A 57,671-nucleotide genomic window follows, 5' to 3' on the forward strand; every position below is an offset into this window, starting at 1 on the left:
CTTGCCAGCTGCGGGCAGTAGCAGTTCCGAATCGTTGAGGACCAATATGACGGTTGCCGGCAAAAGCTGCGCAAGCCGCTGCTGGAAAGCCCCGCATTCCTCGTCGGTATCGCAGCCATGCGAACCCGCAACCAGAACTTCGGGTGGTTTGCCCGCTGTCATTTTCATCAATACTGTAACGAGCGTGGCGGCCCCAGCTTTGACGTTCTGCCGCTCTCGCCATTCGGACGTCGGCATCGATATATCGGAGACAGCCAGAGTATTGGCTGTCATCAATTGCGTCTTCGTTCCTCCGATATCGATTCCTACCAGCATGAATGCGCATTCCCTTAATTTCTATTATTAGGAAACTTACCTAATTAATAGAAATTAACAATGCACAAAATGTGATTCTCTCAGAAACAGGTCGCAAAATCCGATTTCCGACGCTTTTGGCCACGCCCGATGTCACTTACGAGGAACGGCGGCATGTCCACTGCCGCTTCATCCATGCGTCGGCACTGAGGGAGGCCTGCGCACGGGTCGTGGGAGCGCAAAGCATCTCTCTATCATCAGGTGCCATTCTCCTATTGCGACGGGTCTACATCTGGGCCGTTACAGCCGATACACATAAATGGGATTCCGTGCCCTTCGCGTACCGCGCTGCTTCGTGAGCAGGCCCTGAAGCCAAAGGCAAATCGGCAATCGCGGCACGCGGCGGACGTTCGCGGCCTGGTGTAGGCAGCTGCTTTCCATTTTTTATTGGATCTTCCTCACTTTGTGTGGTTCATCCTCAATTTCTGTGATTCCGGGGCAGCATTCTTGCCCTCATCAGTTCTGGGCCGGCGCGACCGTACATTGTTCGCTTCAGCATCTTGAGGCGGTTGATCTGCCCTTCGGCTTGACCGTTGCTCCAAGGGAGTTCGATCGCATTTTTGACGGCATCAATATCCCGGCGCAAAACGCTGGCGAAACGCATGATCGCCGTGAGTTCGGTGTCAATGGCATCGTCGATCCATTTATACAGTGTCTCCGAATTCCTGCTGCGCAAGATGCCGTTGAAGCGCATGGCCAAGTCACGCATTATGGCGAACGCTGTCGAGCCCTGCTTCAAAGCATTGACCTTTCTGGTCTGAATATCTGTCAGCAGGCCACGCAGTTTTCAAAGGAAGAGTTGCCGGTGGGTTCTAAGGTTTGTACGAACGCTAGAATTCGAGACACGGCTAGAAAATGGATCGAGCGTTCGATACTTTTCTGCCCAATCAGATTACCCTTCCTCTTTCTCACCGGTTATCGGTCTTTCTTTCCAAGCGCACCACACTGACGAGCGATACCCCTTGTTCATGGTGGTCAAACTGAGAGATAATATACCCAATCTCGGGGGTGCATTTTTCTATGGATTCATAGACTTGACCGAGCGGTTCATCCTATAAGATGTCACCGAACGTTGTTTTCACGCCGGGTTTGATACGGAACATTCGCCGCTCGCACTCTTATGGCACTCCCAATACTTACTATGGGACAATAGGTTTAACGCTTCAATAGCAAGTCCGTGTCACGGCATGAGCTCTCGACAACCCGGTTTCGGGGACAGAACCGTGACTGGAACCACCCTCTGAAACCGGAGGTGCTGGTGTTGTCGTCCACAATTTAGATTAACGTGATGTCGCCATCGGAATACCCGTTTAAATTGGGCTTGCAATAATCATTTCATTTGATATGAATTGATATGCGAGGAGATATCGATGACCACCCTTTATTATGAAGATTTGGAGATCCCGTCGAAGTTCGTGAGCACGGGCCGGACGGTAACCGACGCTGACGCGACGATGTTCTGCATGGTTTCCGGCGACTGGAATCCGCTGCATTGCGATAATGAATACGCCAAGACCACACGGTTTGGACGCCGCGTCGTTGGTGGCATTTTCGGCATCACCCTGCTGACGGGCATGTTCACGCGCTGGGGCGTTTTCGAGCTTTCGGCCGTTGCAATGCTTTCAATCGATCACTGGGAATTCAAGGCGCCGATCTTCATAGGCGATACCTTACATGTCGAGATGCAGCTCATAGGCAAACGCCTGACCAGCAAGGGTGATTTCGGAATCGTCGAGCGCGAGTTTTCGCTCATCAACCAGGACGAGGTGGTCGTCCAACGTGGGACGTCGCCGATGATGATCGCGCTTCGCCCGGCTCAGGCGGCCTGACGGTTTCTCCGGACGCCCATCTATCATGAAATTCAGGGAGGAATTCGATGACGGATTCATTTGCAGTGCGAGACCTTTCCCTCGGGGATGCGCTCGACCAAGCGGCCGCTCTATGGCCGAAGCGCACGGGCTGGGTATTCGACGATACGCATGTAAGTTTCAGCGAGATGAAGGAGCGTTCCGATGCCGTCGCGGCTGCGTTGATCGCCCAGGGAATCCGGAAAGGGGAGACCGTCGCTCTCTGGGCGCCTAACCTCGCGGAATTCGCCTATTGCCAATTTGCGTGCGCAAAGGTCGGGGCGATCATCGTCGCGATCAATACCCGCTTCAAGACATTCGAGCTCGGCCATGTGCTGAGGCATTCCGCCGCCCGCGTTCTGATCATGGTCGAGCGTTTCCTCAAGCATGACTTCGTCAGCACGCTTGCGGAGCTTGCACCCGACTGGGTGCCGGGGACATCAGGGCAATTCAGCAGTGCCGCGCTTCCGAAACTTGAATGTCTCGTTTCGCTGGATCCGGTGCCTGCCAATGGATTCCTGCCGTTTTCGGATTTCGTCAAATCGGGCGAAGCGACGACCAGGGAGCAGGTGAAACAACGTCAGAACGAGCAGCACTTTGGCGATCCCGTCATCCTGCAATATACTTCGGGCACGACGGCTCTTCCGAAAGGCGCGCTCTGCAATCACCGCTATGCGCTCAATTTCGGCGTGGAATTCACTCTACGCACCGGTTTGCAACCGGGCGAGCCCTTCCTCAATACCCAGCCCTTCTACCATGTTGGCGGCTCCTGCGGCGCAATCCCGCTGCCGCTCACGCTCGGCGGTGCCGTGGTCAGTGCCGAGTATTACGAAGTCGAACGAATCCTCGCTCTTATCGAGCGGGAGCGCTGCGTGGCGCGGTCCGGATACGGCGCCATGTACATCATGGAAATGAGCCACGAGCACTTCAAGGACTACGATCTCTCGTCATTGCGCGGCGGCTGGTGCGTGGGCACGCCGGCGCTCATGGAACGTGTCCGCGATACATTCGACATGCCGGATCTCGTGCAGATCTACGGCGCCACCGAAGGTGGCGGAGCTGGCGGCGATTATCGCCAGCCTTGGGCCGTGCGCGCTTCCACCTGCGGTACGGCGGTTGAGGGCAGCGAACTCGCGATTTTCGATCCGGAAACGAACGAACGGTTGGCTTGCGGAGAGATCGGCGAAATCCGCATCAATGGCTGGTGGCGGATGAACGGCTATCTCAAGCAGCCGGAGGAGACGGCAAAGACGATCGACCAGGATGGTTGGGTCCATACCGGCGATCTGGGATCACTGGATGCGGACGGCAATCTCCGCTTCGCCGGACGCCTGAAGGACATGCTGAAGATCGGCGGCGAGAATGTCTCGGCCGAGGAGGTCGAGGCCCTTCTGCTGCACAACCCCCATATCAAGCAGGTGGCCGTTATCGGCGCACCGGATGATCGGCTCTCGGAAGTGGTGATGGCGATTGTCGAGTTGAAGGAGGGCGCCGGGCTGAATGAAGCCGACGTCATCCGGTTCTGCACCGGCAAGGTCGCAAATTTTCGCATCCCCCGTTACGTCCGCTTCACCAGCGAGTGGCCGCTGACCGGCAGTGGAAAGATCCAGAAGCACCTGCTGCGCGACATCTTCCTCGAAGAGTTCAAGCTGAAGAAGGCGGTCTGAGATGGAGTTCCAGAGCCGTCCGAGGTCAAGTCCGGATACGGAGGCCTATTGGCAGGGGGCGCGCGAAGGCCGTTTGCTCTTCCAGCGCTGCCGTTCCTGCGGAGAACCCGTCTTCCATCCCCGCCCGGCATGCCCCTATTGCCTTTCCGACAAACTTGCCTGGGAGCAGTCGGAGGGCATGGGCGAAATTTACTCGTTCACAACTCAGCACCTTCCTCTGCGTCAGACGGAGCAGGCGTTCGAACCGCGCCATCTGGGCATCATCGGCCTCGATGAGGGTTTCCACATGTTCGCGGAGATCACCGGCAAAGCCGAAGGCGGCCTCAGTGTCGGCCGGAGGGTCAGGGTCTGGTTCGATGATCGCGGCGATGGCGTCACCCTGCCGAAATTCGAGGTGGCATCATGAGGACTATGAAAGATTTGAGAGGACAGGTTGCCATCGTCGGTTTCGGCGATAGCTACTGCCGGAGAGACGAGCGCAAGACGGCGATGCGGCTGGCTGCGGAAGCCACGCGAAAGGCGATCGCCGACGCAGGACTTGCAAAGGACGATATCGACGGCCTGTTGTTCGGCCGGGCACCGATGTCGGACATGCGCCAACAATACAACAACATCTTTGCGGCCAACCTGAAGATCACGCCGACCTACGCTTCGGAAATCACCATCCATGCCGCCGGCATGAATTCGATGCTGAAACATGCAGCTCTTGCGGTGAACAGCGGCGCAGCGCGTTTCGTGCTATGCGTCGGCGCCGATGCCGCAGCCGGGATGACGGACGCAAGAACCGGCATTAGCAGCATCGATGCCGACCCGGAATTCGAACAGCCCTACGAACCGATCATTCCGGCGATCTATGCCCAGATCGCATGCCGCCTGATGCATGAATACGGGGTGACCGAGGAGGACCTGTCTGCGGTTGCCGTTCAATGCCAGGACTGGGCTGTCCCTCATCCGTTCTCGGCCAAGGGCTATAAGGGACGCATCACAATCGAGGACGTGATGACGTCGCCGATGATCGCATCGCCGCTCCGCCTTTGGCATTGCGCAAGCTGGGGGCCGCCCGGCACCGCAGGCGCCTACATCGTCGCAACCGCCGAGATCGCCCGGACGCTGACGGACAAGCCGATCTATCTGCTCGGGGCAGGAGAATGCTCGACGCATGACTATCTGACCGACCGGATGTCGCTGCGGTCGAGTCGGCTGCCGCTCGGAAACCTGCCGAACGTCACCGAGACGGGATGCGGTATCGCGGCCAAGGCCGCTTACGACATGGCTGGGCTCGGCCCGAAGGACATGGACGTCCTGCAGACGGCATCGCAGTTTGCGCATGTCGAGTTGATGTGCCTCAGCCAGCTCGGTTACGTGGGCATGAGCGAGGCTGGAGATTTCGTCCGGTCAGGAGCGACCGGCCCGGGCGGAGAACGGCCCACCAACACGAATGGTGGCTGGCTTTCTTTCGGTCAACCAGGTGTCTCCTGCGTCATGGACAGCATGATGGAGGCGATCCGGCAGCTGCGCGGCGAAGCGCTCGGAATTCAGGTGAAGACGCCGACGACGGCCCTGGTCCATGCGCTGGGCGGCATGATGGCCTGCCACAGCGTCTCGATCCTGTCGCGGGAGGCATAGGCGGTGAGACCTCTCGCTCTCGCAGGAATGGGAAGCTTCACGGCTGGCGGCCGAAAGGTTCGGGTCGAGGGCGAGGCCGTCGAAACGATTTCGTTTTCCGCGGGGTTCAGGGACTATGCCTACAATCCCAATGGCGAGTTCTGGATCGAGCAAAGCTACGTTCAGTTCTTCATTCCGCAGGAGAAGCAATTCCCGCTCCCCGTACTTCTGGTTCACGGCGGCGGGTTGACGGGAAGCTGCTGGGAAACGACGCCGGACGGACGCTTGGGGTGGCAGGAAAGCCTGCTGCGCCGTGGTGTCGCGACCTATACGATCGATATGGTCGAACGCGGCCGTGCCGGCTTTTCGTCATTGCCTGGTATCTGGCAGGGACGGCCGCTCCAGCGCAGCGCCGAGGAGGCTTGGGCTCTGTTCCGCGTCGGAACACGCAGCGATTTCGCGTCTCGGAAGACTTTCGAAGGCACGCAATTTCCCGTGGAAGCGTTCGATGAACTGATGCGGTGGGCTGTGCCGAGGTGGCTGACGAATACCGAGGCCCAGGTTGCGGCTTTGGTCGAGGCAGTCAGGAAAATTGGCCCATGTTACCTGATTGGCCACAGCCAGGGCGGCGGGCATGCACTGGTAGCCGCCGAACGCGAACCGGAACTGGTTCGCGCCTGTGTTGTCCTGGAGCCGCACGGCGCTCCGACCCAGTTCGAGCAGGCCGCAAGCCGACCGGTGCTGCTGGTGCAGGGTGATTTCCTGGATTTCGACGACGTATGGAAGGGCCTCGTCCGGAATGCTGATGAGAGCCTGAACGCGTGGCGGCGCGGTGGAGGAGTGACCGACGTGCTCGATCTTCCATCACTTGGCCTTCGGGGGAATTCCCACATGCTGATGATGGATCGCAACAGCGAAACCGTCCTCGATCTTGTCATGGACTGGCTGGTCCGTATTGATGTGTACCAATGGAAACAAGAGGACCGCACATGATCGACGCCTTGGCAGCAGCAGACCTGCATCTCAAGAGATACCTACCCTATCAATTGCTCGTGGTCACGAGCGCCATAACGCAGAAGACCTCAGGCATCTATGCCGACAAACTCGGCATCACCATCGCCGAAGCCCGTGTGATCACCGTTGTTCATAGCTTCGGTCCGGTCGTCTCCACTTACGAGGTGGCCGATCTCACGAAGATGGACAAAGCAAAGATCAGCCGGGCCATCAAGCAGCTTACCGCCGTCGGTATTCTGCAGCGGGACGCAAACGCCGACGACAAGCGGCTGATCACCCTGACGCTGACGCCCAAGGGCGAAGAGCTTCGCAGGCGTCTCGTGGACATCATGCAGGAAATCGAGAAGGACGTGTTCGCCAGGTTGGAGGCTGGCGAGAAGTCGGAACTGTCGCGGCTGCTGCGCAAGATCATCGACCCCAAGTCCCGAATGAGCAATGCGGCGGGGAGGAGATCCTGACGCCGTTTAAGAGGAGGAACCTATGCTCGAACATACCAGTCCACAGAAACCGGGAGAGGTCTTTGCCGATTCCTCCCAAATTCAGAAGAACCCCGGTGTGGCGTCCCTAATTCGACGCAGCCGAACGTTCGGCTTTACGCTGTTTGCTGTCACGATGATCATTTATGTTGGCTTTTTTGCGCTGGTCGCATTCGCTCCGCAGGTGCTTGCCGCCGACAATGCGCTGTTCGGATCGTTCGGTTTTCTACTGGTCTTCGCAATGTTCGTCATCGCTTGGGCGCTGACATGGTTTTACCTCAGGCAGACCACCCGTGTTCTCGAACCGATGGCAGCGGCTGCATTGCGCGAGGTGCAGGCCTCCTTGTCCAAGCCGGTGGGAGCAAGCTGATGTCGGAAACCCGTATCATCACTCTCGTCGTCTTTGGCGTCCTCGTCATCGGCATGTTCGGGATCATCGGCTGGGCGGCACGGCGCACGCATTCCGCATCCGACTTCTTCACAGCAGGCCGCAGCATCTCCGGCTTTCAGAACGGTCTGGCGATTGCCGGTGACTTCATGTCAGCCGGAACTTTTCTCGGCACCACCGGCCTGATCTATCTCTATGGCTTTGACGGCACGCTGATCCTCGTCGCCGCGATTTTCTCCTTCCTGCCACTCCTGTTTCTGCTGGCCGAGCGCCTGCGCAACGGTGGTGCCTTTACGCTCGCCGAAGTCTTGTCCCTGCGCTTTCCGGATCCGACGGTGAGGGCAGTGACGGCAGCATCGTCCCTGGTCGTTAGCTTGCTTTATCTTTTCGCCCAACTGGTTGGTGCCGGTATTCTTCTTCAGGCCCTTTCGGGGCTGAGCTTTTCCACAGCGGTCATTATCACCGGCGGTCTCATGACAGTCTATGTGGCGTTCGGCGGCATGCTTGGGGCGACATGGGTGATGATCATCAAAGCGATCATTCTGCTCTTCGTCGGCGTCATCATGTCGGCAGCGATCCTCAGTCATACCGGCTGGAGCTTCGCCGCTCTGGTGAGGGATGCCTCGGCAGTGCATCCGAAAGGGCTCGAATATGCAGCGCCGGGCCTGCTGCTGCCCTCGGTCCATCCGGTTGATATCCTGTCCTACGGCCTCGTATACATGCTGGGTACGGCGGGCCTGCCGCATGTGCTCATTCGCTTCTTCACGGTGAAGGACGGGACTGCGGCGCGTCGTTCGCTCGGCTGGGCGATGGGTGCAATGGGGTTGTTTTTCCTGATGGTGGTCATTCTTGGGCTGGGCGCGCGCCTGCTTCTCACCGGCGATGCCGCTACTCTCGCATCCGGCGTGGGGGGCAACCTCGTCGCACCCGTCCTCGCCGGCGTTCTTGGCGGTGGATTGGAAACACCTTTCGGTGCCATCTGTATTGCACTGATTGCCGGCGTCTCGTTCCTGACTATTCTTGCGGTTGTCTCAGGCCTCCTGATATCCGCTTCAGGAGCTGTTGCACATGACATCTTTGCCGGCGTATTTTGGCGCGGCCAAGCGAATATCGAAAAGCGCGAACCTACCGTGGCTCGTCTATCGGCCGTGGTGGTTGGTATTTTGGCCACAGCAGCCAGCATCGCAATCGGAAGCGGCTTCAACGTCACCTTCCTCCTGGGGCTTGCCTTCCTTGTTGCTGCAAGCGCAAACCTCCCCGTTCTGTTATGCGCGCTGTTCTGGAGGAAGTTTAATCGGTCGGGAGCGATCCTCGGTCTGAGCGGCGGCGTCCTGGTTTCGCTTGCTCTTATCATAGCGTCTCCTATTGTTCTCGGCGCACAGGCTTATCTCAGCCTCAAGTATCCGGCGATCATCAGTATTCCGCTCGGATTCGCATTCTGCTGGCTCGGCTCGATCCTCGGCGAAAGCAAATCAGGCAATTTCGACGAATTGCTAGTGCGGACGGAACTAGGGACATTCGCGTCGGCGAAGCCATGAAAGAAAAGCCGGGTGGCGCACAGCCACCCGATTTCTCTGATTGACTCACATACCAACGTACCCTCTCAGGCAGGAATATCTACCCACTGTCTATCATCATCTAAGCAAGATCGCACGACGGACACCCGTTCGATTCTTTTCGGGCTTGGCCGGTTGTGTTGCAAAGTTTTCATCTCTGCCTGTTTACTTCAAAGTCTGGTAGGTAATTAATGGAGATGGGTAATGGTCGATTTCAAAGGAGCTCAGTTTCCCAAAAATGTCATCCTGCACGCCGTCTTCTTTTATGTGCGCTAGCCGGTTTCCTATCGCGATCTTCAAGAAATTCTGGCCGATCGAGGCATCGCTGTATATCACGCGACTTTGAACCAATGGGTTGGGCGCTACTCGCCCCAGATTCCGGTTCAGGCTCCTATGCGCAAACAATGCACGGCCAAATCGTGACGTGTGGACAAAACCTATCTCAAGGTTCGGGGCAATGGACTTACCTGTATCGAGCAGTTGATCGCGAGGGCCAAACGCTTGATTTCATGCTGTCTGAGCGCAGTGCGCGACGGTTCTTCAAGAACGTCATCGCCACCAACGGTGTTCCGGAGCGAGTAGTAATTGGCAAAACCGGGGCCAATGCGGCCGGCCTAAAGGCTATGAACACAATCGTGATATTCGCAAGAACAGGTCATGTAATTGAAATTCGGCAAGTTAAATATCTCAACAACATCCTTGAGCAGGACCACCGGTGTCGTCACCTTGTTTTTGGCTTAATGAATTGTCGATATTGATAATTGGCATGAGCCAGCCCATCGCCAATTATAAGAACCATCGTTTCCCCCCAGAAATTATAGCCCGCACTGTCTGGCTCTATTATCGCTGTCCGCTCAGTCTACGCCACGTTGAAGAAATGCTGCTTGAACGCGGAACGCCGTATCTTACGAGACTATCCGCTACTGATTCAGCAAATTCAGCTTCAGTCTGACCGGCCCGCGCTTGCTCCCGACAAACTTGCCGATATGTGGCGCCGGGACTCGAATATTCATGTCTATGACCTTGATACTGGAATGGTGAGTGACCCGATTGGAATGATGCATTCCGAGCGAGGTCAGCTTCGCCCGGTTGTTCGGGCATTTTTGGCAACAAGCCAAGAAGCGACCTAGATGTTCGGTCCCGGCATTTAATGGATCGGATTGAGTGTGAATCGTTCCGGTTGATTTGTCCATTGTTTGCAGATGAACTCATAGGGCGTGAGGCCTCGAAGGGTCTTTTAGAGCATCGTGCTGTTAATGTGGTGCATAACCTGCAGCCTTGAAGTAATTCCAGCATTCTTCAGGCTGGTAGAGATTACAGATATCACCGATGGCCTCGATGAGGAGATCAAAGGATCTGGCGACAGCCTTTCGCAAGTGTGCTTTCAGTTTTGAAAAGGCCATTTCGATCGGATTCAAATCGGGCGAATATTGCGGTAGGAAGAGCATCCAAGCGCCGCGTTGACGTACAGCGGCTTCGGCCTTGGCGCTCTTGTGAACCGAGAGATTATCAAGAATGACGACATCGCCGGGAGCAAGCGTCGGAGCCAGTTGCGTTTCGATGTAGATATTGAAGGCCTCCCGGTCCATTGCACCCGGGATCACCCAAGGGGCGGTCAGCGCATCATGGCGCAAGCCGGCAATGAATGTCCGGGTTCCTCACTTGCCGAACGGAGCACTGGCCTTGAGGCGCTTGCCTTTCTTCGCCCGCCCTCCTGGACGGGTCATCCTGGTGTTGACGGAAGGGTGAGTAGGCCGGAGGAATTTCACCTACCGGCCTCTCGCAGAACGGTGCGTGAACCTCTCGATTCACACCGCTCCCATCAGGCAAACGTATTCGTTCCGAACGCCTTCCAATGCACGAACAGTCCTGGATTTTCCCGCGCCAGCTTTCGTAAGAAGAGGCTGGCACGCGTCTTATGGGACTGAAAGCGCTTGAACTTCCGCCTGATCCAAGCCCTGAGTTTCTGATTGACGTAATCAGCCAGAGTAGACAGGGCCGAACGACTGTAACGACCATAGTAGGCAATCCATCCCCGAAGGAGTGGATTGAGCTGCTTGGCTATTTCGGTCAGCGTCCCCGGCGTCTGCCGCGGGATGTTCAAGCTTTTGATCGTGGCTCGCATCGACTTCAGTGCCGAGGGGCTGACCGCAGGCGTGTAGCCACAGAAGAACTCATCTCGCTGTGTGTTCGCCACGCGTCGCGGCCGGAACTGATACCCGAGAAAGTCGAACACAACACTCGGGTATTTCCCCTTGCGCCTTTGGTCTTTGCAATAGACGATCTTGGTCTTTGTCGGATGCATTTGAAGCCCGCATACTGCCAGTCGAGAACCAAGCTCCGCCTTGAGGACTTCTGCTTGCTGTTCATTCCGGCAGTGCACAAGGCCATCATCAGCATATCGACACCATGGAAGGTCAGGATGCGTGCGCGACATCCACAGATCAAATGCATAGTGCATGAAGAGGTTCGACAAGATCGGGCTGACAACGCCTCCTTGCGGAGTGCCGCATGTTCGCTCGACGACTTCTCCATTCTTCTCCATCGGCGCTGCCAGCCATCTTCCGATGTACAGCAGAGCCCACTTGCACGTGACGTGCTTCCTGACCGCCTTCAGCAAGAGATCATGCGGAAGATTGTCAAACAGCCCTTTGATGTCGAATTCCAGAACCCAGTCATACTTCCAGCACCGCTGACGCGTCACTCCGACAGCATCCAGCGCCGATTTCCCCGGCCTATAGCCGTAGGAATCTGGAAGGAAGAAAGGCTCTAGATCCGGCTCAATCATCTGCTTGACCACCATCTGCGCGATCCTGTCGCTGACGGTTGGCACACCCAACACCCTTTCGCCTCCGGTCTTCTTCGGAATGGAGACGCCGCGCACCGGCGGCGGAAAGTAGGTCCCAGAGGACATCCGATTCCAGATCCTGTAGAGATTCCCTGCAAGGTCTTTCTCGAACATCTCAAGGGTCTGCCCGTCCACCCCGGCTGCACCATGGTTGGCTTTGACCGCTTTGTAAGCTTCGTACACTTGTCGTTTCTCAATTCGAAACGGCTTGTCTGTCATATTTATCGAAGTCATCCTGTTTCCAGTTGTTCCAAACAATACGACCACCTGACCCGACCCCTTTGCTCCGACCCCATTACAGGGCCCTCAACGCTCGTACGGGTCGGTCCGCCCCAGTCTCCTGCATCGGTACTCTCGCCTTGCGGTTTGCTCCGCTTGAGTTTCTCCCTTTGCATCAGGAGCCTGGTTCCTGCAGTTCCGCGTGAAAGCCTATGTCCGACTCACGCCCCCTCTACGCCGGTCGCCGCCCGCCCAGTCATCAGGCTCCCGGCGGACTTGTCCCAGGATGACGAGACAGCCCTGGTTTCGACGACGCTTGTATTCATAACGGCGCGTCTTCGGAAGGTTCACTTTCGTTCGTCTTTCGCACATGCACCTGCTCGGATATTGTCCGAACTTTTCATCCGACGCTCACCACCACAGCTCTTTACCGCAGCAACTCGGACTGGTTTGAGACCCGCTCCTGAAAGCCGATCCCGGAGGGCCGTCCCCATCATTCACGCAGCTCTACGGTACAGTCTCAGTTCATAGTGAACTCCTTCCGTGCCTCTGCAGCACACTCTCGTCAATGAAGACGAGGCGTTCGGGATTTAGATGGTATTGCAAGGTTTTCCATCGCTCTCGCCTGCGGGCGACATCGGCACGGGCCTGTTCAAGGGCGAAACTAGCAATATCGGTTTAAATCGAAACATACGTATGCGCTATTTTGGGGTATTGGCGTAGCGCTGGCAGCGGCAAGCACCGAATATCCCACAATCTATTCATCTAAAAACGCCCGTCAAGGGTCAAAGAGGCCCATGATATACCTGATTGCTTCAGCTCATAAATATTGACGATACACTACCATTGCGTTTGACAAAGGTAAAATCGCTGCCATACTGTGCATACGTATGCTCAATTACGGATCAAAAGAAACATGAACGAATTGCCCATGAATGACCAATTGTGTGACCGATTGGCTACCCAACTCGCAGAAGCGAAGCGACTGTCGGGCTGCATAGTATATGATGGGGGTTTGCGAAAAGCGCTTGCAACAGAATTCATCTCCGTAGAAAACCCCGCCACAGAAGAGATCATCGGCCAAGTCCCGCGATGCGGAAATGATGACGTTGACGCAGCAATCGCATCAGCATCTCTGGCATTCAAACCGTGGTCCGCGCTTCCGGCAAGGGATCGCGGGGCTTTGCTGGTTCGAGCCGCGAATCACCTTGAAGGTTTTCTTGAAGAGATCGCTAGACTTTCGTCCCTCGAAACAGGAAATGCGCTTGCAACGCAGTGTCGAAACGAAGCGCGTACCATGGTCGATATCTTGCGCTACTTCGGTGGGCTTGCGCGCGAGATAAACGGAGAAACAAGTCCGCCGGAAGTCGACCAGTTGCGCTACACACGGCGTGAAGCCTTGGGCGTCGTAGGTGCAATCATCCCATGGAATGCGCCGCTGATGCAGCTCTCCAGCAAGATAGCGCCAGCGCTGGCAGCCGGCAATACAGTTATCCTCAAGAGCGCCGAGCAGGCGCCGCTCGCCATTTTGCGCGTCTTTGAACTATTGCAGGATATTTTGCCACCCGGCGTCGCCAATGCCGTTTCCGGGCTGGGGGAGGAGGCTGGTCGACTAATATGCGAGCATCCCGCCGTTCGAAAAATTACGTTCACGGGATCGAGCGCTGTGGGCGCGAAAATCCTACACTATGCAGCCGACAAGATTGTGCCAGTGACTGCTGAGCTTGGTGGTAAAAACCCTAACATCGTCATGCCCGATGCCAACATCGAACGCGCTGCCAAGGGAATCTTGCAGGGATTGCGATTGCAGCGGCAAGGACAATCCTGCTCCGCGGGAACTCGTATTTATATTCATGACGAGATTTATGACGCGGTCGTTGAGAAGGTACTGGCGGGCATTCCGGCCTTCAAGATCGGAAATCCGCTGGACGAGACTACGCAGGTAGGCTCCATCGTTTCGCGTAAGCAACTTGAACGAGTAGAGCGCTACGTCGAAATGGCGCGTAGTACACCTGGAGCGCGTATCCTATGCGGTGGCAAGCGCCCTGACGGGTTTGACAAAGGTTATTTCTACACCACAACGTTGATTGAAGGCGTGCCCGCAAGTTCTCCAGTTTGCCGCGACGAGATCTTTGGACCCGTGGCAACAATATCCCGCTTCACAGATTTTGAGGCCGTTTTGGCGGAGGCCAACGACACGCCCTACGGCCTTGCGGCAACCATTTTCACGCAAAACTTGGCCGCCGCCTTCGATTTCGTTGCGCGCATCGAAGCAGGATTCGTGCAAGTCAACCAGTTTTCCGTAGCAGAAGCGAACATTGAATATGGAGGGACGAAAATGAGCGGTATGGGACGCGAGCTCTCGCTGGCGAGCATGATCCAGCACTTTACTTGGTCGAAGGCCGTCATCGTCAATACGTCGGCGGCGTGACCGGAGAAACAACGTGAAAACAGTCGCTTTTATAGGCCTTGGAAACATGGGCATTCCCATGACCCGCAATCTGGTCGAGGCCGGATTCGAGGTCATCGGTTACGATCTGTCCGCCGCCGCACTTGAAACTGCGGTCGGCCATGGGGTCAAGCGTGCCGTCTCTGCCGCCGAAGCAGCTGCCGCTGCGGATGTCGTGATTAGCATGCTGCCCACCGGGGAGCATGTGCGCAATGCGTATCTTGGACCGTCCGGACTTATTGAAACGTCGCGGCCAGGGACGCTCTTGATGGATAGCAGCACGATTTCTTCGACTGTAACGGTGGAACTTGCTGCTGCTGCTCGCGCTGCCGGGCGACGGATGATTGATGCTCCGGTTTCAGGAGGAACGCCTCGCGCGCGCTCTGGCACATTGACCTTCATGGTGGGCGGAGACGCTTCCGACGTGGATGACGCCCAGCCTCTTCTCGAGGCGATGGGACAACGCATTTTTCATGTCGGTGTCTCAGGCGCAGGTCATACGACGAAGCTTTGCAACAACGTACTGTCCGGAATCTGTATGGCGGGAACGGCTGAAGCTCTTGCTCTCGGCGTCGCCAATGGCCTCGATCCTGCAATCCTCAGCGAGGTCATGCGCAATTCGTCGGGCAGTAATTACGCCTTGGAGCGATATCATCCGTTTCCGGGCCTCATGGATGGAGTTCCCTCAGCAAATAATTTTGCGGGCGGTTTTCGGTCTGATTTTCAGCTGAAGGATATGCGGCTTGCCAAAGAACTTGCGAACAGTTCGAGGGTTTTTTCCGCGATGGGAAATCTCGCTTGCGAGCTGTTTGCCCTCCACTGCAGCAATGGCCACGCTGCGGAGGATTATTCCAGCATCATAAAATTGGCAATGGACCTTGATCAATATTTTGCAGGCCATCCAGTCTCGGGAGGGGAGTCCAAATGATTACGATATTGAAGCATGGACGCGACGGCACCTCCATTGCGACCGACCAAGCAAACATTCGCGCGACCGTCGAATCCATCATTGCAGACATAAAGGCACGGGGTGATGTCGCAGTGCGTGAGTTGTCGGTTCGGTTTGATAACTGGGATCGCCAGGACTACCAGCTTACGGATGCCGAGATCCGTAATTGCGTTGCTGATCTCACAGAGCAGAACTTGCGTGATATCCGATTTGCCCAGGAACAAGTTCGCAATTTTGCCGTCCATCAGCGGGAAGCTCTAACGGACATCGAAGTCGAAACCCTGCCTGGCGTCATTCTGGGCCACCGCAATATCCCGGTTCAGTCCGTTGGATGTTACGTGCCGGGAGGCAAATATCCGCTTTTGGCCTCTGCGCACATGTCCGTGATTACTGCAAAGGTCGCGGGCGTGCCACGAGTAGCGACGATGGCTCCCCCCTACAAGGGTCGTCCAGCCTCCGCCATTGTCGCTGCCCAATCCATGGCTGGCGCAGACGAAATTTACTGCCTCGGAGGTGTCCAGGCCATTGCGGCCATGGCTTTGGGAACTGAAAACATCGCACCCATCGATATGCTGGTCGGTCCCGGAAACGCATTCGTTGCTGAAGCGAAACGTCAGTTATATGGCAAAGTTGGCATCGACCTTCCAGCTGGCCCCACCGAAACACTCGTCATTGCTGACGATACGTCAGATGCTGAGATGTGTGCAACCGACTTGCTAGGACAGGCCGAGCACGGGCCCAGTTCGCCAGCTATATTCCTGACCACATCCGAAATATTAGCCAAGGCAACTATGGAAGAAGTCGAGAGACTTCTGACTATTTTACCCACGGGAGACGTGGCTCGACAAGCTTGGAACGATTACGGCCAGGTAATCGTCTGTACGACAGAAGACGAGCTGATCGACGAGGCTAATCGAATTGCTTCCGAACATGTTCAGGTTATGACACGCGATCCAGATATCTTCTTGGAACGATTGACGAACTACGGCTCACTCTTCCTCGGTCCGCGCACCAATGTCGCCTATGGCGACAAGGTCATCGGGACGAACCACACGCTGCCCACAGCGGGTGCTGCGCGTTATACCGGCGGACTTTGGGTCGGCAAGTTTCTTAAGACAGTGACCTATCAGAAAGTGCTGACAGATGAAGCCTCGGCAATGATCGGTGAATATTGCTCGCGCCTATGCATGCTGGAAGGTTTTGCCGGTCATGCCGAGCAGGCCAACATCCGTGTTCGTCGTTATGGCGGACGGAACGTGCCCTACGCCTCTGCGGCCGAATGATACTGCCCTGGGAACCGGCTTAAAAGTCTGTTCCCAAAACAAGCTCATGTGCAGGAAGGGAGACTGACGTGATCGATATGCCAATGGTGGATGCACACATTCATTTCTGGGATCCAACGAAGAACTATTATCCTTGGCTCAACGATCTACCGTTGATCCCTTTCAGGTATGGTGATTACTCCAGGATATGCCGGCCATATCTTCCGAACGATTACAAGCGTGATGCTGGCGAGCATAATGTTGTTAAGACAGTTTATATCGAAGCGGAATGGAACCCAAGCGATCCGCTCGGGGAAATGACCTATATTGCATTGTTGCGCGAGAAAACGGGCTGGCCGAATGTTGCTGTTGGGCAAGCTTGGCTCGATCGGAGCGACAGGGAGCTTGTTCTCGAAAGACTTAGCCAATTCGACTTCGTACGTGGATTGCGACATAAGCCTCGATACAATCCGGGTCCGGGATTGGCAACGCCCGGCAGCATGGTCGATCCGCATTGGGTCGAAGGATTTGCCTTGCTGTCGCAATATGGACTGCGCTTTGATCTCCAAACGCCGTGGTGGCATTTACACGAGGCATGCGTTCTCGCCGATAAATTTCCCGAAACATCCATTATTCTGCTGCATTCCGGCCTGCCCGCAGATCGCAGCCCGGAAGGAATACTAGGCTGGAAGTCTGCGATGACAGAGTTTTCGAAGCGATCGAACGTCACCGTCAAAATATCGGGCATCGGTTTGCCGGGACAGCCATGGACCGTCGTTAACAATCGCGACATTGTCCTAACGATCATTGATCTTTTCGGCCCCGACCGATGCATGTTCGGAAGCAATTTCCCGGTCGATAGCCTCTGTGGCAACCTTGATGAGATTTTCAACGGATACAAAATCATAACTGAAAGCTTGGGAGACGAGATTCAGAAGAAGCTCTTTCATGACAACGCGGTGAGAATCTATGACATCCGCTAAACCCCGATTGGCCTACATAGGGTTAGGCTTGATGGGTGGGCCAATGGCTCGACGCCTGCTTTCGCTTGAGTATCCAATGCGCGTATTCGACGTCGATGCTGGCAGAATGGCGGGCCTAGTCAAGGCCGGTGCCGTTCAGACGTTCTCGCCGATCGCCTGTGCGAAAGGCGCAGATGTCATTCTCATCAATCTCCCATCACAATCCGCGATTGAAGCGGTCGTTTTTGGAGAAGATGGGTTGCTTGGATCCCTTTCCACCGAGAGCGTTGTCGTTGATTTTTCGACCGTTTCGCCAGACTTTTGCCGTCGAATTGCTGAGCGAGCAACAGATAAGACCGGTAGCCAATGGATCGACGCACCCGTATCAGGGGGCCCGTCAGCGGCCGCCGATGGGACGCTAACAATCATGATGGGTGGAACCCAACAGGCTGTAAAAGCGCTACGCAGCCTCTTTACAGATATTGCTCGTCAGGTAACGCATGTAGGCAAAACGGGCACGGGATCGGTTGCCAAAATGATCGCTCAGCTCATCGTGGGGTCAAATTATGCGGTCCTTGCTGAAGCTGTGCGGCTTGCCGAAGCATCAGGGATGAATGCCGCGCTTTTGCCGGAATGTGTAAAATTTGGACATGCCGATGGCGTTCTCATGCAGCAACTCTATCCGCGGATCGCTGCCCACGACTTCACCCCGCGGGCTTATGCCAGACAGCTGTTGAAAGACCTTGAAATGGTGCAGGAGGAGGCCCGCGTTGCGGGAACGGCTACTCCAATGTCCGGACAGGCGACACAACTCTTCCGACTTTTGATTGCGGCCGGGCACGGCGACATGGACGGGACCGGGATCTACCGTCTTTACGAAGGCGTCGAAAATCACCACGAAAATCGAGGAGGAGCACAATGAGCAACGACGCATATGGGTTTGTGGGACTCGGAGCAATGGGTTTCCCAATGGTAAGCAAGGCTGTTGAAGCCGGGTTGTCCGTTTTCGTGTTTGATACAAGCAGCGCGGCACTCGAAGCAGTGGTCGCAAGAGGCGCAAAACGCGTTGGAAGTGCCGCGGCTGTCGCAGATGCAGCCGAGACTGTCTTTGTCAGCCTACCTGACGCATCGATCGTTGAAGCCGTGGCATTGGGCGAAACGGGGATCATTCACGGTTCGCGGATTAAACACTATATTGATCTGTCAACCACCGGTCCTACGATGGCGAGGACTGTTGCCGATGCCATGACACGCAAGGGTATCTCGACTCTCGATGCGCCCGTTAGCGGCGGGCCGATCGGTGTGCGCAACGGATCGCTGGCCGTAATGGCCTCCGGGTCTGAGGCGACCCTCGAAAAGGCCAAGGCCTTCCTAACCACCTTTGCTACAACCTTTGTCTATCTCGGACCGGAAGTTGGAAAGGCACAAGTGCTCAAACTTGCCAACAACCTGCTGACTGCCACCAATATGGTCATCGTGGGTGAGGCACTGGCATTTGCAGAAAAAGGCGGCGTCGCACCCGAAGATCTCTTTCGCATTATTAACGCCGGGTCAGGCCGCTCCTGGGTCTCGGAAGTCGCCTATCCGAAGCATGTTGTTACCCGCCAGTATGATCAGAATTTCCGGACGGAACTCATGCACAAGGACGTAACCCTGTGCATGCAAGAGGCTGAACGTATGGGTGTGCCGATGTGGCTTGGTTCGAATGTTCGCCAGTTCTGGCAGTTCGCCATGACTCAAGGGATGGCCAGCGAAGATTGTTCGCGAATTGCCGCTCTTATCGAAGGTTGGGCTGGCATCTCTGAAGACATCGTTGAGACCGCAGCATAACCAAAAAAGGAAGCGAAAAATGTTGAGGAATCGAACTGCCATCGTGACCGGGGCTGCTTCCCAGCGGGGCATCGGAAAGGCTATGGCGAGACATTTTGCCGAACAGGGATGTCGCGTTGCGATATTGGACTTGGACGCACGGGCTGCTGGCGAAGCGGCTCAGAGTATCGGTCCAGACCATATTGGGCTTGCATGTGACGTCCGTGACCCAGTCTTGTGCAGGAATGCCGTGGAAAAGGTCGCCGTGGAATTCGGCCATATAGATATACTCATCAACAATGCCGGGGTCAGTCAGCCAGATCGCTTGATGGAAATCACTCAGGAGAACTTTAATCTTGTGATGGACTCAAGCCTTCGGGGAAGCCTGAATATGGCTCAGGCCGTCGTGCCTTCCATGATCGCGCAAAAGCGTGGCAGCATCGTTTCTGTCGGATCGGTCGCAGCTCAAATAGGCGGCGGTATCTTTGGCGGCCCGCACTACTCAGCCGCCAAAGGTGGCATCCATAGTCTGACCAAGTCAATGGCTAGGGAATTGGCCCTCCACAACATCCGTGTCAATGCCATCGCTCCGGGGACGATCGACACAGATATATTCGGTGATCGTCTTGATCAGCAAAAACGGGATGAGATTGTCGCAAACATTCCGCTTGGGCGGTTAGGGACTGCTGACGACATTGCAAAGGCCGCCCTTTTCCTTGTCTCCGATCTTTCCGACTACATCACGGGCCTCATTCTCGATGTCAATGGAGGCCGCTTCATGCATTGACGCAGGAATATCAAAACGGCCGGGAGCGCCGTTGCGAGGACTGATTTGATCGGGAGGAGAACCGTACATGTCCATGAGTAATACACAAATCTACCCAGCATCACAGGCGAAGCCGAAGGGAGCGGACTTCGGTGGGAAACTCCGGTGCGAGTCGATAAACCCTGCCGGAGAGGGCATGCATGAGGCCTCCTGTGTGACATGGTCCAGCAAGCCTGCGGAGTTCGATGCGATTGCTGCATATTTGTCGGCCATTCGGCCGGTCTACGATGCAGCGAAGAATTGCATCGGTCAGCTCTCTGGAATTCTGCTGTTATTACAGACGGCCAGTCTTGAACGCCGAAATGAACTGATCGGTGCTTCAGTTGCGCAACAGCTCAGCCGTAGCGAGGATCTCTGGCGCGCCATTCAAGGTCCACACATTGTTCAAAAACACAGGGCAAAGATTGGTCAACTTCTAGGGCTGCTTCGCAAGGTTCTGACGCGTCTCGATAGACTTGAGAGCTTTGTGGACCGGTCCAGTCCCGACCTTGAAACGGTAGTAAACGCGCTGTTTACCGCACATCGGACTTTGCTTGAGCTCTCCGACCCGGACAGGGGATTAAGTCCAATCGATTTTACAGCGGCCTGCTGCAACTGTCGGTCCATCAGCGGAAAAGTATGACTGCCAATAAGCGTATGAGGGGAGGAAACTCATGTCACTATATTCTATTTATGTGCTCGAATACGGCTATGTACCGGAATACCACAAGAGCGGATTGATCTACGGTGCCCATAACGAAGGGTACGTGAAGCTGCCTTATTGTTATGCCGTCATAAAAGGCGACGGCTGGGCTGCCATGGTAGACGTCGGGTATAACGACGCAGATTACGGAAAATACCTTGGGGATCTCTTCAACGTAAAAAATTGGCACAGCCCCCGTGACGTTCTGGCCGAGATCGGCCTCACGCCCGAAGATATCACCGCTGTTTTCGTTACTCATGCTCATTTTGATCATTTCGGAAACGTCGAGGCCTTCCCGAACGCCACATTTTATATCCAGAAAAAGGAACTCCAAGATTGGATCTGGGCAATGTCGCTACCAGATCGTATGCGCTGGATTCTGCATGGCATCGATTCAGCAGATATACTGCGCGGCGTTCAATTGGCACGCGACAAACGGTTGGTCGTGGTCGACGGCCCGATGGAAAACGTTTTTCCCGGCATTGATCTTCACGTTGCTTACGACACCCATACCTTCGCCTGCATGTGGGTTACGGTGCGCAATGATGGCCGGCCCGATTCCAACGATAGTTGGGTTTTAGCGGGAGATCTTGTCTACCAATTCGAAAACCTCAAAGGCTCGTCCGAGCAGTTGAAGATCGACGACATGTATCTTCCTGTCGGTCTCGCGACAGGAAGCCAGATCAACCTCATCATGGCTTCAGAAACGATGATGAGTCAGGTCGGGTACGAGATGAGACGCGTAATTCCCGTGCATGAAGAGCGCCTGAACACTGCGTTTCCGTCACGAATGAACGGTCTCGACTTGCGCATCAGTGAAATCTGTCTCGCCAGTGGTGCGGCCTCGTTAGTTGAAATTGAAGGAGGATCGAGTGGGAAATCTTTCCAATGACACGGGATCGAATGCTTCATTGCGGCTTCCCATAATAGTGCGCGTGCCAAGTTCTTTCGGGCCTACAGCCGGTATCACCGTCGTGACAATTCTGCTCTTTGCTGTCGGCGGGCTTATTTCGCCCCAGAGCCTTGGGAGCGGTGCAATTAACGGAATGCTACCGTTCGTCGCCGTTCTGGCACTCGTTGCACTTGGTCAGACACTGGTCATCCAGCAAGGCGGTATCGATCTGTCGGTGCCCGGCATTGTCTCTCTCAGCGCGGTTATTGTCTGTTATTTCTCGGATGGCCAGCAGGCCGGATTTCAGGCGGTCGGTCCGGCGATCATATATGCGTTTGCCGCATCAGCAATCGCCGGTTTGATGAGCGGTATTCTGGTGAGCAAAATTGGTGTGGCTTCCATCGTTGCCACAATCGGTGTGAATGCATTGCTCTACGGCTTGAATGTCAAGATTTCTGGCGGCACCCCTGTTGCGATTCCAGGCTCCATCGCAGCTTTTGCCAATGGCAAAATCCTGGGCATCACACAGTTGCTGTTTCTGACGGTGCTGGTCACCATGGTGGTCATTTTTATAGTCAAGCGCACTACATTCGGCCGATCATTTGAGGCTGTGGGGGCAAATAGCCGCGCTGCTCGCGCTGCGGGCCTTGTTGCGGACCGATACCAGATTGCAGCGTATGTCGGAGCCAGTCAGCTTTATGCCGCCGCCGGCATTCTTCTCGGTGGCCTTATGCAACTACCGAGCCCTCAGCAGGGGGACAACTATCTCATGCCATCTATTGCGGCGACGGTCCTTGGAGGCACGTCGCTCTTTGGCGGCAAGGGCAATCTTGCGGCCACCGTCATTGCGGCGCTCTTTCTGACACAGCTTCAACAGTTGGTATTGACGACAGGGTCGAGCGTCGGCGTGCAATTTCTCTTTCAGGGAGCCGCTATCCTGGTTGGGGTCGGTGTTTACGGTTTGAATTTCGGGAATCTCCGGCGAGCGATCGCCTTGAGGTAACGGCAGGCTGGGGATGCCCGCCGTTAATTGAGACCAACGCTGCCATGGTGGCCACGTTGGAAGAACAATTTTCATCTGGGAGGAAATGATGAAATCGTATTTAGGAATAACTGCTTCATCAGCGCTGGCTACTCTGATCGCTTCTGCTTCCATCAGTTTTGCGCCACATGTCATCACTTACGCTGCAGCTGAACCAGCCGCCTGGTGCAAAAACATCGCTGGTGGGATCTTCTGCGCGGAGCCTGCTGCCACGCCTCCGAGTTTTTGCGGCACGAAGCAGATTTCGGTAGCACTGGCTGACGGTTTCGCACAAAATCCATGGCGTCAAATGACAACAGCGGCTGCGATCAATGAAGCCAGCCAATGCCCCAACGTGACGGGCTGGGACCACACGGACGGTCAAGGAAACACTCAAAAAGCAATTTCGGACTTGAGTGGTCTGGCCGCACGGGGAGTCGAAGCTATCGTGGTTTTCCCGGACGCGGGGCCCGCTATGCTGCCTGCTGTTCGCGATGCCTTTAAACAAGGAAGTGTCGTCGTTCCTTACCGCGCCAGGGTAGGCGGCAAGGAGGGGGAAGACTATACCGTCTTTGTGGGTACCGATTTTCGCCAGGACGGCGTTGATTGGGGGCGCTGGATGGGAAAAGCCCTGAATGGCAAAGGCAATGTTGCCTATCTGGGTGGTCCGGCCGGTACCAGCCAAAGCCGGGAACGGGCAGAGGGTATTACGGAGGCCTTCAAAGAATACCCCGGAATTGTTCAGATTGGGCAAAAGCCATTTGAAGTGACGAACTGGGATTCGAGCATGGTCGCGAAATCGCTGGCCTCACTGATTTCACAGTACCCTCAAATTGATGGCGTCATCGCTGATCTGAGCATGGGTGTCGTTGCGTCTGGCGTTTTCGAGCGCGCCGGCCGTCCTTTACCGCTCATCGCCGGCGAAGACGCCAACGTCTTCGGTTGTACGTGGAAAAAGCTTCATGATGCCGACGCCAAATCCACTTTCCAATATACCACCAATAGTGCGGAACAGTGGAACGTAAGACTTGCTGTTCGATGGGCTATTGCCAAGGCAGCCGATGGCAAAATGGATCAACCTCTCGTTATAACCGATCCTAAAGGTGTGAAGCACACCGTGGCGGAACCCGAAACCAAGGAAGTAAAGAATTTCATTCTTGAAGATTCCATCGCGGGAACGACCTTCTGCAATCCTAAACTGCCTGAGTCTGCCTCAAACGGATCAAGCCTCACTGACGAGCAAGTTCTGGCTGCGTTGAAGGGCGGACTTTAACAGGCCAATCAAGCGGTCATGCTCGCCATGACCGCTTGCGACCGCCGGACCGCCGGACCGCCTATGGATATCTATGGAGGGTAAGTATGACAGCCATAAAACGACCATTTCCCATCGAAGCACCCGCCGCCGAACAAAAAGCGGTCGGACTGAGGATGGAAAACGTATGGAAACGCTTCGGCCCGGTCATAGCGGTCCAGGACATATCGTTTACGGCGAGGTGTGGTGAAATTCACGCCCTTCTCGGTGAGAACGGAGCTGGCAAATCCACGCTGATGTCGATCGCCTCCGGTAACCTTCGGCCCGACGAGGGAACGATCGAGATATGCGGGCAGGCGTTCGACCGTTTGAGCACAAGCCAGGCACAGCGTCTTGGGTTGGCGTTGGTGCATCAACATCCGGCTATCCTTCCCGACTTGTCTGTCGCCGAAAATATTCTCTTGGCTGTGCCCCGGGATCTTCGCAAGGGTGAAAGCAACGGGGATGGCTGGGTCCGTGCTCAACTCCGGCGCGTGGGATGCAGCGCGGATCCATCGGCGCGTATGATCGATGTCGATATTGCCCAGAGCCAGCTAATCGAACTTGCCAAGGCGCTTGCCGTTGAGCCGAAGGTTCTCATTCTGGATGAGCCGACCGCAGCACTGACACCAGATCTGGTGGACATATTGTTTGAGAACGTTCGTGGAGCTGCTGCACGCGGAGCTGCGGTGATCTACATCTCCCACCGCTTGAAAGAAATACGGCAAATAGCCGATACCGTCACTGTGATGCGTGATGGTGAAGTAAAAGGCTCAGACCTCATCGACAATGTCAGCGATGACCAAATCCTTAACCTTATCGTGGGGCGGACGATCACAAAGACGTTTCCGCTTAAATCACCGGGAATTAATACAGGTACATCGACTTTGGACGTTGCCGGATTGTCGGGAAACGAATTTTTCGACGTCAATATGTCCGCGCGGGGAGGGGAAATCATTGGGATTGCCGGGATTTCAGGGAACGGGCAAAGCGAATTCCTTCGGGCACTGGCGGGGTTAAAGAATGCAAGCGGCGCGGTTTCGCTACAGGGCGTGCCAGTGGAGCTGAACAATCCAGCAAGCGCGCGCAGGGCGGGAATAATATACCTTTCCGCCGATCGCCAGCACGAGGGCGTTTTTCCAAGCCTTTCCGTGCGCGAAAACAGCACCATTTCTGCACTGTCAAGGTTTGCACGGTTCGGCATTGTCAATAAAACGCTGGAGCGCCAGCGTATGGAAGAACAACGTGTTGATTTGAACATCCGTACTGCTTCCATTGATCACAAGATAACGACACTCTCCGGTGGTAATCAGCAGAAAGTTATTCTATCACGCGCGCTGCTGGCGGAGGCCGGTATCGTTCTGGCCGAAGAACCAACTGCCGGCGTTGACGTGGGAGCCCGAGCCGAAATCTATCGAATCCTACGCGACGTCGCGAGCAGGGGGACACTTGTCATTATCGTCTCCTCCGATCTCGTCGAGTTGGAAGGGTTATGTGACCGCGTTCTGATTTTCTCTCGCGGCCAGGTGATTGACGAATTGCAAGGTGACGATGTTAGCGAAGCACGTATTGGCCGAAGCATGATTTCCGCGACCACCCACAGAAGGCTGGATGGCACCACCGAACAAACTCAACGCCAGGCGTGGTGGCGCGGAATGACGGCGAGCGATTATGTGCCAAGCGTTGTTCTTGCAGTCCTTATTGCAATATTGGCAATGGTTGCCGCCGGGCACAACCTGCGGTTTATCTCCGCATTTAACGTCGAGAAAGTGTTGTTTCTGTCCGCTGCCTTGGCCTTCGTCTCGTTCGGCCAACTTTTTACCGTTCTAATTGGTCGTATTGATCTTTCTGTGGGGCCGTTGATCGGTTTGTCACTGGTCATCGCGTCCTTCTTCTTGAATGAGGATGTAAGCGCCGCCACGGTGGTGCTCGGAGTGTTCGCCGTTTTTGGCGCTGCATGTCTTGTGGGTCTCGCCAATGGCATCCTTGTGCGTTTTGGGAATTTTACGGCGGTCGCAGCGACACTGGGCATCTACATCATCATACAAGGCATGTCCGTTTTACTAAGACCTTATCCAGATGGAAGTATTGGCTCGGGCTTCATGTCTGCCATGAAAACTACTGTGGGAAGCGTTCCAGTCATGTTCGCAGTCGCTGTGACGATGGCGATTGGATTGGAAGTTTTATTGAGATACACCCGCTGGGGAATGAGCCTGCGTGCTGTTGGTTCCGATGAACGAGCCGCCGACCATATAGGCGTAGAGACTGGCCTGGTCGTTATCGGGGCCTTTGTTTTGTGCAGTTTGATGACCGCTATCGGTGGACTGATGGTCGCGGCCCAACTTGGTATTGGAGATGCCAACCAGGGCATTGAATACACGCTCGGCAGTATCGCGGCAGTGGCGCTGGGCGGCGCGAGCCTCTACGGCGGGAGGGGAAGCTTCATTGGCGTATTGCTCGGAGCGGTGCTGATACAAGAAGTCAATTCATCGATGGTTTTCTTCGGGCTGTCTCAAGCTTGGCAATATTGGTTCATCGGACTTCTTACGCTCTGTGCAGTCGCGATATATTCGCAATCGCAAAGAGCCCAATAAATTGGGTGCCTCGATATGAGTGGGATGGGACGCGCTGCCGATATGCCCTTCATTCACAGAGGCGACCGGCCAGCGACGCTGCAAGGATAATGGTCGACAGTGAGGGAACCGGCCACCGGCAGAATTGATTAGGTCGAGCATACGTATGCATTATGCTAAGCATAAATAACATCCAATAGTGGAGACACAGAATGACCATGACGACGATCGGCCTGGTGTGCGGAGATCCTTCAGGTGTGGGCCCCGAATTGTCCGCAAAATTGATCCGCGCTAAAGTGCGTGACGAAAACTTGCGTATTGCTGTGTTTTCTGGACTAGAAAGTCTCGAAGACGGCTATCGCATTGCCGGGATGTCTGGCCTGGAAGTACCTGTAGTTGATAGTGTGAAAGCCATTCCGGATCGACCAGGCGCCGTGTTGGTGCAATGTGGCGACGATCGCGGATATAGCCCGGGTGTGGCGAGTGCAGAAGGGGGAGTGGCAGTTCTGTCCGCCTTGGAAGCGGTGGCTCAGTCGGCCGTTGCTGGTGAGATTGACGCGATTGTGTATGGTCCGTTAAATAAACAAGCGATGTGGCTTGCGGGGCATAAGGCGATCGATGAACTGCATTTCTTCAAAGAGCGCCTGGGAGTTTCCGGATTTTGCTGCGAGTTAAACAAGCAGGGAGAATTGTGGACAACCCGGGTTACATCTCACATTCCCCTGCGGCTAGTGACAGATAATATTAGTGTAGATACGATTGTCGCAGCAACCGAGGCCGGTGTTCAGGCGTTCGAGGCAGCCCAAAAAAGACGGCCTAGAATCGCGATTGCTGGACTTAACCCGCATCTGGGTGAAGGCGGCGCGATGGGCCGCGAAGAGATTGACGTAATTATGCCAGCCATCAAGGCGCTACGTGCCCGAGGCCATGACGTTGCAGGTCTTTACCCTGCCGATACCGTTTTTTTGCGGATTGCGAGCGAATGCATTGATGTTGTCGTCACAATGTTTCATGACCAGGGGCAGATAGCGCTAAAGGCATTGGGATTTGCCAACACCTCTACGGTTCTTGGCGGCCTGCCGCTTCCTGTCGTGACGGCTTCCCAAGGTACAGCTTATGATATCGTTGGCAGAAATCTGGCCGATCCCACGGGGCTAATCAATGCATTCGAACTTGCGCATCAATTGGCTGTTTCAAGAGGGAAAAAGTCGTAAGGTCTCGCAGCCGAAATTGAACAGGGACCTACAATGACAGATCGAGCGACTTCAGTGGACGTTGCGCGCGCAGCCGGTGTTTCACAATCGACTGTTTCTCGCGCATTGTCGGATGACAAACGAATATCTGAGGAAACGAAAAAGAAAATTCGCAAAGCAGCTGAGCGCTTGGGCTATACACCAAACGAGATCGCCAGAAGTTTACAAACCAATAAAACAAACATGATCGGTCTGATCATGGCGGATATTCAAAACCCCTTCTATCCCACGGTTCTCGAGGTGTACACCCAAAAGTTGCACTCCATGGGCAAACGATTGCTACTTCTCTCAGTCCCGAGGGGCTTTGAAGTGGACGACGTTTTGCCATCAATGCTCCAGCATCAAGTCGATGGTCTTGTTGTAACGTCGGCCGTCGTTTCGTCGAAACTACATAAAATCTTGAAAGTGCATAAGACGCGAACGGTCCTGCTGAACCGTTCGGTGGATGACTTCTCTCTCAATTCTGTCTGCTGTGAAAATACGACGGCGTCCATAGAGGTTGCCTCTTTTCTCGTTCGTGAAGGACATCGGCGGATGGCGCTCATCGGTGGTCGCCCAGACACGTCCACCCATCGCGAGCGCCATCAGGGTTTCCAAAGTGAGCTCAATCGCCATGGCCTTGATATTGTAGATGAAGAATACGGCGGCAACACTTATGAGGGCGGTTATCAGGCAGCCTTGAGACTTTTCTCCAAGGACATTCCGCCCGATGCAATTTTCTGCATCAGCGATGTGATGGCGCTCGGCGCTTTAGACGCCCTTCGTTATGAGCTGAAACTTCGCGTTCCCGAGGATGTATCAATCGTCGGTTTCGATGATATTCCCGCCGCTTCATGGCCGTCCTACAACCTGACGACGGTCAGGCAGCCGGTTGAAGCCATGGTTGGACGTTCACTGGCTATCCTTTTTGATCCTGAGGATTACCCGCCGGTATCCATCAAAGTACCGGGCGAACTCATTATCCGAGGCTCTGTCAAAACCGGCGCAACTTAATCTGCATCAGCGTTAGCGTCACTCAAACGTCAACAATCGCGGTGCATACGTATACATAAGAATGGAGGATTACTATGGAACATCCTGAGTATATCCCGGACTTCCGGCTAGACGGAAAACGCATCCTGATTACCGGTGCTGGAAGAGGGATCGGACTTGCGGCGGCTCATGCGCTTGCACATTTCGGCGCAGAGGTTGTTTTGGCAGCACGGACAGTCGGCGAAATTGAAGCCGCCGCTACGAATATCTGCTTAGCAGGAGGGCGAGCCAGGGCATTGGCTCTGGATGTGCGGGACATCGACGCCGTGCAGCAACTTTTTTCCGAGAATCCGCCGTTTCATGTTTTAGTGAACAATGCAGGGATGAACCGCACAGCCAATTTTCTTGAAGTACCGCGATCTGACTTCGATGACATCATGGGACTGAATGTCCGCGCTTCTTTCTTTGTTGCCCAAGCTGCCGCTTGTCGTATGGCCGATGAAAAGTTGCATGGCAGCATTATTAACGTGTCCTCGCAGATGGGGCACGTCGGAGCAGCGACCCGAAGCGTCTATTGTGCATCCAAATGGGCAATAGAAGGGTTGACGAAAGCGGCCGCTATCGACCTTGCACCGCTTGGAATCCGAGTGAATTCCATATGCCCTACCTTCATCGAGACACCACTCGCAGATGGGTTTCTTAGAGATCCAGAGTTCAAGGCGCAGGTACTGTCCAAGATCAAGCTTGGACGGATCGGTCGCGTCAACGATGTTACCGGTGCAGTTGTGTTTCTATCGTCGGATGCATCAGCTCTTATGACAGGTTCGTCAATTGTGATCGATGGTGGCTGGACTGCGGACTAGTGGTGGCTATCCGTAAAGACACCACAGGCGCCTTTCAAGATCACGCACTCTCGCGAAATCCTATTTTCAGAGTGTTAGGACTTGAGCACAATATTATTGCAGGGCGGGCGGCACGGTTTGCAATGTTGGCATATGCCACGCCGGACTTGGGTCCGTCAGAGATCCATGGGACACCGTCAAATACGCGTTAGGTTCACCCTAAACTCAAACTCCACGATAATAATCGTGCATATTATGCCAACGTATGCATGGCGCGCGATGCATTTTTGTTTTCGTAATAGGAATTTCAGGACCATTCATAAGCTTCACCCGGAGCGATCAATTTCCCGTGGATTCGGTAAGGCCAAGCGAAAAATAGCACATTTCAATCAATTCTGTCGAATTAATCCCACGTTTGCTCCCATCTTCATCAGGAGTCCTCCATAAGAGCCAAGAGTTTTTGTGCCCTTCACGTATGCCCTTGTCATCTGACACCGAAAACATTCCGTGTATTTATGCATACGTATGCCTCAGAGGAAAGGAGTCCTCTGGGCGACCCAACCCGATATCTGTTGTCCCAATATTACACTGGTCGACGATGGTGTTGTGGGTGGCTAACTAGGAGGAAAAAATGGTCGAAATCGGATGTGCTACGGCGTTTAAAGAGCGAAGCGCAAAGGAATCCAGTCCTGTAAAGGTGGCTTTCTCCAGTCTTATCGAAAAACGATAGAATGGTATGACTACTATATCTTTGGTGTTGCTGCAGTCCTGATCTTCAGCACACATTTCTTCCCGAATTTGGACCCGGTAACAGGCACTCTTGCTTCGATGACGACACTTGCAGTAGCGTTTATTGCAAGGCCTTTCGGGGGGATTATCTTTGGTCACTTTGGCGATCGAATAGGCCGCAAAACTATGCTCGTATATTCGATTGGTTTGATGGGAGCAGCGACATTTGTCATCGGGTTGCTCAAATCGCGGCCAGATCGCCAATCGTTTCCATTTTCATCGAAAACACTTGACTGACCATCGCCATAGCACCCAAGCAGTGACGGCTTGGCACGAAATCACCAAAGTGATGCCGGCACCGCGATGCTGGTTCAGGTGGCCACGTACTCGCGCGCGATCGTGCGTCTATGTAAGACTGATCTCCAAGTTTCTCAGTGCATTGGAATGGTTCGAGCGGATCAGCGCCCCGGCAAGATTCGCGTCGCGTTGCTGATAGGCCTTGATCAGTTGCCGATGGTCCTCCAGCGAGGCTTCCAGCCGACCGGGCTGGCAGAGGGAGACGCGCCGCAGGTGAATGGTGCGAAGCAGAAGCGATTCCACGATGCGTTTTGCGGTCTGGTTCTTGGAAACGGTAAGGTTCAGGTCGTGGAATGCGATGTTGGCCCAGAGATAGGCCCTGATATCGTCGTTGTGGTGGGCCCGGTCCATTTCATTGACGGCCTGCTCCAGCAGCTCCAGCTCGTTTTTGTCGGCGTTCCTGGCCACGTCGGCAGCGACGAATTCCAGCAGCACGCCGCGGGTTCGGTAGATCTCTCGTATCATCGGAACGTTCATTGCCTGGACCCTCGGCCGGCGTCGCGGCGGAATGTCGACAAGACCTTCCTTTTCCAGCAACATGAGGGCTTCTCTGATCGGAGTCCGGCTCGTCGCATAGCGACGTGCCAGATCCACTGAATTCAGATCATGGCCGGGCCGGATAACGTCCTCAATAATCTCTGCACCCACCTCGATGGCAATGCGCGTCACCAGGGATATGCGATCGTCGCGTGCAGCGATTATTCTACGGATGGTCGTCTCGGCGATGGCCAAGCTCTCTTCGGGAGTCATTCTCACGCGAGCGGGCAAAGACAAATCTCCCTGGAGCATTAGTGTAAAGTTGCAAACAATTCCATGACTCGGGTCAAATGGTCAAGCCTCACGCCGGGACACTGCATCCCCTAACGGTCCGTCAACGGCGGGGAATTCACGAGAAGATTTCGGCGCTCAAGAAACGCGGAAACGGCTGCCGCGAACTCCTGAGGCTGCTGATAGGGTATGAAATGCGCCCCTTGCGGAAATTCCGCCACGTCGGCATTCGGAAGCAGGTTGAGGATTTCGCGAGTGTGGGGCGCCGGGAACAGCCGGTCGTTCGTTCCCGGTACCAGTAAGACCGGGCACACGATCGATCGGAAATCCGCCGAGATATCCCCGTCGGCAACGCCCAGTGCAGCAAGGGCATAGTTCTCCGGCTTTTGCCGCACGAATCGCTCTTCGTAGAGCCTGCAGCGCTCGGTGTCATAATAGCCGAAGAAGGCATTCTCGATTGCTTGCGGAAGCAGGGACTGCATTCCCTGCTTGCGAACCACGTCCGCTCGCTGGCTGAGATTGGCCTTTCCCTCAGGCGTAATCCGGAAGCCCGGATTGGACATGACCAGCGCCGCCACGATCTCCGGGTAGCGTACGGCATAGCGGGCCGCTGCCATCGCGCCGACGGCGCAGCCCGCGACGACCATGCGTGTCAGGCCAAGTTCTTCGCGAATGCTCTCGATATCGTCCGATACCATGTCCAGGGTGAGAGGGCGATCGAGGTCCGGCGAGCAGCCGCTGCCTCTCAGGTCGCAACTCACCGTGGACAGCAGGGAATTCAGATAGAAACGGGTCTCGTCCCAGAACCTCCGGTCCGCGCCGAGCGGATGGATCATCAGGATGGCAATACCATCGCGTTTGCCCTGGACCTCATATGTGAGCCTTTCCTCCCGCATCCAAAATTCCCTTTGTCTTTTACGCGCCCACAGTATTTTCGGGAGCCGGGGTACCATTCAGCCGATGATATCGCTTTCGATCGGTACGAGAAACCTGCCGCGCTCGATCTTCTTCACGCCGTCGACTTCGAGCGTTGGATGAAGGATCACACCGTCCATGTGAATCTTGGATTTGATCGAGCCGCCGACGTCGACATTCGTCCCGAGGCCGAAATGCAGAGTGCCCATGATGTTCTTGTCTTCGCGCTGGATGCCGCGCACGACGGCTTTGGCGTTGACGCCGACGGAGGCTTCCGCCGGACACATATAGGCGTTCTCGTCGCCATAGGCTTCGAGGTAGTCACGCAAAATGCGCGCTTCCGGGCCGCCGTAGATGTCGACCACGCGTCCGTCCTTAACCGTAAGCTCGATCGGCGTATAGAGTCGGCCAATATGATGCATGGTCAGATCGATCACCAGCTTGCCGTTGGCGCTGCCCTCGACGGGCGCTACGTTGAATTCGCCGGTCGGGAAGAGATAATAGAGCAGATTGTTACCCGGGCGATTTTCGTCCTTGGCGAAATTGACGATCTTGTAGGGATCGAAGCTTGTACCAGGGATAGGGGGGCAGGTGATGCGTCCCTCGACACTATAAGTGAACTCAGTGCCATGGTCCGATGTCACGCGGCACGTCTTGGGATCGGGGCCAAAAACGTTTTTCGACACGTAATGCTTGCGCAAGGCGATCCTTTTCATGTCGTCCGTCACCGCCCCCGACTGGAACATTTCCAGCGTCATGCCACCGTCCATGCAGATCGACGGAATGCCGGCAGCCATGGCGTTGAAGCTTGCGGACGAATGCAGCATTCCGGTGGACGCGAGCAGAATGTTGAAGTCCGAATGCAGCATTGCTTCGGCGACCGCCGACGGTGGATCGTAGTAGTCAGCAGGCCTGCGCTCGAACAGCGCCAGCGTCGAGTCCGCGCCGATGTCGGCCAGAATAGTCATTATCGCCTGCCATACCCGCGGATCATGGTCGAAATCCGAGAGAACGAGGACACGGTTCCCCTTCTCGATATTCGTGACCAGCGGCTTCCGCAGATATTCCAGTGTCCCGGCGATAAAGCTGCCAGTGCCGTTATTCATCATGATCTCTCCTTGTGCGCCATTTGCATATTTGGCCGTGAAACATAAAGTCGACATTTCAGTTGATGTCAAGTGTAGTGTCGACACAATGAAGATTAACAATTTTATGACCCATTGGTTTAATTTAAAAATATCCAAAAAATACAGAGATAACACTCTTTTTGCGAGGAAGGTGTCGGCAGAATGGAGATTGGATAAAGGCGCGTTATGGCGCCAAGGTTCAGGCGCGCCGGACCGCTGGTGATAGCAGGATTGCGTGCTGAAGCTCACGAGGTGCGATCTAAAACTTGTTAGAGCATAGAATCCAATACCTTTTGGATAACTCCTGCGCGCCCGATTTGCTCGCTGGGCGGGGTGTCTAGGCGTTTTTGACGTGAAGGACTAGGCTGCCTCCAAACTGTCGACAATCGCCTGCGCAACCTGAATGTCTTCTTTGATTGTGCCTCCCGATGCGCCTACCGATCCGACGAGGGCGCCATTCCTGAAGACAGGAATACCCCCGCCAAAAGAAACAAACGGCCGCTCCTGGGCATGGGCGAGGCCGTAGAGCGCGGCGCCCGGCTGGACGAGTGGCGAAAGGTCACTCGTCGACATGGCGAGAGAGCTGGCGGCGAACGCCTTGCCCTGTGCTGCCTCGATGGTTCCAAGAGGTGCGCCCTCCATCCGCAGGAAGGCAAGAAGATTCCGGCCGGAATCCATTACTGCTATACTGTAGGGACGTCCAACCTGCTGCGCCGCCTGTTTCGATGTTTCCATCGCCTTCATGAGTTCCGAGCTTTTGATTGCGTTCATTTCATGTACCTTGCATTATGATTGGTTACAGTCGAACGGATCGTCCGTAGCGATGGGTGGCTACAAATCACGAATAAGGTTCATAGAGCGTGACCGTGTCGAGGCACTCGGCCACCGAACCGAACAGGTCGGGCTCGAGAAGCGTGTCTATCTGTCCATGTCCCTCGACGACGAGGAAGAAGTCAACATTATCCCCATCTGTGGTGGCGAAGACTCGAAGTTGCGTGACCTTGGGCTTTCCGATGAAGCTGCGCTTGGCACCCTCAACGATCGTTTCGGCATCGCCTTGACCCAATCCATGAAAGCCGACCAACAGCAGGCGGGAGGCCTGGGTGGTCAGCGCGTCGCCGGGATAGATCTGGACGGTGGGCGAGCGGATGAACCGGCCCCGTCTGATGACGCGCCGCGTCCACGGCGTGACATTGTCGCCTGCAACCGCCAGATAGCGGGGCGACTGCAGGACGCCTATGCCTTCGATGTCGTAGAGCGCCAAATAGCGGTGCGCGCCGCCAACAATGACATACCGTCGCGCAGCTTCGAAGCCGGGCACTGTCATGCGTTCGGTGATATGGTCCGTCTCGTACCAGTCGTTCAATTCTTCCTCGAAATCCGCTGGGGGATTCGTCCTGACGATCAGCATTCCCTTGTTGGTCATTTCCTCTCCTCTCCAATACTTCTGTCAATAATGAAGTCTGCTTCAGGCCCCGGACATTCCCAAAAACGGGAATACAGCCTCGGCAAACCGGTTGGGACATTCGATCTGCAGCATGTGCGGTGCGCCCTGGATCACCTTTAAAGTACTAATGGGTATGGCGTCGGCCAGCGCTTCGGCGGCGGCCATCGAGGTGCCGGCGTCGTGATCGCCGATTACGACAAGGCTCGGCATGGTCAGTTCAGGCAATCGCGCCAGCGTGTCATGTCCGGCGATCGCGCCCCAAGCGGCGTTCCAGCCTGCGGGACTGTCGGTCAAAAGCCTTTCGCGAACGCGGGAAACCTCTTTACTGCTGCGAAAGTCCGGCATGAACCAGCGCTCGATGGTCTCGTCGACGACAGCCTCCATCCCGAACTTGTCAGCCTTGTCACCGCGGGCCCGAACGTCTTGACTTGCTTCCGGTGGTATCCTGGCGCCGCATGCCGCTGCCACCAGGCGCTCGACAAGGTCAGGACGCCGGATTGCAAGCTCTTGCGCTATCATGCCCCCAAAGGACAGGCCCAGAACGGTTGCGCTGGTTATCTGCGAATCCCTGAACAGCGCCTCTATATCCTTGACATAGTCCGCAACATTCTCTCCGCCTTCGGCTGAAGGGGACCTCCCATGACCGCGAAGGTCGACCGCAATGACACGATATTTTCGCGAGCAAAGTTCAACCAGTCCTCCCCAGAATGAGTGATCAAGGCCGACCGGATGCAGTAGGACGAGCGCCGGACCCTCGCCACGAGATGCGAAATGCAGCTTCTTCACTGTGGCCATGACTGTTCCCTCTATTTCGCAAGTCACATAAAATTACGCAGAATGTCCACACTCTCAGCGTCGCCGATTTTTTGATAAATATCAGAACCAAGGCATTGCATCCAGATGCAACATGATTCTTATTGGAAAATAGCAAATGAATACAGCATTAAAATATAAAATTGTATCGGCGCGACTTAACTTGGCGGGGAGTGCGCTTGACATGGCATAATTTTGCGAGGATGTAAGATGTCGACACTATGCCTAGCTTGCCTCAAGGCGGGAGCTGGGAGTAAGAAGGCGGATCGGGAGGTGAGATGTTGGAAGAGGCGAGGGCGCTTGAAGTCCGAAACTTGACAAAGAGCTATGGTGCGACAAAGGCGCTTGCCGGCGCGAGCTTCTCCGTCGGCACTGGGGGCGCCCACGCGCTTTTGGGCGAGAACGGCGCCGGAAAGTCGACGGCCATCAAACTCCTGAGCGGTTTGATCCGCCCGGATTCAGGCACCATCTCTATCCATGGAACGGAAGTTGAACTTCGTGAGCCGCGCGATGCGCATAGGCACGGTGTGCAAACGGCCTTTCAAGAGCTGACGCTCGCGCCAAATCTTACCGTGCTTGAAAACATGGTGCTTGCCTATGAACCCACCAGGCTCTTCGGACAGGTGGATCGCAGGGCTGCGCGCCGCACCGTCGAACGGCATTTCGAGCAACTGCGGCTGACGGATCTGAATCTGCGCGCCGACGTGCGCGATCTCAGCCTGAATCAGCGTCAACGGATCGAGATCGCCCGGGCTTTAATGCGCAACCCGAAGGTGCTCTTCCTTGACGAGGCGACATCGGCTTTGGCCGGACGGGATATGGAATGGCTGGGCGAAATCATCAGGGAACTGAAGACCCGCGGCGTGACTATCGTAATGATCACGCACAAGATGGCGGAGGTGCGGGGCTATTGTGAGCACGTTACCGTGCTTCGTAACGGCCACGACGTCGGAACGTTCGAAACGTCGGCCGTGACAGATGAGGAACTGGTGGAAAAGATCATCGGGCGCTCGCTCGACGCAACCTTTCCTACGAAGCTCAAGGCAGCATCGAGCGAGAAGCCACTGCTGGCGCTCAAATCCGTAACCACGGAACAGCGCCTTGCCGATTGTTCCTTTGAATTGCGCCGCGGCGAAATCCTCGGAGTGGCCGGCCTTCAGGGAATGGGCCAGAATGAACTTTTCATGGCCTTGGCCGGAGCCACCCCCATTGTCGGCGGGACCGTCGAGGTCGAGGGAAAGGCGACCTTATACGCGTCACCACGCCAGGCGATCGATCTGGGCATCGCATTCGTTCCCGAAGAGCGCAAGACAGCCGGTCTGTTCCTTGGCCTTTCCGGTCAGGACAATATCGCTGCTTCGGTGCTGAAAAAGATGACGAAGCTCGGCTTCATCGATCGCCGCAAGGAAGCTGCCGAAGTCGCCGAAATGATGGATGTCGTGCAGATCGACAAGCGGGCGCTCTACACGTCAACAGGCTCCTTCAGTGGAGGCAATCAGCAGAAGATGGTCCTTGCCAAGGCGCTTCTGACGCGTCCACGAATTCTCCTGCTCTTCGATCCGTGCCGCGGCGTGGACGTGGGCACCAAGCACGAGATCTACATGCTGATGAACGCATTCACGGAACAGGGCGGTTCCGTCCTTCTCTATTCCAGCGAGACGCCGGAACTGGTCAATCTTTGCAACAGGGTGATCGTTCTCTACGGCGGGCGTGTCGTCGAAATCGTCAGCGATGACCGTGGCGAGCTGAGTGAAACGATGATTATGCGTGCTGCCCTTGGAAATGTTCCGCATGCCCGGCCACGCACTGTTGCCGAAGGAGTAAGTTAATGTTCGCCGCCTTGCCCGAGGGAGTGAAAGTCTATCTTCGCAAGAACCGCAGCGTGATCGTTGCCGCCATTCTCTATATGGCAATTTTCCTGCTCGTGAATGGCATTTCGGCGGATGCGTTCAGCTACTTCAACCTGAAGACAACCGTCGATACCGGCGGAACATTGGCCTTGGCCGCTATGGGGCAGTCGCTGGTCATCCTGACCGGCGGTTTCGACCTCAGCGCTGGCGCCGTGATCTCTCTCGTCAATGTCTTCGTCGGAAGCATGATGACCGATTCGATTGGCAACCAGGTCTTGGTCGGCCTGCTCGGCGTGGCGATCGGTGGCGCGGTCGGAGGGGTAAACGGGTTTTTCGTCTCCTATCTCCGGATGCAGCCAATCGTGGTCACCCTGGCGATGCTGTTCATCGTTCAGGGGCTCGCATTGCTGATCCTGCCCACTCCGGGCGGATATGTATCGCAGGACTTCATGAACTTCCTGTCGGGTGGTGCCATTTCCAATGTCCTGCCATCTTCCGTCATCGTTATGGCGGTTGTCATCAGCCTCTGGCTGCTGATCAAGAATTCCCGTTTTGGGCTGGCTGTCTATGCGGTGGGTAGCGACGAGGCGGCGGCGATGGCGGCCGGTATCAGGGCGCGCGGCGTGAAGTTTGCAGCCTATGTGCTGGCGGGTTGCTTCTATGGGGTCGCCGGCGTGTTCCTGAGCGCCCAGAGCGGCGGCAGCGATCCGCTTGTCGGCCAGCCGATGCTCCTACAGATATTTGCGGCTGTCGTGCTGGGAGGCACGGCGCTGGGCGGCGGTCGCGGTGGCGCCATCGGATCGGCGATCGGCGCCTATCTCCTGATGCTGTTCATCAATATCCTGTTGATCTTCAACCTGCCAGCCTATCTGGCCCCTATTGCCGACGGCTTGGTGCTCGTCCTGGCCGTTCTAGTGGGCATGATCGGAGCGCGGGACTCCTTCATTCGTAACATCGCCGACGTCATCCGCCGTTGCCGAGGCGCAGTTTCAAGCCGCGGACGGGCACCCGTTGCGTTCGCGGGGCGGACCTTGCGCAACGGATCGCTGCAAAATGCTGCTGTCGCTCCGAAGATCCGGTGGATCGATCGCCGCAGGGAGGACGTCCGTTCGGCCTTGCCTGCCTATATCGCCTTCGTGCTAGTGGTTATCGCGACCTGGTTCTATATCGGCTCACTGAACTCCGGCTACATTCATTCCCTTCTGGTGCTTTCGGCATTCCTCGGCATTTTGGCGTTCGGACAAACTGCGGTTGTACTGTCCGGCGGGCTGGATCTTTCGGTTCCGTGGCTCATTACGCTGGCCGGCGCTCTCTTTGCGGGCTGGGCCGGCGGCAGCGACCAAGCGCTTGTCTGGGTCGTACCCCTCGTACTCGTCTGTGGTGCCGCGATCGGCGTTGTTAACGGCTTAGGCATTGCTGTGCTCGGTTTGCCGCCCATCGTGATGACGCTTGCTGCGAACGGCATCCTACAGGGGATTACGCTCTTCTACACGCAAGGCTCCTCCACCGGCCTTGCGCCACAGACTGCGTCTTGGCTAACGAACGGCGCTCTCTTCGGCGTCGCTCCCCTCATCTGGTTCTTCGTGGCCTTTGCCGTCGTCGGCACGATCCTGCTGACGTCGACGCATCTCGGGAGACGAATCTACGCGGTCGGCAACAGCCCGGTGGTCGCTGATTTGTCGGGCATAAATGTCCGTCCCACCTTGATCACCGTCTATGCCATCAGCGGTTTTTGTGCGGCACTCGTCGGAATCCTCTTGGTAGGCTTCAACGGAGCCTCCAACCTCGGTCTTGGTGCAGATTATCTCCTGCCGTCGATTGCCGTGGTCGTTGCCGGTGGCGTTCTGATTACCGGCGGTCGCGGACACTATCTTGGCGTCATCGGCGGGGTGCTTCTACTTATCGCGCTGCAGATACTTATTACCGGCACGATGCTGCCGGATGCCGCGCGCAGCATAATTTTCGGGCTGGTGCTTCTCGGTGCGCTCATGGCGCTTCGTCAACGGCATGCGGCATGAGTTCCTGGGAGTTATAAAATGACGATATCGGAATATGATTTCATTGTGGTTGGTGCAGGATCTGCCGGTGCCGCGATCGCCGGGCGGCTGAGTGAAAATCCGGCATGGACGGTACTCTTGTTGGAAGCAGGGCCAAGCGACAGGAATCCATGGATCCACATCCCGATCGGATATGCCAAGACGTTTTACGATTCCCGCTACAACTGGAAATACATGACCGAGCGGGAACCCTTCCTGGGAGGGCGCACGATTTACCAGCCGCGCGGTAAGACATTGGGCGGCACAAGTTCCATCAATGGCATGGTCTATGTCCGCGGCATCGCCAGCGACTTCGATACTTGGCGCCAGCTCGGCAATCCCGGCTGGTCCTACGAAGACGTTCTTCCGTTCTTTCGCCGACTGGAATCAAACGAGCGTGGCTCGGATGAATATCACGGCCGTGACGGACCGGTTAAGATCGGTGAACCGGCGTGGCGCACACAGCTTTCAGACGCCTATATCGAGGCTGTTGCCAACGCTGGAGTACATCGCACCGACGATTTTAATGGGCCGGAGCAAGAAGGGGTGGGCTACTACCAGATCACCGCAAGGGATGGACGGCGGAGTTCGACGGCGCGCAGCTATCTGGTGCCGGCCCGCGGGCGTGCGAACCTGCACATCGTGACCGGAGCGCTGGCGGAAAGGATCGTTATCGAAGGCAAACGCGCCACAAGGATCGTCTATAAGCAGGGCAATCAATCGGTGACGGCCAAGGCCAGACGGGACATCATCGTTTCCGGCGGTGCGGTGAACTCGCCGCAACTTCTCCAGTTGTCGGGTATCGGTCCTGCCGGACTTCTTGCGGAGAACGGCGTCAAAGTGATGCACGAACTCCCGGGCGTCGGCGAAAACCTTCAGGATCACTATGCCGGCCGGTTGATGTACAAGATTAATCGCCGGTGGTCGCTGAACGAAAGGATGAAGACCTTGCCGCAGCGCCTGTTACTGGGCGCGGAGTATTTCCTTACCCGCAAAGGCCCGATGGCGGTGGGCGCGAGCACGGTCGCGGCGTTCTTCCGCTCCAATCCCGCGCTTTCCGAACCGGATTCGCAGCTACAATTCTTCGCCTTCTCCACCGATGGCTTTGACAAAGGGCTGCATCCGTTCCCCGGCTTCAGTGTCCTCGTCAATCCGCATCGACCGGAGAGTCGCGGTTTCGTCCGTATAAAATCCTCCAAGCCGCAGGATGCGCCCCTTATCCAAATGAATTTCCTGCAGGCCGAGGCGGATAAGCTTATATCAATCGAAGTGATGAAGTTCGCGATGCGAGTTCATGCCAGTGACCCGATCAAATCGCTGATCGATGGCGAGTTGAAGCCGGGTCGCGACGTTAGGTCCGATGACGAGATATTGGCCTATGTCACCGAAACCGGCGAGTCCTGCTACCATCTGTGCGGCACATGCGCGATGGGTCCGAAGGACAACAGGCTGGCCGTCGTTGACGAGCGGCTGCGTGTTCATGGCATAGCTGGGCTGCGGGTCGCCGATGCATCAATCATGCCCCGCCTGATTTCCGGAAACACCAACGCCACGAGCATCATGATTGGCGAGAAATGCGCGGATATGATTCGCGTAGACAATTGCTGATCTGTTCGCTTCCTGTAAGCCGAATCCGCAAGCTGAAGGCCGGACCGAGGTGGTCGTTTTTCGCATCAATACCCGCGCTCGAAAGACGACCCTATGACCCGGAACGCCGCATTATCAAGGCTGATAGCCGTTAAGGAACGGTTCCTGAACTCACGCTAAAAAAAGATCATCTAGCCCGCAACCCATGTTGAAGGAGGGTATACCGTCTGTTGACACAATTGGCGAGCGCAGAAGGATTGTGGGTCCGGTGCGCAATAGTTGGGCGGATGATTCAATTGGTATGCCGAATATATAATCTATTTAAAAGTCGACACATTTAAAGAAAAACTACATAAAAGAATTGACTTTCCAGTAGTTTGTTGGAAAGTGTCGACATACGGTGGGAGCTAAACAGTTGCAAGTCGATTTGCCACGGCGATACCGACACTGGAAGACCGAGGAGGAGAGAAACGTGACCAAAACAATGAGATTCTGCGCCTTTTTCCTGGCTGCGCTTGCCGCATGGGGCATGACGCATGCAAGCGCATCCGCAAGAGACAAGCCCTACAAGATATATCTCAGTTTGAGCTATACCGGTAATGACTGGCAGAGCGAGGCCGAAAATATGATCCGCGCTCTCGCCTCGTCGCCGGCGTATCGTGACAAGATCAAGCTTGAAGTGCAGGTAGCTGGCCCTGACGCCCAGAAGCAGAGCCAGCAGATCAATGCTATGGCGCAATCGGGTGCCGATGCGATCGTTATGTATGGTGTGTCTGAAACCCTGCTCAATGGTGCGATCAAGAACGCATGCGATCGTGGAGTTGTGGTAATCGCCTACGATTCTTTCGTCTCCGCGCCCTGCGCATATAATATTACCACAGATGCCGAGGAGTTCGGCCGGCTCGGAGCTGATTGGCTCGTGAAGAAGCTTGGCGGCAAGGGCCGCGTCCTGATGGTCAACGGTGTTCCCGGAAGCTCGCCCGACAAGGCTCGCATCAAGGGTGCCATGGGAGTCTTCAGTGAGTATCCCGATATCAAGGTAGTCGGTTCGATCACCGCCATGTGGAGTGAGTCCGTTCTTCGCTCCGAGCTTTCCAAGTATCTGGCCGTTCACTCCTGGGACGATTTCGATGGTCTCTGGGTGCAGGTGGGTTGCTACACTGCGGCAGTTATGCAGGACGAGGCGGGCATTACAGATGACAAGAAGAAGCCTTGCGCTGGCGAAGCATCGAACGGCCACCGCATCCAGATGCTTCCAGCATCGATGAAGGTGGACGGCGCGAACGGGCCCTACCGTCCGATGAGCTATCCGAGCATCTCCGTTGCTTCGCCGCCCTTTGAAGGTCCGCTGGCCCTGAAGTATGCTGTCGACGTTCTTGATGGCAAAACGGTGCCGAAGCTCACCACCGTGCCAATCCCGACCTTCACCAGCGAGCAGATGAAGCTTTGTGAGAAGGGAACCTGGGCGGAAATGCACAACACCCGTTGCAACGTCTTCAGCCCTGCCGTTATCCCGAATCCCGGCTGGTTCTCCGATCTCTATTCACCCGAACTGCCGGAAATTGGTCTGAACGCCGCTTTGAAGGGACTGCCGGAGGGAGAATGATCCGCCTTCGAACATAGAAAAGAGCTGGAGTACGGTCCATCGATATCCTCCCACCAGTGCGTCCTGGCTCCTGCCGGGGCGTACTGTGTTCTGGTTCTTTTCTCCCATCCTCAAGGGATGGATGATCAGAACAACGGCCACAGTCTGGCCAGTGAGCTTATAAGCCTGATGGAGCGCCAAATGGCACCCCCGTGGCAGAGTCAAATATTCGGGTTGACAGCGCGGAAGCTTGAGATTCCCTATCGCCACAGCACAGGAATGGCTCAGCCACCTACTACTGCTGCCTTCCAGCGAGAGGGTCTCGCCTTGTCACCGGCTGGGATCCACCGTGCGCCCCGCCGGGTGGCGCATCAAGTGTCCGTGTGGCCCGCCGTCCCCTCACGCTCGTCGTTCGTGCCAATCCGGCCCCGTTGCGGACGACCGATGCACCACCTTACACCGTCGGCTGATCCGCGAGCGTAAAGAACTGCGGTATACTCTGCGATGGATTGATGCGGCGAAGTTGAATCTGACGCGGGAGATATCCTCTGCCAAACCTGATTTGGCCGCCCGCTCTTCCACCTCATACAACCGGAGCCGTTTAGTGAAGATGTCCCAGAACACGATTCTAATCACCGGTGGCACAAGTGGCGATGGCCTCAAGCGTCGTGAAGAAGTCTTTTTTGAGGAAGAAGGCTGAATAATTCAGGCGCTCGCTGTAGGCGACCCACCTTTCGTGTTCGTCGTCAGATAAATTGAGACCAATGGCGTGCTGAACTAGCGGAGTCTCTGGCCCATCTTGTTGGTATTCTAGGCAAGAGCTTTGCGATGTTGCAGGCCCCGCAATTCGATAGTCTTTCGTTCGATCCTTTCTCGTTTCGACAGGATGATTTGCCGCGACCGACGCCGACGTCGGCGGGTATGAGATTGCCGAGGCTCTCATAATCTCGGCGATATGCCCATGCCCAATGTCGACTATCTGTTAAGTCAAAACAAGGCGAGAGCCCCGCCCAGAATCTGATCCGCGCAACACAGCCCATGTCTTAAAACCATCGAGGTGCAGTCCACGGGAAGTCTGATCCACAAATGTCGTTAAATATAGAATACAAATTCTATAGCTAACAAGGAGTATCCTCTATTTTCCAATTTAAAGTGCTCAAGTCTACGCCGGTTGGCACGGCTGAGGCGCAGTCCGTTCGATCAAGCCTTTTCAACGGCTTCTTCACGTCTTATCCTCTAAAATTTCAGGGGGCACATTCAACAAAAAGCATCTGCCACAGACCATGCTTGGGAAATCAATGAGAAAGCTGCCACCGCTCAACTACCTTCAGGCGTTCGAGGCAGCCGCGCGACATCGCAGTTTTACTGAAGCAGCACGCGAGCTTAATTGCACCCAAGCCGCTATCAGCCAGCGGGTAAGGGGGCTCGAATCTATCTTCGGGCGCTCGCTCTTCTATCGGCTCCCGAGCGGTGTGGTGCCAACCGAGGCAGCCGAAGTCTATCTGCGCGGCATAGGCGAGGCTTTCGACCAACTGCAATCGATTACCAAGGGCCTCGCCGGACGCGCCAGCCCCAAGACCGTTTCGGTCTCAATCCCCGTTACCTTCGCGGCACTGTGGCTTGCACCAAGGCTCGATCGTTTCTCTCAGGAGAATCCCGGTATCGACGTTCGGCTCAACTGTACCATCTGGAATGACCCAAACGCCGAGTCTGCGGATTTCCAGATCCAACTGCTCGGCAGTGATTTCGCGGCACCTCATGCGCACCGGTTGAGCCGGGATCGGGCGTTCGTCGTCTGTGCGCCGCAACTACTTGCAAGCAGAGATGGGTCAAAACCGAATGTATTCTTCGAACAACTGCCGCTTGTTAGCCTGATCGCGAAATACGACTATTGGGAGCTGTGGCGTCGAAAATCTGGCGCCCTCAAAATCGGCAGCGACCGCAAAATCGATGTCGATACCGGTATCGCAGCGCTGGAAATCGCCCGGCACGGGCACGGCATCGCCCTGTCTCTCAGCAGCTACATCGCCCCTTACGTCGGCAGCGGACAACTGGTGAAGCCTTTTGACGGAAGCATAGATCTCGAACTCAGTCATTTCATCCTTCGCTCCCCGGACCGACCTCTCAGTCGGCCGGCGCAGGCCTTTCAGGACTTCCTGATCGAAGAGGGCAAGAATACGATGCCGGAAAGCGAAAAATCTGGAGGATAGGCAGTACCGATAATCTTCGACGCGCCAGCCGCGCCGGCTCCTCTGTCCCTGCCTGGATGCGCAGCCGATTTGACTACTCGCGCATGCTGAAGACGGACGTCGTTTCCGCGAAACCCGATCTGCAAGTATATCACACCTGTGAATGATGGGATTATAAGCAAAAAAATCCATTATGCTTAATTTATAGGCCAATATATTCCAATATTGCTCAATAATGTGTCGCATAAGGAAATAGATGCCTCAGTATGGATTTGTTTTTCTTGAACGGGTGGCGGTTTTACGAAATGATATCTCACAGTCGGTAGCACAAGGCTGCCATCCCACAAGGTTGCGCGGATTGAAAATTGCAGCTGTGAGAGGAGACCATCTTGGAACCAAGGGCATCTTTCTCCTTCAAGAAGAATTGGTGGCCCGCTCCGGTCACGCTCATCAGTTGCGGCCGCATGAATCCTCTGGCTGGCGAGCGCGGGCCGAACATATGGGTGGTCGGAGTTCTTGGCGGACCGTGCGACGATCCACCCCTCCTGACCATCAGCCCGCGTGTCGGTATGTATTCGTACAAGCAACTGGTCGAGGTCGGGCAGTTCGTGGTGAATATCCCGCCCCCTCAGATGGTCAGGGAAATGGAGTATTGCGGCACCCACACCGGCGCGGAAGTCGACAAATGGAAGGCCTGCGGGTTTACGCCCGTCAAGGGTGAAGTTGTCGACGTGCCCCTCATCGCCGAATGTCCCGTCAATTTTGAATGCGTCGTCGAAAAGCAATTGACGTTCGAACGCGAGGACGGGAGCCCAGGCGAACACGAGCTGATGATCGGCCGTATCGTCCACGTGCACGCGCATCAGCGATGCCTCGTGAACGGCGAACTTCAATGGGACCTTGTCGATACGATCTACAGATCGCGGCCGCGAACCTGGCGGACCATGGGGCCGGCGATCGGCTTCGACGAGCGCAAGTCGCCGCTTGCCAAGCCGCAGGAGGCCGCCGACCTCATCGAGAAGCGCGTCAAGAGCTACGAAGATCTCGCCGATATCATTCGCGGCACTCCCTACCCGACGCAGACGGCCAGCTGATCTGACTATCGGGGATGCGCTCAAGGGGCCCAATCCGTACAAACATAGAGGGAAATGTCATGCATGAAAAATCCGGGAGGGCGGACCTTTCATGGACCGTCAATCGTCGCACGGTTCTGAAGACCGCATCCCTCATGGGGGTCTCGGTGTTGGGCGACCTGGGGCCGGTCCTTGCCGCCGCAAATGGCGTCCTGAAGCTGCGTCTGCTTGCCGATATCCAGAATCTCGATCCGGCTTTCGAGCCTCAGGACCACGACCTGCAGGTGATCTTCAACATTTATGAAAACCTCGTCAGCTTCGAGCCGGGCACGTTTGATCTGGTGAACACGCTTGCCGAGGAATGGACGCCTTCGTCTGACGGTCTGAAGTTCGATTTCAGGCTCAAGAAGGGGATTCAGTTTCACCGCGGCTTCGGCGAAGTGACGGCACAGGACGTGAAATTCTCCTTCGAGCGTATCGCCGGCATGACCGTACCGGCGATCGATTCTCCATACAAAAAGCTCTGGGGCGCCTTGAAAGAGGTTCAAGTCACGGGACAATATACAGGCAGCATCATTCTCAAGAGCGCGACGGCGCCACTGATGAATCTCACGATTCCCGGCAATGTCGGCCAGATCGTCTCAAGGAAGGCGGTCGAGCAGCTTGGCGAACAATATGCGACAAACCCGGTTGGCACTGGGCCTTACGAGTTTATCGAGTGGGTGCCCCGGGAACGCGTCGTGCTGCGCAAGTTCAAGGATTACAGCGGTGCCAGCAGCGCCTATGCGGCGGCACCCGAATGGGTCGAGATCCAGTTCGTTCCCATCACCGCAGACAGCAATGCCGAGATAGCGCTGGAGACGAAGGAAATCGACTTCGGGTCTTTGCCTTTGTCGTCGGTTTCGCGCTTCGAGGACAACAAGGCGTTCTCCGTGACGGAGCGGACAGGTTTTGCCTACAAGTTCATTGGGATGAATGTCAACGATCCGGTGCTCAAGGACATCAATGTTCGCCAAGCGATTCGTCATGCCATCGATGTTCCGTCCATCCTTGTCGCTGCCTTCGAGGACCGCTGGCAGCGCGCAACGGCGGTCCTGCCGCCGAGTATGCCAATCGGTTACTGGAAGGATGCGCCGGTCCTGCAAAGGGATGTCGACGTCGCAAAGAGCTTCATGGTCAAGGCAGGCTCGCCCGTCACCGGCCTGACCTTCACCTATAACAATTCCGAAGCGGGCGCTTCGGCCGTTGCCGAGATCGTCCAAGCCAATCTTGCCGATATCGGTATCACGGTCGATGTGGTGCCGCAGGAAAACGCGGTTGCGATGCAGACCGGCAAGGATGCCCAGAAGGGCCGCCAGATCTTCTATGTCGGCTATGGCAGCCAAGGGGATCCGGCGCAATCGATGTCCTGGTTCACCTGCGAGCAGATCGACAAGTGGAATTTCATCGACTGGTGCGATCCGAAATTCACCGACCTGGCCGCTCAAGGGATCCTGGAGCAAGATTCCAAGCGCCGTCTCGCAATCTATCTGGAGATGCAGCAATTGTGGGAAGAGGCCGCAAACGTCGTCTGGGTCGCCTGGCCGACCTTCTTCTTTGCCACACGCCAAGGTTTGACGCCTTCGCTGCGGCCGGACGGCCGGATGCTTGCATGGAACTTCCGCTCCGCGTGATTGACTAGGACTGCCGAGGAAAAGCTTCATGATGATATATCTTGGCAAGCGATTGGGCATGATCGCCGCCGTCCTATTGATCCTGATGGTTTTTCTCGGTGGCCTCATCCATCTCGTGCCTGGCGATCCGGTGAAGATCATCATGGGGCCGCTGGCGAGCGATTCATTTGCGGCCTCTGTTCGATCGGAAATGGGATTGGACAAGCCGATCGCGATCCAGATGCTCGACTTCATCTTCGGTGCCGTTCATGGCGATCTCGGCAAGGATTTCGTCAGCCATCGACCGGTCACCGTGATGATCGGCGGTGTCCTGCCGCATACGATGATCCTTGCGGTGACAGGTCTGGGCCTGGCGATCCTCATCGGCCTACCACTCGGCGTCTATTCTGCCGTCCATGCGAATTCGGCCATTGACAAGGCGATTGCGTCCGTTTCGATAACGCTCATCACCCTTCCACCCTATGTTGCCGGGCTTCTCCTGCTCCTGACCTTCGCGGTCACGCTAGCCTGGCTGCCGGCGCTTGGCGCCGGGAATTTCAGCGCCCCCCTGGATTACGCGGCGCGCCTCATCCTCCCGTCTTTGGCGCTGGCGCTGGGCTGGATCGGCTATCTCGCCCGGCTCACGCGGGCAAGCATGCTAGAGATCCTCGGGGCAAATTATGTGAGGACAGCGCGATCCTTCGGCTTGTCGGATACGCGCATCCACTACCTCTATGCGCTGCGCAGCGCGGTCATCCCTGTAGTCGCGGTCCTCGGCGTCGGGCTCGGCCATCTTCTTGGCGGGGCGATCTTCATTGAGGTGATCTTTGGGAGACAGGGTCTCGGCACCCTTTTCTACGACGCCATAGCCACCCGGAATTTTCCCGTCATCCGGGGCGTCGCCGTCGTTGTCGCTACCCTGTTTGTCGTGACGAACCTTCTCGCTGACCTCTCGTATCGGCTGCTTGATCCGCGCATCCGTGTCGAGGCCAAGACATGAGCGTTTTCACCATCACAGGCGGCAAGACCCGTTCCGCGAATGCAGGAACCGTGCGGCGGCTGTTGCGAAATTCCGGCGGAAAGTTCGGGCTTCTTGTCGTTCTCGTCCTTGTCGTCCTCTTCGTCTTCGGCCCGCAACTCGCCCCTTTCGGCTCGGCGCAGCAGGATATCGCATCACGCCTTCAGGGACCCTCGTTCAAGCACCTGTTGGGGACGGACCATCTCGGGCGCGATCTGCTTTCCCGTCTGATCGTCGGCGTTCGTATCGAGTTGCTCGTTGCGATTCCGTCCGTCCTCGGCGCGCTCGTCCTTGGCCTCCTGCTCGGCCTGCCCGCCGGATATTTCGGTGGCGCCGTCGATGCGGCGATTGTCGTCATCCTCGACGCACTTCATGCACTTCCGACCGTCGTGCTTGCGCTGACCTTGCTGGCACTTCTCGGAAACTCGCTCGGCAACGTCATATTCGTCATGGCGATCTCGCTTGCACCGAGTTTTGCTCGCGTTGCGCGCGCCTCCGTCTTTTCCGTGCGTCACAGTGCCTATGTGGAGGCTGAGCGCTTCCTCGGAGCGTCTAACGGCCGGATCCTCCTTCTCCACATTCTTCCGAATATCATTCCGCCGCTTCTTCTCTTGGTCGCGATGAGCCTGCCGACCGCCATTGCCGTCGAAACCGGGCTCTCTTTTCTCGGCCTCGGCGTGCGGCCGCCCACCCCTTCCTGGGGCGTCATTCTGGCCGACGGTTTCGCACGCGTGCGTACGGCTCCATGGGCGGTTCTCTGGACCTGTCTGGCGCTTGCGATAACCACGCTGGGATGCACTCTTCTGGGAGAAACGCTGCGCGACATCCTCGACCCCAAACGCATCGGGGATCAGCAATGACAACCCAGCCGATTCTGAGCGTCGAAGCTTTAACGACGAATTACCGGGCCGACGGGATGTCCCTGCGTGGCATAAAGGATATCTCCTTCGATCTAAAGAGGGGCGAGATCCTTGGGATTGTCGGAGAATCAGGTTCTGGAAAGTCAACGCTGAGTTTTGCGATCTCGCGTCTTCTTCCCGAAAATGCGCAGATCGAATCCGGTCAGATCGAGTTCTCTGGTCTCGACCTCACCATCGCATCGCCGAAGGAGATGCGGCGCTTGCGTGGCGACAAGATCGCGATGGTCTTTCAGGATCCGCTTTCAAGCCTGCATCCCTGTCTGACGATCGGACGGCAGATGGTCGATGCCCTACGAGCGCACAATTCCGGAAGCCGCAAGGAATACCAGAACTTGGCTGCCGATATGTTGGCGCGCGTAGGCATCGGGAATACTGGTCAGCGACTTCGACAATACCCCCACGAACTGTCGGGCGGCATGCGCCAACGCGTGATGATCGCGATCGCTCTCCTCCTGCGGCCGGACCTCCTCATCGCGGACGAGCCAACCTCTGCGCTCGACGTGTCGTTGCAGGGGCAGATAATCGGGCTGCTCGCCGGCTTCCGGGAGAAGCTCGGAACCTCCGTCCTCATCATTTCGCATGATTTGACCGTCATAAGCTCGGCCGCCGACTTCGTTCTCGTCATGTATGCAGGGGAATCGATGGAGCTTGCGAATGCGGAAGAGATTTTCCGCCATCCTCTGCATCCCTACACCCAGTCGCTTATTTCCGTCATGCCTGACCGGCGCTTGAGGGGTAAACCGTTGCCGACGATTCCAGGCAGGGTTCCGAGCGCACATGAAACGATCGTGGGATGCGCGTTCGCGGGACGGTGTCCTCAAACCCGCCATGTATGCTCGGCGGAGCGGCCGCAATTTTCAGCCGTCGGGCTAAGCCGGGTGCGGTGTCATATCTACGATCCCCAGAGCGGTTGGCTCTTCGACACGGAGGCGGAAAAACCCGCTGCCGCGCGATGAGCGGCCCGAAGGAATCTGCTGCTTCGCTCCTCGAGGTCCATGATCTTTCCGTTCATTTCGGAGAGGCCCAAAGGGCGCGCTGGTCATGGTGGCATACGGAGAGATCGCTTCTGCGCGCCGTGGACGGCGTCAGCCTCAGTGTCGGCAAAGGAGAAATCGTTGGACTCGTCGGCGAATCCGGATCCGGCAAAACGACCTTGGGGCGTGCAATTCTCGGCATGTATCCGATCGCCGGCGGAGAGGTTCTCTTTGCAGGCAGCGACGTTTCCCGGATGTCGCGCAACGACCGGCGTCTGCTCAGACGACGGATGCAGATGATTCCCCAGGATGCCGCAGCGAGCCTCAGTCCCCGATTCAGCGTGTCGCAGCTCCTGACCGAAGCCTATGACATCAGCGGAACGGCGCCCGCAGCGCGAAAGCCGACTTCAGAATTGCTGTCCATGGTCGAACTCGGGCATGAGCACGCCAACAAATATCCGCACGAATTGTCAGGCGGACAGGCGCGTCGCGTCAGTATCGCAAGAGCGCTGGCGATGGGACCGGACTTCATCGTCGCGGATGAACCCACCGCAGGCCTTGATGTCTCGGCCGTCGCCACGATCGTCAATCTGCTGATGCGGCTGCGAACGGACCTTGGACTCAGCTACCTCGTCATCACCCACGATCTGCAGGTCGTGGCCTATCTCGCCGATGTCATTGCCGTGATGTATCTGGGGAAAATTGTCGAGATCGGACGAGCCGAAGATATTATCGATTCACCCAAGCATCCCTATACTCGCTCCCTGCTGCATTCCATTTCCGGGCGGGCCGCTGCCGAGAGAGCGATGTTCGAATTGAAGGGGGAAGTGCCGAACCCCCTGACGCCCCCGTCGGGCTGCCGTTTCCATCCGCGCTGTTCCTTTGCCCGACCTCTCTGTCGAACGCAGGAGCCGTTGCGTACGGAGTGCGGGAAAAATCACGAAACCGCATGCCACTTCTGGAACAAGATTGAAGCAACCCTCGATCCGGCTAATGGCCGAATAAACAGCAAGGAGAACACCCCATGAACGTTCAAGAGACTCCGCTGCATGCCCATGTCAATCCCGATGCATTGGCGCTGCCCACGGGGGCACCAGATACGCCTTTCTACAGCTGGGTGGTTAAGCGCGGAAATTTCGTCTTTCTTGCGGGAATGTCGCCCTACAGCAAGGACAAGAAACTGGTTGGCGATACGCTCGGCGAGCAGACGCGGCAGGCCTTCCGGAATATGACCAGCGCCATCGAATCCGTCGGGGGCACGATCGCGGACGTGTGCAGCATCACGATCTACGTTCAGGATACCGACCTTCAGAAGGACGTCTATCCGCACATCAATCCGGCGGTGTTCGAAGTTTTTGCCGACAGGCCACCTGCCCGCGCTGTCGTCGGTGGCGTGGCACTGCCGCGGGCGACGGAGAAGGTGATGATCTCCGCCTACGCAATCGTCGATGCCTGACTGGAGCGGCACCTCAGGACCTGCGGTGCCGAAACCGATTGCGCGTTCGGCACTGTTTGCCGATCGTCGCCACCGGAAAGCGATGTTGTGCGCAGGCTGCAAAAGATGCCAGGCATCGGGCCAATCTGCGCACTGGCGATCACAGCCTTTGCGCCCTCAATGCGGGAATTCCGATGTGGTCGCGCCTTCGCTGCTTGGCTACCGGCGTGCGGCATGTCCTGGCCGCAATATTGAGGTCTGAAACATGTACGCGCTCGTTCACGCGGTCAAAAAAGTCCTTGCATCGGAAGGGCATCCAAACATGAGAACGGCCCCGGTATTTCCATCGAGATTTGTCCCGCCTTTTAGATATGTCTCGGGTCTGGTGAGGAGGTCAAGTCCCTGTTTTCTCCTTTGCGTTTTTCGGTTCGTGTGCTGAGCCGTTTTTGAAGCGGAAGCTGTCGCTTCCGGTCTCGAGGATGTGGCAATGATGCGTCAAGCGGTCGAATAGCGCCGTTGTTATCGTGGCATAGTCGAAGACGCTGGCCCATTCGCTGAAGCTGAGGTTGGTGGTGATGACGACACCGGTGCGCTCGTATAGCTTGCTCAGGAGGTGGAAGAGCAATGCACCACCTGATGCACTGAACGGAAGGTAACCGAGTTTCACCCATCCCGACAGCCTCACGGACAAACAGCTGCTGATGTGCCCGGTCATCAAGTCGGCAGGGTTCGCCGGAGCAGAGAAGGGCATCGACGGTTAGAAGTACTCGAGGCGACCAATAGCGAATGACTGTAAAACGGAGTCCGACGATGGACTGTGCATAACTTCGCTACAATCAAAAATATTCTAAATTCGGGTTGTCGGCCTTTTCAAAGTTGCCGACAATAATTCTCATCAAGGGCCCGCAAATGGCTGCATTAACTAAGCAGCCATCCAACCGCCATCAACAAGCAGATTGTGACCTGTGATATAGGTCGCCTCATCGCTGGCCAGGAAGAGAGCAGCATTGGCGACATCAGACGGTCGGCCCAGACGTGGCATCGGTGTTCGGCGGCGCGAATAGTCGAGCATTTCCGGCTCTACGGCCCGGCCCGATTTTCCGGTCAGGATTTTTCCCGGTGCCACGGCATTACAAATGATGTGGTCAGCGGCATAATCGGCAGCGATTTGTTTTGTCATATAGATAAGTCCCGCCTTGCTGACGCCATAGGCAAAATCACCGGGTGCGGAAATCATACCGTGTTGGGATGAGATATTGACGATACGTCCGCGAACCTCGTTCTCGATCTGTTGCCTCAACATTCTGCCGATAGCGGCGCGGCTACACAGATATGCGCCTTTCAGGTTAACGGCCATGACGCGGTCCCAACTCTCCTCGTCTGTTTCCAGCAAGGGCGTTGCACTATGGATCGCAGCATTGTTCACCAGCACATCCAATCGGCCAAAGCGGACGACACATTCTTTGAAGACATGTTCCACATCACCTGCGCGCGAAATGTCCGCCTTGATGAAAGACGAGCGCGGATTGATCGCGGTGAGAGCGTCAATGACAGGAGCGCCGCCTTCCACAACCTCGGAGGTTATATCCACGGCAACGACGTTCGCTCCTTCTGTGCTAAATAAAAGCGCGATCGCCCTTCCTATGCCAGAAGATGCTCCGGTAATGACAACTGTTTTGTTCGCAAGCCGCATATTTTTTCCCGCATTCTCTCAGGCTGTAGTTGCAGTCATCCAGGCTAGGTAATCTTCGATCACCCGGGATCCCGTGTATAAGATTCGGAAGTCTGTTTCTGCTGTTATACGTTGCATACCGAGCGCCGCTCGATCTCGGGCCAGACCGAACTGAATGTTGGGTTCCTCTCCGGATTGTGCGACCCGCCATCCGCGGGCGAAGGGAGAGCTTTGTAGACCCGCACACCAATCTGCAACACTGGTGAGAACACCACCCCCGAGATTATATGAGGAATGGAGAAGTCGATCCGCATTGAGGATGGCTGCCAGACCCCGTGCGGCGTCACGACTGTATAGCCAGTCTGCAACGAGTGGCCGCGGCAGGATTGCATCGGTTCCGTTTTTCCAGACCTCCAGCACCTGAGCATGAGGGCTAAGAACGGGCCGTAGACCGGTAGAATATTCCCATGGTCCGAAAAGCGGTCCGAGCCTGACAATGCGCAGGTCTATACCGTAAAGCTCCGCCAATCGGAGGGCCGCATTTTCCGCGGCAAGCTTGGTGATCCCGTAGAGGCTGACAGGCTTCAACGTTGCGTCGTCTTCGCTAAATATTTCCGCCGATGATTTATCATTGCCGTAAACGGCGACGCTGCTGACCAAAACGAGTCGCGGGCGGCAAGCGAAGCGTGAAAGCGATCGCATGACATTGGCAATGCCGCCAACATTGACGCCAATGATACCTGCCGGATCTGTCATCTCCGCCTGCGTGTCAGGGGTCACCGCAGCAAGATGCACGACGGATTCCAACGGAGTTTCATCAAACAGCATATCGACGTGCTCGGAATTGCAGATGTCGCCAATTACGCTGACGGCGGCAGGAAAATCATCTTCAAACCGGGCGGGGATAGGCGTTCGACCAAACAACACGCAATCTTTTCCGCTTTTGCCTAGTGCCTCTGCAAGAGCAAGGCCAACGAAGCCGGTTCCGCCTGTAACGATGATGCTCATCGTTCATTTCTTCCGATAATCGCTTTTCTCTCCATTCGCGAAACCCAATGGGAGAAGGGCCAAAGCATAATAAAAAAGATAACGGCCGCAGCTGTGAGCGGGGTCGGATTATAGGTTTGCTCCTGGGCAACGCGCGCGGATCGCAACAACTCAGGAAGGGACACCAATGCGGCGATCGAAGTCGCCTTCACGAGTTCCAGGGAGTTGCTTGCCAATGGTGCGACTACTTTTCGGATGGCCTGTGGAAGAATTATCAAAATCATCGCTTTAAACCGATGCAGACCAAGAGCGGCAGCGGCTTCATGTTGACCTTTGGGAATTGATTCCAGACCCGCGCGGAAAATCTCGCCAAAGTAACCCGTGTTGTTGATGACGAGCGCTGCGACCACCGCCGTAAAACTTCCCAGCGTCAACCCGAAAAAAGGCAAGCTGTAATAGATAAGGATCAACAGAACGAGAACGGGGAAGGATCTCAAGAAATCGATCATTATTATGACTGCGCGCCGTGATCGTAAGCCGCCAAAACTATAAAGAATCGCTACGGACAGACCGGACAGTATGGAGAGGGGTAATGAAACGAGCGCAAGAAGAACGGTTAGTTCCAATCCCTGCAGCAACAAAGGATAGATGCGCATCAGGGAAGGGATGTTCATGAAATTCTGCAGGAAAAGATCCATGGTCTATCCTCAATATGCTTTGGAGTAGCGTTTTTCGAGCACGCGGCTCAGCCATACGAGCGGGATGAAAAATGCGAGGTAGAAAGCTGCGGCCAATGTCAGGGGAGACGGGTTTGCCTGAATGGCCATGATGCTTTGGGCATTTCCGAGCGCTTCCGGCAGCGATACGGCGGCACCCAACGCAGTACCTTTGGTTATGGCAATGGATCGGTTGGTCACGAGCGGAATTGCGAGCCGTATTGCCTGAGGCAAAATAACAAGACGCAGTGTGCGCCGTCGCGACAATCCGAGTGCTGAAGCCGCCTCCCATTGGCCCTTGGAAACCGCCATGATAGTTGCCCAGAAAATTTCTGCGGAGAACGCAGCCAGAACGGCTGCCAAAGCAAGCGCCGTCGCAAGGAATGGGGAGAAGCGAATGCCGAGATAGGGCAAGCCGAAATAGATGAAGATCATTATGACGAGTTGGGGCAGCGTGCGGAAAACCTCGACGTAGGCAGTGATCAGAAAATTCAGCACACGGTTTTCGGCACAACGCAAAAGCGCGAAGGCAAGCCCGAGCGCCACGCCAAGGACAATGACGCAAAGCGCTACTTCTACGGTGACGAAAAAGCCCCGGAGTACCTCGGGAAAGGCTTCCACCATAACCGGCACGTTGAAATAGTTGTCGAGAATCTGCTTCATAACATCCTTTCAAAAAGGGGGAGGCGCGGATTTGCCGCGCCTTGTTTCATGTTATGTCATTTGCAGCTGAGCTCATGGGGCGTATCGACATATCCCTTGAAGTCCGGAGCACCGTAGCCTGGATAAACTGTGGTGAGCGCAGTCCCGTCCCCCGGCTTTTCTCCGTACCATTTTTCATAAAGTTTTGCCATCGAACCATCTTGCTTCATGCATTCAATCGCGCCTTCGACCTTGTTGCGATAGTCGACATCGTCGTTGCGGAAGGCATAGCCGAAGTTGCGTCCATTAAAGTCTTTGAAACCGACCTCTACCGCTGGATTTTGGCTTGCCGCATAGATTGTGGTGGGAATCTCGTTCAGAGCTGTGAAAGCTCGCTGGGTGATTACAGCCTGTACCGAGTCCGGGAACGTTTCATAGCGCTCGACGTCGAAGCCATATTTCTCGGCATTTGCGGTTGCCCATGTATCGGATATCGTACCGCGATTGACGGAGAGGACCTTGCCTTTCAGACTGTCAAATCCATCCAGCTTCTCACCTTTGGCGACAAGAAAACCGTTCCCCGTTGCGAAGAAGGGTTCCGTGTAGAGCATCTTTTCGGCGCGCTCTTTGGTAATATTAAGCGGGTTGACGGTGAACTCGATGCGCTTTGAAAAGAGCGCTGCAAAGAGCCCGGAAAAATTAACGTCCATAATCTGCACCGAAGGCCGGCCAATCCGCTTGGCAACCTCGGTTACAAGGTCAACACCGAACCCTTCCGGCCCGTTGACACCCCGGACCATCCAGGGAGCAACGCCAAAGTCGGATCCCACGACCAATGGCTGGTCCTGTGGATGGTCGTCTGCTCGCGCTGCGGTGCCAGCCATCAGGACGGCGGCCAGTACGGCCGAAATCTTGATTGTTTTCATTGCTCTTTTCATCGTTGCATTCCCCTTTTTTGTTGCATATCTGCGTTAAGGTGATGGTGTGTGATGCTGATGCCAATGACGTGCAATGTCGCCGCGCCGGCAGATCCAGACGTCCGGCTGGTCTTTGACATAGTCAAGGAAGCGCTGCAGTCCGGCCGCTCGACCTGGATGCCCGGCAATGCGAAGGTGCAATCCCACGGACATCATCTTGGGAGTTTGCGCACCCTCAGCGTAGAGCATGTCAAAGGCATCGCGCAGGTACTGGAAAAAATCATCCGCTGTCGCCATCGCGCCACGCATGAATTTCGCGTCATTGTTGGTAAGCGTGTATGGAATAACGAGATGGTCGCGGTTCCGTACACTGACCCAATAGGGTAATTCATCATTATAGGCGTCGCTATCGTAGAGAAAACCGCCTTCCTCCACCAGCAATTCACGCGTATTGATGCTGGGACCATAGCGGCAATACCAGCCGTCGGGCCGTCGTCCCAAGGTG

At 55.9% G+C, this 57,671-nt stretch carries 50 protein-coding genes and 8 pseudogenes (1 of these 58 running past the window's edge); 40 read left to right on the forward strand and 18 right to left on the reverse strand.

What is annotated here, in order from left to right; all coding sequences use genetic code 11:
* Nucleotides 1–315 (reverse strand): annotated as a pseudogene (locus ABKW30_RS27115) (N-acetylglucosamine kinase); the annotation flags it as partial.
* Nucleotides 316–772: 457 nt separating this feature from the next.
* Nucleotides 773–1,141 (reverse strand): annotated as a pseudogene (locus ABKW30_RS27120) (transposase); the annotation flags it as partial.
* Between the two features lie 583 nt (nt 1,142–1,724).
* Between ABKW30_RS27120 and ABKW30_RS27125 the strand changes: the two are divergent.
* From ABKW30_RS27125 to ABKW30_RS27175, 11 genes and pseudogenes are all read left to right on the forward strand, one after another.
* Entirely contained in the window at nt 1,725–2,183 is a 459-nt protein-coding gene (locus tag ABKW30_RS27125; RefSeq protein ID WP_348602071.1) for a MaoC/PaaZ C-terminal domain-containing protein, read from the forward strand.
* A 47-nt stretch (nt 2,184–2,230) separates the two neighbouring features.
* Entirely contained in the window at nt 2,231–3,868 is a 1,638-nt protein-coding gene (locus tag ABKW30_RS27130) for an AMP-binding protein (protein WP_348602072.1), read from the forward strand.
* Nucleotide 3,869: 1 nt separating this feature from the next.
* Entirely contained in the window at nt 3,870–4,274 is a 405-nt protein-coding gene (locus tag ABKW30_RS27135; RefSeq protein WP_348602073.1) for an OB-fold domain-containing protein, read from the forward strand.
* Nucleotides 4,271–5,494, forward strand: coding sequence for a thiolase family protein (locus tag ABKW30_RS27140; protein WP_348602074.1), 1,224 nt, complete (start codon nt 4,271–4,273; stop codon nt 5,492–5,494). The genes ABKW30_RS27135 and ABKW30_RS27140 overlap by 4 nt, the downstream gene beginning before the upstream one ends.
* A gap of 3 nt (nt 5,495–5,497) precedes the next feature.
* On the forward strand, nt 5,498–6,466 hold the full coding sequence (locus ABKW30_RS27145) for an alpha/beta fold hydrolase (RefSeq protein ID WP_348602075.1): 969 nt from the start codon (nt 5,498–5,500) through the stop codon (nt 6,464–6,466).
* A complete protein-coding gene (locus tag ABKW30_RS27150) occupies nt 6,463–6,945 on the forward strand; it encodes a MarR family transcriptional regulator (protein WP_348602076.1) in 483 nt (160 codons plus the stop codon). Before ABKW30_RS27145 ends, ABKW30_RS27150 begins: the two co-directional genes overlap by 4 nt.
* A 22-nt stretch (nt 6,946–6,967) precedes the next feature.
* Entirely contained in the window at nt 6,968–7,333 is a 366-nt protein-coding gene (locus ABKW30_RS27155; RefSeq protein ID WP_348602077.1) for a DUF485 domain-containing protein, read from the forward strand.
* A complete protein-coding gene (locus ABKW30_RS27160; protein ID WP_348602078.1) occupies nt 7,333–8,889 on the forward strand; it encodes a cation acetate symporter in 1,557 nt (518 codons plus the stop codon). The genes ABKW30_RS27155 and ABKW30_RS27160 overlap by 1 nt, the downstream gene beginning before the upstream one ends.
* A 222-nt stretch (nt 8,890–9,111) precedes the next feature.
* Nucleotides 9,112–9,623, forward strand: a pseudogene (locus ABKW30_RS27165) (IS6 family transposase); the annotation flags it as partial.
* 50 nt (nt 9,624–9,673) lie between these two features.
* A pseudogene (locus tag ABKW30_RS27170) lies at nt 9,674–9,802 on the forward strand (IS6 family transposase); the annotation flags it as partial.
* A complete protein-coding gene (locus tag ABKW30_RS27175) occupies nt 9,792–10,037 on the forward strand; it encodes a hypothetical protein (protein ID WP_348602179.1) in 246 nt (81 codons plus the stop codon). The pseudogene ABKW30_RS27170 and the gene ABKW30_RS27175, both read left to right, overlap by 11 nt.
* A gap of 123 nt (nt 10,038–10,160) precedes the next feature.
* Here ABKW30_RS27175 and ABKW30_RS27180 read toward each other — a convergent pair.
* The 3 genes and pseudogenes from ABKW30_RS27180 to ABKW30_RS27190 form a co-directional block, all read right to left on the reverse strand.
* A pseudogene (locus tag ABKW30_RS27180) lies at nt 10,161–10,649 on the reverse strand (IS630 family transposase); the annotation flags it as partial.
* An 80-nt stretch (nt 10,650–10,729) separates the two neighbouring features.
* Nucleotides 10,730–11,989, reverse strand: a complete 1,260-nt coding sequence (ltrA, locus tag ABKW30_RS27185) for a group II intron reverse transcriptase/maturase (protein ID WP_348602079.1) — start codon at nt 11,987–11,989, stop codon at nt 10,730–10,732.
* A gap of 534 nt (nt 11,990–12,523) precedes the next feature.
* Nucleotides 12,524–12,637: pseudogene (locus ABKW30_RS27190) on the reverse strand (IS630 family transposase); the annotation flags it as partial.
* A gap of 253 nt (nt 12,638–12,890) precedes the next feature.
* Between ABKW30_RS27190 and ABKW30_RS27195 the strand changes: the two are divergent.
* The 16 genes from ABKW30_RS27195 to ABKW30_RS27270 all read left to right on the forward strand — a co-directional run bounded on the left by ABKW30_RS27195 (nt 12,891) and on the right by ABKW30_RS27270 (nt 30,783).
* The gene (locus ABKW30_RS27195) at nt 12,891–14,405 is read left to right on the forward strand and encodes an aldehyde dehydrogenase family protein (RefSeq protein ID WP_348602080.1); all 1,515 of its coding nucleotides are present in this window, start codon (nt 12,891–12,893) and stop codon (nt 14,403–14,405) included.
* A gap of 13 nt (nt 14,406–14,418) precedes the next feature.
* Nucleotides 14,419–15,351, forward strand: coding sequence for a 3-hydroxyisobutyrate dehydrogenase (gene mmsB / locus ABKW30_RS27200; RefSeq protein ID WP_348602081.1), 933 nt, complete (start codon nt 14,419–14,421; stop codon nt 15,349–15,351).
* Complete coding sequence (gene hisD, locus ABKW30_RS27205; RefSeq protein WP_348602082.1) at nt 15,348–16,655, forward strand: histidinol dehydrogenase; 1,308 nt, start codon at nt 15,348–15,350, stop codon at nt 16,653–16,655. The genes mmsB and hisD overlap by 4 nt, the downstream gene beginning before the upstream one ends.
* 77 nt (nt 16,656–16,732) lie before the next feature.
* Nucleotides 16,733–17,617, forward strand: coding sequence for an amidohydrolase family protein (locus tag ABKW30_RS27210; protein WP_348602176.1), 885 nt, complete (start codon nt 16,733–16,735; stop codon nt 17,615–17,617).
* Nucleotides 17,604–18,518, forward strand: a complete 915-nt coding sequence (locus ABKW30_RS27215) for an NAD(P)-dependent oxidoreductase (RefSeq protein ID WP_348602083.1) — start codon at nt 17,604–17,606, stop codon at nt 18,516–18,518. The genes ABKW30_RS27210 and ABKW30_RS27215 overlap by 14 nt, the downstream gene beginning before the upstream one ends.
* On the forward strand, nt 18,515–19,426 hold the full coding sequence (locus ABKW30_RS27220) for an NAD(P)-dependent oxidoreductase (protein ID WP_348602084.1): 912 nt from the start codon (nt 18,515–18,517) through the stop codon (nt 19,424–19,426). Before ABKW30_RS27215 ends, ABKW30_RS27220 begins: the two co-directional genes overlap by 4 nt.
* A gap of 19 nt (nt 19,427–19,445) precedes the next feature.
* The gene (locus ABKW30_RS27225; RefSeq protein ID WP_348602085.1) at nt 19,446–20,192 is read left to right on the forward strand and encodes an SDR family NAD(P)-dependent oxidoreductase; all 747 of its coding nucleotides are present in this window, start codon (nt 19,446–19,448) and stop codon (nt 20,190–20,192) included.
* A 73-nt stretch (nt 20,193–20,265) separates the two neighbouring features.
* Nucleotides 20,266–20,853, forward strand: coding sequence for a hypothetical protein (locus ABKW30_RS27230; protein WP_348602086.1), 588 nt, complete (start codon nt 20,266–20,268; stop codon nt 20,851–20,853).
* 31 nt (nt 20,854–20,884) lie between these two features.
* Nucleotides 20,885–21,805 (forward strand): N-acyl homoserine lactonase family protein, encoded by a 921-nt coding sequence (locus ABKW30_RS27235; RefSeq protein WP_348602087.1) that lies wholly within the window; start codon nt 20,885–20,887, stop codon nt 21,803–21,805.
* The gene (locus ABKW30_RS27240) at nt 21,786–22,808 is read left to right on the forward strand and encodes an ABC transporter permease (RefSeq protein WP_348602088.1); all 1,023 of its coding nucleotides are present in this window, start codon (nt 21,786–21,788) and stop codon (nt 22,806–22,808) included. Before ABKW30_RS27235 ends, ABKW30_RS27240 begins: the two co-directional genes overlap by 20 nt.
* 85 nt (nt 22,809–22,893) lie before the next feature.
* Nucleotides 22,894–24,099 (forward strand): substrate-binding domain-containing protein, encoded by a 1,206-nt coding sequence (locus ABKW30_RS27245; protein WP_348602089.1) that lies wholly within the window; start codon nt 22,894–22,896, stop codon nt 24,097–24,099.
* Between the two features lie 86 nt (nt 24,100–24,185).
* On the forward strand, nt 24,186–26,711 hold the full coding sequence (locus ABKW30_RS27250; RefSeq protein ID WP_348602090.1) for an ATP-binding cassette domain-containing protein: 2,526 nt from the start codon (nt 24,186–24,188) through the stop codon (nt 26,709–26,711).
* 191 nt (nt 26,712–26,902) lie between these two features.
* The gene (locus tag ABKW30_RS27255; protein ID WP_348602091.1) at nt 26,903–27,904 is read left to right on the forward strand and encodes a 4-hydroxythreonine-4-phosphate dehydrogenase PdxA; all 1,002 of its coding nucleotides are present in this window, start codon (nt 26,903–26,905) and stop codon (nt 27,902–27,904) included.
* Nucleotides 27,905–27,937: 33 nt separating this feature from the next.
* Nucleotides 27,938–28,936 carry a LacI family DNA-binding transcriptional regulator gene (locus ABKW30_RS27260; protein ID WP_348602092.1) on the forward strand — a complete coding sequence of 333 codons (999 nt, stop codon included), beginning with the start codon at nt 27,938–27,940 and terminating at the stop codon, nt 28,934–28,936.
* 74 nt (nt 28,937–29,010) lie between these two features.
* The gene (locus tag ABKW30_RS27265) at nt 29,011–29,778 is read left to right on the forward strand and encodes an SDR family oxidoreductase (protein WP_348602093.1); all 768 of its coding nucleotides are present in this window, start codon (nt 29,011–29,013) and stop codon (nt 29,776–29,778) included.
* Nucleotides 29,779–30,438: 660 nt separating this feature from the next.
* Entirely contained in the window at nt 30,439–30,783 is a 345-nt protein-coding gene (locus ABKW30_RS27270) for an MFS transporter (protein ID WP_348602177.1), read from the forward strand.
* A gap of 108 nt (nt 30,784–30,891) precedes the next feature.
* Here the strand turns inward: ABKW30_RS27270 and ABKW30_RS27275 are convergent, their stop codons facing one another.
* The 6 genes from ABKW30_RS27275 to ABKW30_RS27300 form a co-directional block, all read right to left on the reverse strand.
* A complete protein-coding gene (locus ABKW30_RS27275) occupies nt 30,892–31,575 on the reverse strand; it encodes a GntR family transcriptional regulator (protein WP_348602094.1) in 684 nt (227 codons plus the stop codon).
* A gap of 128 nt (nt 31,576–31,703) precedes the next feature.
* Nucleotides 31,704–32,507 (reverse strand): alpha/beta hydrolase, encoded by an 804-nt coding sequence (locus ABKW30_RS27280; protein ID WP_348602095.1) that lies wholly within the window; start codon nt 32,505–32,507, stop codon nt 31,704–31,706.
* Between the two features lie 57 nt (nt 32,508–32,564).
* The gene (locus ABKW30_RS27285) at nt 32,565–33,635 is read right to left on the reverse strand and encodes a hypothetical protein (protein ID WP_348602096.1); all 1,071 of its coding nucleotides are present in this window, start codon (nt 33,633–33,635) and stop codon (nt 32,565–32,567) included.
* Between the two features lie 378 nt (nt 33,636–34,013).
* On the reverse strand, nt 34,014–34,424 hold the full coding sequence (locus ABKW30_RS27290) for a heme-binding protein (RefSeq protein ID WP_348602097.1): 411 nt from the start codon (nt 34,422–34,424) through the stop codon (nt 34,014–34,016).
* Between the two features lie 67 nt (nt 34,425–34,491).
* Nucleotides 34,492–35,079, reverse strand: coding sequence for a hypothetical protein (locus tag ABKW30_RS27295; RefSeq protein WP_348602098.1), 588 nt, complete (start codon nt 35,077–35,079; stop codon nt 34,492–34,494).
* Nucleotides 35,080–35,121: 42 nt separating this feature from the next.
* Nucleotides 35,122–35,895: an alpha/beta hydrolase gene (locus tag ABKW30_RS27300; RefSeq protein WP_348602099.1), complete on the reverse strand. Its 774-nt coding sequence runs from the start codon at nt 35,893–35,895 to the stop codon at nt 35,122–35,124.
* Between the two features lie 332 nt (nt 35,896–36,227).
* On the opposite strand from ABKW30_RS27300, the gene ABKW30_RS27305 reads away from it, so the two are divergent.
* The 13 genes and pseudogenes from ABKW30_RS27305 to ABKW30_RS27365 all read left to right on the forward strand — a co-directional run.
* On the forward strand, nt 36,228–37,742 hold the full coding sequence (locus tag ABKW30_RS27305) for a sugar ABC transporter ATP-binding protein (RefSeq protein WP_348602100.1): 1,515 nt from the start codon (nt 36,228–36,230) through the stop codon (nt 37,740–37,742).
* 23 nt (nt 37,743–37,765) lie between these two features.
* A complete protein-coding gene (locus ABKW30_RS27310; protein WP_348602101.1) occupies nt 37,766–39,781 on the forward strand; it encodes an ABC transporter permease in 2,016 nt (671 codons plus the stop codon).
* Between the two features lie 18 nt (nt 39,782–39,799).
* The gene (locus tag ABKW30_RS27315) at nt 39,800–41,407 is read left to right on the forward strand and encodes a GMC family oxidoreductase N-terminal domain-containing protein (protein ID WP_348602102.1); all 1,608 of its coding nucleotides are present in this window, start codon (nt 39,800–39,802) and stop codon (nt 41,405–41,407) included.
* A gap of 451 nt (nt 41,408–41,858) precedes the next feature.
* Nucleotides 41,859–42,992, forward strand: coding sequence for a sugar ABC transporter substrate-binding protein (locus ABKW30_RS27320; protein ID WP_348602103.1), 1,134 nt, complete (start codon nt 41,859–41,861; stop codon nt 42,990–42,992).
* Between the two features lie 1,277 nt (nt 42,993–44,269).
* Nucleotides 44,270–45,181 (forward strand): LysR substrate-binding domain-containing protein, encoded by a 912-nt coding sequence (locus ABKW30_RS27325; protein ID WP_348602104.1) that lies wholly within the window; start codon nt 44,270–44,272, stop codon nt 45,179–45,181.
* Nucleotides 45,182–45,549: 368 nt separating this feature from the next.
* A complete protein-coding gene (locus ABKW30_RS27330) occupies nt 45,550–46,254 on the forward strand; it encodes a flavin reductase family protein (RefSeq protein WP_348602105.1) in 705 nt (234 codons plus the stop codon).
* 59 nt (nt 46,255–46,313) lie between these two features.
* A complete protein-coding gene (locus ABKW30_RS27335; protein ID WP_348602106.1) occupies nt 46,314–47,906 on the forward strand; it encodes an ABC transporter substrate-binding protein in 1,593 nt (530 codons plus the stop codon).
* A 28-nt stretch (nt 47,907–47,934) separates the two neighbouring features.
* Nucleotides 47,935–48,885, forward strand: coding sequence for an ABC transporter permease (locus ABKW30_RS27340; RefSeq protein WP_348602107.1), 951 nt, complete (start codon nt 47,935–47,937; stop codon nt 48,883–48,885).
* The gene (locus tag ABKW30_RS27345) at nt 48,882–49,763 is read left to right on the forward strand and encodes an ABC transporter permease (protein ID WP_348602108.1); all 882 of its coding nucleotides are present in this window, start codon (nt 48,882–48,884) and stop codon (nt 49,761–49,763) included. The genes ABKW30_RS27340 and ABKW30_RS27345 overlap by 4 nt, the downstream gene beginning before the upstream one ends.
* Nucleotides 49,760–50,779, forward strand: coding sequence for an ABC transporter ATP-binding protein (locus ABKW30_RS27350; protein WP_348602109.1), 1,020 nt, complete (start codon nt 49,760–49,762; stop codon nt 50,777–50,779). Before ABKW30_RS27345 ends, ABKW30_RS27350 begins: the two co-directional genes overlap by 4 nt.
* Nucleotides 50,776–51,825, forward strand: coding sequence for an ABC transporter ATP-binding protein (locus tag ABKW30_RS27355; RefSeq protein ID WP_348602110.1), 1,050 nt, complete (start codon nt 50,776–50,778; stop codon nt 51,823–51,825). Before ABKW30_RS27350 ends, ABKW30_RS27355 begins: the two co-directional genes overlap by 4 nt.
* The gene (locus ABKW30_RS27360) at nt 51,822–52,253 is read left to right on the forward strand and encodes a RidA family protein (protein ID WP_348602111.1); all 432 of its coding nucleotides are present in this window, start codon (nt 51,822–51,824) and stop codon (nt 52,251–52,253) included. The genes ABKW30_RS27355 and ABKW30_RS27360 overlap by 4 nt, the downstream gene beginning before the upstream one ends.
* A gap of 90 nt (nt 52,254–52,343) precedes the next feature.
* Nucleotides 52,344–52,454: pseudogene (locus ABKW30_RS27365) on the forward strand (transposase); the annotation flags it as partial.
* Between the two features lie 172 nt (nt 52,455–52,626).
* Here ABKW30_RS27365 and ABKW30_RS27370 read toward each other — a convergent pair.
* From ABKW30_RS27370 to ABKW30_RS27400, 7 genes and pseudogenes are all read right to left on the reverse strand, one after another.
* Nucleotides 52,627–52,896, reverse strand: a pseudogene (locus ABKW30_RS27370) (ATP-binding protein); the annotation flags it as partial.
* Between the two features lie 258 nt (nt 52,897–53,154).
* Nucleotides 53,155–53,925 (reverse strand): SDR family oxidoreductase, encoded by a 771-nt coding sequence (locus ABKW30_RS27375; protein WP_348602112.1) that lies wholly within the window; start codon nt 53,923–53,925, stop codon nt 53,155–53,157.
* 18 nt (nt 53,926–53,943) lie between these two features.
* The gene (locus ABKW30_RS27380; protein WP_348602113.1) at nt 53,944–54,912 is read right to left on the reverse strand and encodes an NAD(P)-dependent oxidoreductase; all 969 of its coding nucleotides are present in this window, start codon (nt 54,910–54,912) and stop codon (nt 53,944–53,946) included.
* Nucleotides 54,909–55,589: an amino acid ABC transporter permease gene (locus ABKW30_RS27385; RefSeq protein ID WP_348602115.1), complete on the reverse strand. Its 681-nt coding sequence runs from the start codon at nt 55,587–55,589 to the stop codon at nt 54,909–54,911. Before ABKW30_RS27385 ends, ABKW30_RS27380 begins: the two co-directional genes overlap by 4 nt.
* 9 nt (nt 55,590–55,598) lie before the next feature.
* Nucleotides 55,599–56,270 carry an amino acid ABC transporter permease gene (locus tag ABKW30_RS27390; protein WP_348602116.1) on the reverse strand — a complete coding sequence of 224 codons (672 nt, stop codon included), beginning with the start codon at nt 56,268–56,270 and terminating at the stop codon, nt 55,599–55,601.
* A gap of 56 nt (nt 56,271–56,326) precedes the next feature.
* Complete coding sequence (locus ABKW30_RS27395) at nt 56,327–57,175, reverse strand: transporter substrate-binding domain-containing protein (protein ID WP_348602117.1); 849 nt, start codon at nt 57,173–57,175, stop codon at nt 56,327–56,329.
* A 45-nt stretch (nt 57,176–57,220) separates the two neighbouring features.
* A protein-coding gene (locus ABKW30_RS27400; protein ID WP_348602118.1) for an allantoinase PuuE crosses the window boundary here: on the reverse strand, nt 57,221–57,671 show its 3' end. The gene runs 461 nt beyond the window's last position; only the last 451 of its 912 coding nucleotides appear in the window; its start codon lies off the right edge, out of view — the gene reads right to left on this strand; its stop codon occupies nt 57,221–57,223.

This window comes from Phyllobacterium sp. SB3 (assembly GCF_040009165.1).
Taxonomy (GTDB): Bacteria; Pseudomonadota; Alphaproteobacteria; order Rhizobiales; family Rhizobiaceae; genus Phyllobacterium.

Excerpts from the sequence above, each read along its gene's own strand:
- ABKW30_RS27125 (WP_348602071.1), top strand. The coding sequence starts at position 1,725 with ATGACCACCCTTTATTATGAAGATTTGGAGATCCCGTCGAAGTTCGTG.
- ABKW30_RS27130 (WP_348602072.1), top strand. The coding sequence starts at position 2,231 with ATGACGGATTCATTTGCAGTGCGAGACCTTTCCCTCGGGGATGCGCTC.
- ABKW30_RS27135 (WP_348602073.1), top strand. The coding sequence starts at position 3,870 with ATGGAGTTCCAGAGCCGTCCGAGGTCAAGTCCGGATACGGAGGCCTAT.
- ABKW30_RS27140 (WP_348602074.1), top strand. The coding sequence starts at position 4,271 with ATGAGGACTATGAAAGATTTGAGAGGACAGGTTGCCATCGTCGGTTTC.
- ABKW30_RS27150 (WP_348602076.1), top strand. The coding sequence starts at position 6,463 with ATGATCGACGCCTTGGCAGCAGCAGACCTGCATCTCAAGAGATACCTA.
- ABKW30_RS27155 (WP_348602077.1), top strand. The coding sequence starts at position 6,968 with ATGCTCGAACATACCAGTCCACAGAAACCGGGAGAGGTCTTTGCCGAT.
- ABKW30_RS27160 (WP_348602078.1), top strand. The coding sequence starts at position 7,333 with ATGTCGGAAACCCGTATCATCACTCTCGTCGTCTTTGGCGTCCTCGTC.
- ltrA (WP_348602079.1), bottom strand. The coding sequence starts at position 11,989 with ATGACTTCGATAAATATGACAGACAAGCCGTTTCGAATTGAGAAACGA.
- ABKW30_RS27195 (WP_348602080.1), top strand. The coding sequence starts at position 12,891 with ATGAACGAATTGCCCATGAATGACCAATTGTGTGACCGATTGGCTACC.
- hisD (WP_348602082.1), top strand. The coding sequence starts at position 15,348 with ATGATTACGATATTGAAGCATGGACGCGACGGCACCTCCATTGCGACC.
- ABKW30_RS27210 (WP_348602176.1), top strand. The coding sequence starts at position 16,733 with ATGCCAATGGTGGATGCACACATTCATTTCTGGGATCCAACGAAGAAC.
- ABKW30_RS27215 (WP_348602083.1), top strand. The coding sequence starts at position 17,604 with ATGACATCCGCTAAACCCCGATTGGCCTACATAGGGTTAGGCTTGATG.
- ABKW30_RS27220 (WP_348602084.1), top strand. The coding sequence starts at position 18,515 with ATGAGCAACGACGCATATGGGTTTGTGGGACTCGGAGCAATGGGTTTC.
- ABKW30_RS27225 (WP_348602085.1), top strand. The coding sequence starts at position 19,446 with ATGTTGAGGAATCGAACTGCCATCGTGACCGGGGCTGCTTCCCAGCGG.
- ABKW30_RS27230 (WP_348602086.1), top strand. The coding sequence starts at position 20,266 with ATGAGTAATACACAAATCTACCCAGCATCACAGGCGAAGCCGAAGGGA.
- ABKW30_RS27235 (WP_348602087.1), top strand. The coding sequence starts at position 20,885 with ATGTCACTATATTCTATTTATGTGCTCGAATACGGCTATGTACCGGAA.
- ABKW30_RS27245 (WP_348602089.1), top strand. The coding sequence starts at position 22,894 with ATGATGAAATCGTATTTAGGAATAACTGCTTCATCAGCGCTGGCTACT.
- ABKW30_RS27250 (WP_348602090.1), top strand. The coding sequence starts at position 24,186 with ATGACAGCCATAAAACGACCATTTCCCATCGAAGCACCCGCCGCCGAA.
- ABKW30_RS27255 (WP_348602091.1), top strand. The coding sequence starts at position 26,903 with ATGACCATGACGACGATCGGCCTGGTGTGCGGAGATCCTTCAGGTGTG.
- ABKW30_RS27260 (WP_348602092.1), top strand. The coding sequence starts at position 27,938 with ATGACAGATCGAGCGACTTCAGTGGACGTTGCGCGCGCAGCCGGTGTT.
- ABKW30_RS27265 (WP_348602093.1), top strand. The coding sequence starts at position 29,011 with ATGGAACATCCTGAGTATATCCCGGACTTCCGGCTAGACGGAAAACGC.
- ABKW30_RS27280 (WP_348602095.1), bottom strand. The coding sequence starts at position 32,507 with ATGCGGGAGGAAAGGCTCACATATGAGGTCCAGGGCAAACGCGATGGT.
- ABKW30_RS27285 (WP_348602096.1), bottom strand. The coding sequence starts at position 33,635 with ATGATGAATAACGGCACTGGCAGCTTTATCGCCGGGACACTGGAATAT.
- ABKW30_RS27290 (WP_348602097.1), bottom strand. The coding sequence starts at position 34,424 with ATGAACGCAATCAAAAGCTCGGAACTCATGAAGGCGATGGAAACATCG.
- ABKW30_RS27295 (WP_348602098.1), bottom strand. The coding sequence starts at position 35,079 with ATGACCAACAAGGGAATGCTGATCGTCAGGACGAATCCCCCAGCGGAT.
- ABKW30_RS27300 (WP_348602099.1), bottom strand. The coding sequence starts at position 35,895 with ATGGCCACAGTGAAGAAGCTGCATTTCGCATCTCGTGGCGAGGGTCCG.
- ABKW30_RS27315 (WP_348602102.1), top strand. The coding sequence starts at position 39,800 with ATGACGATATCGGAATATGATTTCATTGTGGTTGGTGCAGGATCTGCC.
- ABKW30_RS27325 (WP_348602104.1), top strand. The coding sequence starts at position 44,270 with ATGAGAAAGCTGCCACCGCTCAACTACCTTCAGGCGTTCGAGGCAGCC.
- ABKW30_RS27335 (WP_348602106.1), top strand. The coding sequence starts at position 46,314 with ATGCATGAAAAATCCGGGAGGGCGGACCTTTCATGGACCGTCAATCGT.
- ABKW30_RS27340 (WP_348602107.1), top strand. The coding sequence starts at position 47,935 with ATGATGATATATCTTGGCAAGCGATTGGGCATGATCGCCGCCGTCCTA.
- ABKW30_RS27345 (WP_348602108.1), top strand. The coding sequence starts at position 48,882 with ATGAGCGTTTTCACCATCACAGGCGGCAAGACCCGTTCCGCGAATGCA.
- ABKW30_RS27350 (WP_348602109.1), top strand. The coding sequence starts at position 49,760 with ATGACAACCCAGCCGATTCTGAGCGTCGAAGCTTTAACGACGAATTAC.
- ABKW30_RS27355 (WP_348602110.1), top strand. The coding sequence starts at position 50,776 with ATGAGCGGCCCGAAGGAATCTGCTGCTTCGCTCCTCGAGGTCCATGAT.
- ABKW30_RS27360 (WP_348602111.1), top strand. The coding sequence starts at position 51,822 with ATGAACGTTCAAGAGACTCCGCTGCATGCCCATGTCAATCCCGATGCA.
- ABKW30_RS27375 (WP_348602112.1), bottom strand. The coding sequence starts at position 53,925 with ATGCGGCTTGCGAACAAAACAGTTGTCATTACCGGAGCATCTTCTGGC.
- ABKW30_RS27380 (WP_348602113.1), bottom strand. The coding sequence starts at position 54,912 with ATGAGCATCATCGTTACAGGCGGAACCGGCTTCGTTGGCCTTGCTCTT.
- ABKW30_RS27385 (WP_348602115.1), bottom strand. The coding sequence starts at position 55,589 with ATGGATCTTTTCCTGCAGAATTTCATGAACATCCCTTCCCTGATGCGC.
- ABKW30_RS27390 (WP_348602116.1), bottom strand. The coding sequence starts at position 56,270 with ATGAAGCAGATTCTCGACAACTATTTCAACGTGCCGGTTATGGTGGAA.
- ABKW30_RS27395 (WP_348602117.1), bottom strand. The coding sequence starts at position 57,175 with ATGAAAACAATCAAGATTTCGGCCGTACTGGCCGCCGTCCTGATGGCT.